The organism is Micromonospora sp. NBC_00389, assembly GCF_036059255.1.
Classification (GTDB): domain Bacteria; phylum Actinomycetota; class Actinomycetes; order Mycobacteriales; family Micromonosporaceae; genus Micromonospora.
On record NZ_CP107947.1, the window covers coordinates 5927077 to 5982149 of the forward strand.

Annotated in this window: 58 protein-coding genes and 2 pseudogenes (2 of these 60 only partly in view); 26 read left to right on the top strand and 34 right to left on the bottom strand. The window is 71.1% G+C overall.

Annotated elements, in window-relative coordinates:
• Positions 1 to 137: the beginning of a DUF2267 domain-containing protein gene (locus tag OG470_RS28080; RefSeq protein WP_328417005.1), read on the bottom strand. It extends 292 nt beyond the left edge of the window; 137 of the gene's 429 nt are visible here — the first part of the coding sequence; its start codon is at positions 135 to 137; the stop codon falls past the left edge of the window.
• On the bottom strand, positions 130 to 315 hold the full coding sequence (locus OG470_RS28085) for a hypothetical protein (protein WP_328417007.1): 186 nt from the start codon (positions 313 to 315) through the stop codon (positions 130 to 132). Before OG470_RS28085 ends, OG470_RS28080 begins: the two co-directional genes overlap by 8 nt.
• Positions 316 to 457: 142 nt before the next feature.
• Between OG470_RS28085 and OG470_RS28090 the strand changes: the two genes are divergently transcribed.
• On the top strand, positions 458 to 937 hold the full coding sequence (locus OG470_RS28090) for a DUF7919 family protein (RefSeq protein WP_328417009.1): 480 nt from the start codon (positions 458 to 460) through the stop codon (positions 935 to 937).
• Positions 938 to 959: 22 nt separating this feature from the next.
• Here the strand turns inward: OG470_RS28090 and OG470_RS28095 are convergent, their stop codons facing one another.
• The 8 genes from OG470_RS28095 to OG470_RS28130 form a co-directional block, all read right to left on the bottom strand.
• The gene (locus OG470_RS28095; RefSeq protein ID WP_328417011.1) at positions 960 to 1832 is read right to left on the bottom strand and encodes a DUF72 domain-containing protein; all 873 of its coding nucleotides are present in this window, start codon (positions 1830 to 1832) and stop codon (positions 960 to 962) included.
• 48 nt (positions 1833 to 1880) lie between these two features.
• Complete coding sequence (locus OG470_RS28100; protein ID WP_203178243.1) at positions 1881 to 2279, bottom strand: TraR/DksA family transcriptional regulator; 399 nt, start codon at positions 2277 to 2279, stop codon at positions 1881 to 1883.
• Positions 2280 to 2443: 164 nt separating this feature from the next.
• Positions 2444 to 3088 carry a uridine kinase gene (locus OG470_RS28105; protein WP_328417014.1) on the bottom strand — a complete coding sequence of 215 codons (645 nt, stop codon included), beginning with the start codon at positions 3086 to 3088 and terminating at the stop codon, positions 2444 to 2446.
• A gap of 41 nt (positions 3089 to 3129) precedes the next feature.
• Positions 3130 to 3735 (bottom strand): winged helix-turn-helix domain-containing protein, encoded by a 606-nt coding sequence (locus OG470_RS28110; RefSeq protein ID WP_328417016.1) that lies wholly within the window; start codon positions 3733 to 3735, stop codon positions 3130 to 3132.
• Positions 3736 to 3994: 259 nt separating this feature from the next.
• Positions 3995 to 4564, bottom strand: coding sequence for a winged helix-turn-helix domain-containing protein (locus tag OG470_RS28115; RefSeq protein WP_328417018.1), 570 nt, complete (start codon positions 4562 to 4564; stop codon positions 3995 to 3997).
• A 51-nt stretch (positions 4565 to 4615) separates the two neighbouring features.
• Complete coding sequence (locus tag OG470_RS28120) at positions 4616 to 5104, bottom strand: rhodanese-like domain-containing protein (RefSeq protein ID WP_328417020.1); 489 nt, start codon at positions 5102 to 5104, stop codon at positions 4616 to 4618.
• Between the two features lie 46 nt (positions 5105 to 5150).
• A complete protein-coding gene (locus OG470_RS28125; RefSeq protein WP_328417021.1) occupies positions 5151 to 5606 on the bottom strand; it encodes a cysteine dioxygenase in 456 nt (151 codons plus the stop codon).
• Between the two features lie 110 nt (positions 5607 to 5716).
• Positions 5717 to 6094, bottom strand: coding sequence for a signal peptidase I (locus OG470_RS28130; protein ID WP_328417023.1), 378 nt, complete (start codon positions 6092 to 6094; stop codon positions 5717 to 5719).
• 62 nt (positions 6095 to 6156) lie between these two features.
• Between OG470_RS28130 and OG470_RS28135 the strand changes: the two genes are divergently transcribed.
• Together OG470_RS28135 and OG470_RS28140 are read left to right on the top strand one after the other, a co-directional pair.
• Entirely contained in the window at positions 6157 to 6549 is a 393-nt protein-coding gene (locus OG470_RS28135; RefSeq protein WP_328417024.1) for an ankyrin repeat domain-containing protein, read from the top strand.
• Between the two features lie 32 nt (positions 6550 to 6581).
• Positions 6582 to 7538 carry a DUF3500 domain-containing protein gene (locus tag OG470_RS28140; RefSeq protein ID WP_328417026.1) on the top strand — a complete coding sequence of 319 codons (957 nt, stop codon included), beginning with the start codon at positions 6582 to 6584 and terminating at the stop codon, positions 7536 to 7538.
• Between the two features lie 21 nt (positions 7539 to 7559).
• On the opposite strand, the gene OG470_RS28145 is transcribed toward OG470_RS28140, so the two are convergent.
• The 7 genes from OG470_RS28145 to OG470_RS28175 form a co-directional block, all read right to left on the bottom strand.
• A complete protein-coding gene (locus OG470_RS28145; protein ID WP_328417028.1) occupies positions 7560 to 8318 on the bottom strand; it encodes a class I SAM-dependent methyltransferase in 759 nt (252 codons plus the stop codon).
• A 119-nt stretch (positions 8319 to 8437) separates the two neighbouring features.
• Complete coding sequence (locus OG470_RS28150; RefSeq protein WP_328417030.1) at positions 8438 to 8929, bottom strand: DUF2231 domain-containing protein; 492 nt, start codon at positions 8927 to 8929, stop codon at positions 8438 to 8440.
• A 120-nt stretch (positions 8930 to 9049) separates the two neighbouring features.
• Complete coding sequence (locus OG470_RS28155; RefSeq protein WP_328417032.1) at positions 9050 to 9790, bottom strand: GAF and ANTAR domain-containing protein; 741 nt, start codon at positions 9788 to 9790, stop codon at positions 9050 to 9052.
• Positions 9791 to 9980: 190 nt separating this feature from the next.
• Positions 9981 to 12272 carry an accessory Sec system translocase SecA2 gene (secA2, locus tag OG470_RS28160; protein ID WP_328417034.1) on the bottom strand — a complete coding sequence of 764 codons (2292 nt, stop codon included), beginning with the start codon at positions 12270 to 12272 and terminating at the stop codon, positions 9981 to 9983.
• Between the two features lie 86 nt (positions 12273 to 12358).
• Complete coding sequence (locus OG470_RS28165) at positions 12359 to 14110, bottom strand: ABC transporter ATP-binding protein (protein ID WP_328417036.1); 1752 nt, start codon at positions 14108 to 14110, stop codon at positions 12359 to 12361.
• A gap of 52 nt (positions 14111 to 14162) precedes the next feature.
• On the bottom strand, positions 14163 to 15251 hold the full coding sequence (locus OG470_RS28170; RefSeq protein ID WP_328417038.1) for a zinc-dependent alcohol dehydrogenase: 1089 nt from the start codon (positions 15249 to 15251) through the stop codon (positions 14163 to 14165).
• The gene (locus OG470_RS28175; protein WP_328417040.1) at positions 15244 to 16254 is read right to left on the bottom strand and encodes a Gfo/Idh/MocA family protein; all 1011 of its coding nucleotides are present in this window, start codon (positions 16252 to 16254) and stop codon (positions 15244 to 15246) included. Before OG470_RS28175 ends, OG470_RS28170 begins: the two co-directional genes overlap by 8 nt.
• A gap of 223 nt (positions 16255 to 16477) precedes the next feature.
• Here OG470_RS28175 and OG470_RS28180 point away from each other — a divergent pair, with 223 nt between their 5' ends.
• The 5 genes from OG470_RS28180 to ctaD all read left to right on the top strand — a co-directional run bounded on the left by OG470_RS28180 (position 16478) and on the right by ctaD (position 22169).
• Complete coding sequence (locus tag OG470_RS28180; protein WP_328426655.1) at positions 16478 to 17461, top strand: glucosyl-3-phosphoglycerate synthase; 984 nt, start codon at positions 16478 to 16480, stop codon at positions 17459 to 17461.
• Positions 17462 to 17510: 49 nt separating this feature from the next.
• Positions 17511 to 18668 carry a glycosyltransferase gene (locus OG470_RS28185; protein ID WP_328417042.1) on the top strand — a complete coding sequence of 386 codons (1158 nt, stop codon included), beginning with the start codon at positions 17511 to 17513 and terminating at the stop codon, positions 18666 to 18668.
• Between the two features lie 87 nt (positions 18669 to 18755).
• On the top strand, positions 18756 to 19214 hold the full coding sequence (locus OG470_RS28190; RefSeq protein ID WP_442930998.1) for a DUF4383 domain-containing protein: 459 nt from the start codon (positions 18756 to 18758) through the stop codon (positions 19212 to 19214).
• Positions 19215 to 19321: 107 nt separating this feature from the next.
• Complete coding sequence (locus OG470_RS28195) at positions 19322 to 20050, top strand: ATP-binding protein (RefSeq protein ID WP_328417044.1); 729 nt, start codon at positions 19322 to 19324, stop codon at positions 20048 to 20050.
• A gap of 124 nt (positions 20051 to 20174) precedes the next feature.
• A complete protein-coding gene (ctaD, locus tag OG470_RS28200; RefSeq protein ID WP_328417046.1) occupies positions 20175 to 22169 on the top strand; it encodes an aa3-type cytochrome oxidase subunit I in 1995 nt (664 codons plus the stop codon).
• 81 nt (positions 22170 to 22250) lie between these two features.
• Here ctaD and OG470_RS28205 read toward each other — a convergent pair whose 3' ends face one another.
• A complete protein-coding gene (locus OG470_RS28205) occupies positions 22251 to 23393 on the bottom strand; it encodes a SigB/SigF/SigG family RNA polymerase sigma factor (RefSeq protein WP_328417048.1) in 1143 nt (380 codons plus the stop codon).
• A 222-nt stretch (positions 23394 to 23615) separates the two neighbouring features.
• A complete protein-coding gene (locus OG470_RS28210; RefSeq protein ID WP_328417050.1) occupies positions 23616 to 25028 on the bottom strand; it encodes a hypothetical protein in 1413 nt (470 codons plus the stop codon).
• 246 nt (positions 25029 to 25274) lie between these two features.
• On the opposite strand from OG470_RS28210, the gene OG470_RS28215 reads away from it, so the two are divergent.
• Complete coding sequence (locus tag OG470_RS28215) at positions 25275 to 25505, top strand: CDGSH iron-sulfur domain-containing protein (protein WP_328417052.1); 231 nt, start codon at positions 25275 to 25277, stop codon at positions 25503 to 25505.
• A gap of 5 nt (positions 25506 to 25510) precedes the next feature.
• Here OG470_RS28215 and OG470_RS28220 read toward each other — a convergent pair whose 3' ends face one another.
• Genes OG470_RS28220 through OG470_RS28230 form a run of 3 tightly spaced genes read right to left on the bottom strand, consistent with a single transcriptional unit; the run spans position 25511 to position 29524 of the window.
• Positions 25511 to 26602: an iron-containing redox enzyme family protein gene (locus OG470_RS28220; protein WP_328417054.1), complete on the bottom strand. Its 1092-nt coding sequence runs from the start codon at positions 26600 to 26602 to the stop codon at positions 25511 to 25513.
• 50 nt (positions 26603 to 26652) lie between these two features.
• On the bottom strand, positions 26653 to 28407 hold the full coding sequence (locus tag OG470_RS28225; protein WP_328426659.1) for a thiamine pyrophosphate-binding protein: 1755 nt from the start codon (positions 28405 to 28407) through the stop codon (positions 26653 to 26655).
• Positions 28400 to 29524 carry a baeRF2 domain-containing protein gene (locus OG470_RS28230; RefSeq protein WP_328417056.1) on the bottom strand — a complete coding sequence of 375 codons (1125 nt, stop codon included), beginning with the start codon at positions 29522 to 29524 and terminating at the stop codon, positions 28400 to 28402. The genes OG470_RS28225 and OG470_RS28230 overlap by 8 nt, the downstream gene beginning before the upstream one ends.
• Before the next feature lie 142 nt (positions 29525 to 29666).
• On the opposite strand from OG470_RS28230, the gene OG470_RS28235 reads away from it, so the two are divergent.
• The 3 genes and pseudogenes from OG470_RS28235 to OG470_RS28245 all read left to right on the top strand — a co-directional run bounded on the left by OG470_RS28235 (position 29667) and on the right by OG470_RS28245 (position 31054).
• Positions 29667 to 30215: a hypothetical protein gene (locus tag OG470_RS28235; protein WP_328426661.1), complete on the top strand. Its 549-nt coding sequence runs from the start codon at positions 29667 to 29669 to the stop codon at positions 30213 to 30215.
• A 48-nt stretch (positions 30216 to 30263) separates the two neighbouring features.
• Positions 30264 to 30773 (top strand): annotated as a pseudogene (locus OG470_RS28240) (alpha/beta fold hydrolase); the annotation flags it as partial.
• Positions 30774 to 30790: 17 nt separating this feature from the next.
• Positions 30791 to 31054 carry a hypothetical protein gene (locus OG470_RS28245; protein WP_328426861.1) on the top strand — a complete coding sequence of 88 codons (264 nt, stop codon included), beginning with the start codon at positions 30791 to 30793 and terminating at the stop codon, positions 31052 to 31054.
• Between the two features lie 58 nt (positions 31055 to 31112).
• Here OG470_RS28245 and OG470_RS28250 read toward each other — a convergent pair whose 3' ends face one another.
• A complete protein-coding gene (locus OG470_RS28250; RefSeq protein ID WP_328426663.1) occupies positions 31113 to 31451 on the bottom strand; it encodes a DUF3817 domain-containing protein in 339 nt (112 codons plus the stop codon).
• Between the two features lie 182 nt (positions 31452 to 31633).
• Between OG470_RS28250 and OG470_RS28255 the strand changes: the two genes are divergently transcribed.
• The gene (locus OG470_RS28255) at positions 31634 to 33112 is read left to right on the top strand and encodes a glutamate--cysteine ligase (RefSeq protein ID WP_328417058.1); all 1479 of its coding nucleotides are present in this window, start codon (positions 31634 to 31636) and stop codon (positions 33110 to 33112) included.
• Between the two features lie 25 nt (positions 33113 to 33137).
• On the opposite strand, the gene OG470_RS28260 is transcribed toward OG470_RS28255, so the two are convergent.
• A complete protein-coding gene (locus tag OG470_RS28260) occupies positions 33138 to 33710 on the bottom strand; it encodes a GNAT family N-acetyltransferase (protein WP_328417060.1) in 573 nt (190 codons plus the stop codon).
• 139 nt (positions 33711 to 33849) lie between these two features.
• Between OG470_RS28260 and OG470_RS28265 the strand changes: the two genes are divergently transcribed.
• On the top strand, positions 33850 to 34938 hold the full coding sequence (locus OG470_RS28265) for a S66 peptidase family protein (RefSeq protein ID WP_328417062.1): 1089 nt from the start codon (positions 33850 to 33852) through the stop codon (positions 34936 to 34938).
• 25 nt (positions 34939 to 34963) lie between these two features.
• Here OG470_RS28265 and OG470_RS28270 read toward each other — a convergent pair whose 3' ends face one another.
• Positions 34964 to 35467 carry a DUF6584 family protein gene (locus tag OG470_RS28270; protein WP_328417064.1) on the bottom strand — a complete coding sequence of 168 codons (504 nt, stop codon included), beginning with the start codon at positions 35465 to 35467 and terminating at the stop codon, positions 34964 to 34966.
• 95 nt (positions 35468 to 35562) lie between these two features.
• Between OG470_RS28270 and OG470_RS28275 the strand changes: the two genes are divergently transcribed.
• Positions 35563 to 37374: a hypothetical protein gene (locus tag OG470_RS28275; RefSeq protein WP_328417065.1), complete on the top strand. Its 1812-nt coding sequence runs from the start codon at positions 35563 to 35565 to the stop codon at positions 37372 to 37374.
• Between the two features lie 63 nt (positions 37375 to 37437).
• Here the strand turns inward: OG470_RS28275 and OG470_RS28280 are convergent, their stop codons facing one another.
• The 3 genes from OG470_RS28280 to OG470_RS28290 all read right to left on the bottom strand — a co-directional run bounded on the left by OG470_RS28280 (position 37438) and on the right by OG470_RS28290 (position 41486).
• Positions 37438 to 37824: a DUF2267 domain-containing protein gene (locus OG470_RS28280; protein ID WP_328417067.1), complete on the bottom strand. Its 387-nt coding sequence runs from the start codon at positions 37822 to 37824 to the stop codon at positions 37438 to 37440.
• 131 nt (positions 37825 to 37955) lie between these two features.
• Entirely contained in the window at positions 37956 to 39266 is a 1311-nt protein-coding gene (locus OG470_RS28285; protein ID WP_328417069.1) for an alpha/beta fold hydrolase, read from the bottom strand.
• 87 nt (positions 39267 to 39353) lie between these two features.
• Positions 39354 to 41486: a hypothetical protein gene (locus tag OG470_RS28290; protein ID WP_328417071.1), complete on the bottom strand. Its 2133-nt coding sequence runs from the start codon at positions 41484 to 41486 to the stop codon at positions 39354 to 39356.
• A 44-nt stretch (positions 41487 to 41530) separates the two neighbouring features.
• Between OG470_RS28290 and OG470_RS28295 the strand changes: the two genes are divergently transcribed.
• The 5 genes from OG470_RS28295 (at position 41531) to OG470_RS28315 (ending at position 45925) form a co-directional block, all read left to right on the top strand.
• Complete coding sequence (locus tag OG470_RS28295; protein WP_328417072.1) at positions 41531 to 42577, top strand: hypothetical protein; 1047 nt, start codon at positions 41531 to 41533, stop codon at positions 42575 to 42577.
• 299 nt (positions 42578 to 42876) lie between these two features.
• Positions 42877 to 43437 carry a dihydrofolate reductase family protein gene (locus OG470_RS28300; RefSeq protein ID WP_328417074.1) on the top strand — a complete coding sequence of 187 codons (561 nt, stop codon included), beginning with the start codon at positions 42877 to 42879 and terminating at the stop codon, positions 43435 to 43437.
• Between the two features lie 161 nt (positions 43438 to 43598).
• A complete protein-coding gene (locus OG470_RS28305; RefSeq protein ID WP_328417076.1) occupies positions 43599 to 44039 on the top strand; it encodes a GNAT family N-acetyltransferase in 441 nt (146 codons plus the stop codon).
• 239 nt (positions 44040 to 44278) lie between these two features.
• Complete coding sequence (locus OG470_RS28310; protein WP_328417078.1) at positions 44279 to 45352, top strand: glycoside hydrolase family 43 protein; 1074 nt, start codon at positions 44279 to 44281, stop codon at positions 45350 to 45352.
• Between the two features lie 75 nt (positions 45353 to 45427).
• Positions 45428 to 45925, top strand: a complete 498-nt coding sequence (locus OG470_RS28315) for a GNAT family N-acetyltransferase (RefSeq protein WP_328417080.1) — start codon at positions 45428 to 45430, stop codon at positions 45923 to 45925.
• A 133-nt stretch (positions 45926 to 46058) separates the two neighbouring features.
• On the opposite strand, the pseudogene OG470_RS28320 reads toward OG470_RS28315, so the two are convergent.
• Positions 46059 to 46814 (bottom strand): annotated as a pseudogene (locus OG470_RS28320) (IS5 family transposase); the annotation flags it as partial.
• A gap of 216 nt (positions 46815 to 47030) precedes the next feature.
• Between OG470_RS28320 and OG470_RS28325 the strand changes: the two are divergent.
• The gene (locus tag OG470_RS28325; protein WP_328417084.1) at positions 47031 to 47765 is read left to right on the top strand and encodes a DUF1963 domain-containing protein; all 735 of its coding nucleotides are present in this window, start codon (positions 47031 to 47033) and stop codon (positions 47763 to 47765) included.
• A gap of 141 nt (positions 47766 to 47906) precedes the next feature.
• Here the strand turns inward: OG470_RS28325 and OG470_RS28330 are convergent, their stop codons facing one another.
• The 3 genes from OG470_RS28330 to OG470_RS28340 form a co-directional block, all read right to left on the bottom strand.
• The gene (locus OG470_RS28330; protein WP_328417086.1) at positions 47907 to 48845 is read right to left on the bottom strand and encodes a cyclase family protein; all 939 of its coding nucleotides are present in this window, start codon (positions 48843 to 48845) and stop codon (positions 47907 to 47909) included.
• 484 nt (positions 48846 to 49329) lie between these two features.
• Positions 49330 to 49533, bottom strand: a complete 204-nt coding sequence (locus tag OG470_RS28335) for a helix-hairpin-helix domain-containing protein (protein ID WP_328426664.1) — start codon at positions 49531 to 49533, stop codon at positions 49330 to 49332.
• 141 nt (positions 49534 to 49674) lie between these two features.
• On the bottom strand, positions 49675 to 50100 hold the full coding sequence (locus OG470_RS28340; RefSeq protein WP_328417088.1) for a winged helix-turn-helix transcriptional regulator: 426 nt from the start codon (positions 50098 to 50100) through the stop codon (positions 49675 to 49677).
• A 115-nt stretch (positions 50101 to 50215) separates the two neighbouring features.
• On the opposite strand from OG470_RS28340, the gene OG470_RS28345 reads away from it, so the two are divergent.
• Together OG470_RS28345 and OG470_RS28350 are read left to right on the top strand one after the other, a co-directional pair.
• Positions 50216 to 50935, top strand: coding sequence for a DsbA family oxidoreductase (locus OG470_RS28345; protein ID WP_328417090.1), 720 nt, complete (start codon positions 50216 to 50218; stop codon positions 50933 to 50935).
• A gap of 103 nt (positions 50936 to 51038) precedes the next feature.
• Positions 51039 to 51644: an isochorismatase family protein gene (locus OG470_RS28350; RefSeq protein WP_328417092.1), complete on the top strand. Its 606-nt coding sequence runs from the start codon at positions 51039 to 51041 to the stop codon at positions 51642 to 51644.
• A 59-nt stretch (positions 51645 to 51703) separates the two neighbouring features.
• Here OG470_RS28350 and OG470_RS28355 read toward each other — a convergent pair whose 3' ends face one another.
• Positions 51704 to 51961 (bottom strand): hypothetical protein, encoded by a 258-nt coding sequence (locus OG470_RS28355; RefSeq protein ID WP_328417094.1) that lies wholly within the window; start codon positions 51959 to 51961, stop codon positions 51704 to 51706.
• A gap of 241 nt (positions 51962 to 52202) precedes the next feature.
• Here OG470_RS28355 and OG470_RS28360 point away from each other — a divergent pair, with 241 nt between their 5' ends.
• From OG470_RS28360 to OG470_RS28370, 3 genes are all read left to right on the top strand, one after another.
• Positions 52203 to 53540: a hypothetical protein gene (locus OG470_RS28360; protein WP_328417096.1), complete on the top strand. Its 1338-nt coding sequence runs from the start codon at positions 52203 to 52205 to the stop codon at positions 53538 to 53540.
• A 276-nt stretch (positions 53541 to 53816) separates the two neighbouring features.
• Positions 53817 to 54452, top strand: a complete 636-nt coding sequence (locus OG470_RS28365; RefSeq protein ID WP_328417098.1) for a hypothetical protein — start codon at positions 53817 to 53819, stop codon at positions 54450 to 54452.
• A gap of 69 nt (positions 54453 to 54521) precedes the next feature.
• Positions 54522 to 55019, top strand: a complete 498-nt coding sequence (locus tag OG470_RS28370) for a hypothetical protein (protein WP_328417100.1) — start codon at positions 54522 to 54524, stop codon at positions 55017 to 55019.
• 46 nt (positions 55020 to 55065) lie between these two features.
• On the opposite strand, the gene OG470_RS28375 is transcribed toward OG470_RS28370, so the two are convergent.
• Positions 55066 to 55073, bottom strand: the final stretch of a protein-coding gene (locus OG470_RS28375) for a TMEM175 family protein (RefSeq protein ID WP_328417102.1). Its footprint extends 643 nt past the window's final position; the window shows 8 of its 651 coding nt (coding positions 644-651); its start codon lies beyond the right edge, outside the window; the stop codon is at positions 55066 to 55068.

The window sequence follows — 55073 nt, forward strand, 5'->3', positions numbered from 1 at the left end:
TGCAGCACCGTGCGCAACGCAGCGTACGACTGGTTGCGTTGGTCCTTCGGCCAGCCGTAGGCGCTCTCGATGTCCTTGAGAATCAGGTTCGTCTTGTCCAGCGAGGAGTCGAATGCCGAGATCATCTGCTCAGCCATCGGTCGACCCCCGTTCCGCGGTGTCCCACCGTCGTTCGTCGTTGCGACGCGGTGGCCCCACCGGCCCTCGTCGGGCCCGCACCGGGCTGCCCTGCGGCGCGCGCCGGGCGTTGTCGGCCGTACCGACCACGTGCAGGACGGCACCACGCCGTCTATCCGCCACCAGTCGAACCGTCATCCCCGTCACCTCCGTGTCGTCTCCGGCGTCAGCCACCCTTCGGCGGCCGTACCCACCGCGTCCACTCTCCCTGCGGGTCGGGTGACCCGGCCCCACCCCAATCGGGTGAGTCGACCCTGGTTAGCCCGGCGATAATGCGCGGATGTTCTACGGGGACCTCACAGCGTACGAGTACCTGGCCGAAGACGAGTTCACGGACAGGGAGTCCGGCTTCCGCAGCCTCAGCTTCCGCCCTTCGTACTTGCGACTGAACGTCGGGTGGCTGGAGGCCGGTAGGCCGTACCGGATGGGCCCGGTCCCGGCAGTGTTCGTCCAGAAGCTGGGCGATGTTCAGGCCGTGCAGTCGATGAACGTCTGCCTGGGGATGCATGAGTGCGATCTGTGCCCGCCGGACGAGATCCACGACGGGAACGGGGAAGTCCGTATCCCGGGGGCAGCTGGCGTCGCTTACGCCGCTCCCTTCCTGATCAGTCACTACGTCGCCGCGCATCACTACCAGCCGCCTGCGGTCTTCATCGAAGCTGTCCTGGCTGTGGACCTTGACGCTTGGGCGACCGCCCGCTGGCCCGACGTCCCCTTCCCGTGGATTCCGGACGACGCGGAGCGTCTGGAGATCGAGTAGGGGTCGGCCGCCCTGGCGACGGTCAGTCGGTGTCGAGCAGTCCGGTCAGGGTCTTGGCGTTGGTCTGGGCGTAGTCGCGGTAGCAGTTGTTCATGAGCACGTGGGTCTGCCCGGCCTCGTCGGCCAGCTCGCGCAGCTTCGGCGCCCAGTCGGCCAGCTCCCGCTTGGAGTAGTGGTAGCCGAACTTCTCGTGGATGTCCTTGCTGGTCCACTTGTCGCTGTGGCCGTGGAAGCGCACCACCGCGAGGTCCGCGGTGGCGGCCAGCACCGGGGGCAGCGACGAGCGGTGGCCCTGCGGCATGTCCACGCAGACGTACGGGAGCCGGTGTTGCCGCAGGAAGGCCAGTGTCTCGTCGGCGTTGGCGCCGTCGAACCAGGAGGCGTGCCGGAACTCGTAGGCCGGTCGCAGCGGCGCGCAGCGCTTCGCCACCTCCAGCAGGTACTGCTTGTTGTCCCGCTTGATGGTGAACCAGGGTGGGAACTGGAACAGCAGGGCGCCCAGCTTGCCCGCCTCGACCAGCGGGTCCAGCGCGGACAGGAAGCGCGTCCACACCTCCTCGTACGCCTGCGCGGGCAGGTCGTCGGGGTAGACGTTCTTCTTGTCGGTCTCCGGCCGCAGATCCTTGTAGAGCGCGCTGACCCGGGTGGGATGCCCGGTGAGCAGGCTGAACGCCTTGATGTTGAAGGTGAAGCCGGCCGGGGTGCGCTCGGCCCAGAGCCGCGCGGTCGCCTCGGCGGGCGGCGCGTAGTAGGTGGCGTCCACTTCGACCAGCGGAAACTGCCGGGCGTAGTACACCAGCCGCTTCTCCGGGTTGTCGGCGGTCTGCGGATACCACCCCGAGTCCAGCAGTGTGCGGTCGGTCCAGGACGCGGTGCCCACGAGAATGTCACCCATGGGTGGAGTCCATCGCGTCGTGGACCGACCGGCAACCGCTGGCGTGGCTCAGGCTGCCCGCCGCTCGCGGGTCTGCTTGCAGGTCACGCAGGTGGTGGCGGACGGGAAGATCTCCAGCCGCTCCACCGGAATCGCCGCCGAGCAGCCTTCGCACCAGCCGTAGGTGCCCTCCGCGAGCCGGCCGAGGGCGTGCTCGTACTGGGCGCGGCGGTCGAGGATGGTGCGCAGCAGGGACTGCGCGGTGTCCCGCTCGGCGGTCTTGGTGCCGCTGTCGGCCTGGTCGTCGCCCGCGGTGTCGCCGACCTCCACCAGCCGCAGCACCTGGCTCTGCAGGACGGCCTGCTCGTATTCCGCGGTCAGTTCGTCGTAGCGCGCCTGGAGGGAGAGTCGGATCTGGTCGATCTCCGTCTGGGAACGGCCCGTACCGACCGTGTCGTGGACGAGCATCGCTGCCTGCCTTTCCTGGGCCTGGGGCTCAAGGTGAACCGGGATGCCGGCGGCGTCTGGCCCCGGTCACGGTCGTATCCGGTGCACGGGCGGTCACCCGTGCTCTGTGAGCCGGGCGAGTACCCGCCCGGGCAGGCGGTGAAACCGGCGATTTCCGGCCACTGTCAGCCGTCGGCGCCGGGCTCCACGAGCGCGGGGCGGCGGGGGTCGTCGGCCCGGACCACCACGTCGGCGAAGCTGGCCGGGACGACCTCCTCGGCGTACCGGTCGAAGGCCGGCAGGGTCCAGTCCTGGGCCGGTTCGGTACGTCGGCGCAGCGCCGCTCCGGACAGCGCCAGGTGGACGGTGACGTCGAAGGGCAGGCCGCCACCGAGCAGCAACGCGCCACTGACCAGGACGACGCCGGCGGGTGGCAGGTCGACGTAGCGGGCGCGGCTGGCCCGGTCGGCGGTGGCGTCCCAGAGGGAGGGGAGCAGCCGACCGGTGCCGCCGGGGCCGGCCGGGTCGAGCACCTCCCGGCGCAGCCCGGCCTCGTCCACCCAGCCCTCGTAGTAGGCGTCCGGGTTCGACCGGCCGAACTCGAAGCGCAGCGACGCGGGCCGGAGGAAGTCGGCGGCACGTACGTGCAGCACCGGGTGGCCCCGGGCGCGCAACGGATCGACCAGTGCGGCGGCCAGCTCGTCCGGGCCGGCTGCCGGGGCGCCGTCCACCGCCACCCGTAGCCGCGCGGGCCCGGCGGTCGCGGCGTCGGCCAACCGGCCGGTCAGCTCGGTGACGAGCAGGTCGGGCGAGATGGGTCGGATGCGCACCGGACCATCCTGCCCCGCGCCGGGCGCGGCGGTGGCGCCGGTCAGCCGGTGCGGTCGATGGTGACCCGGGCGTCGTCGGCCAGGCGGTAGCCCACGCCGTAGACGGTGGTGACCAGGGGGACGTCCACGCCGACCTTGCCGCGCAGCCGGCGCACGTGCACGTCGACGGTACGGACCCCGGCGTGCTCGTAGCCCCAGACGGCGTTGAGCAGTTGCAGTCGGGTGAACACCCGGCGGGGGTGGGCGACCAGGTGCAGCAGCAGGTCGAACTCCAGCCGGGTCAGCGGCAGCGGCTCCTCGTCGCGGAGCACCGACCGGGACGAGGCGAGGATGTGCAGGGCGGGGATGGTCGGGGTGAGCGGCCGGGCCGGCGACCGGTTGGCCGGCACCGCCTCGGCGCGACGTTCGGCCGGAACGGAGCTGATGATCACGCCCTCGCCCCGCTCCAGGAGCTCACGGGCCGCCTCGAGCAGGCGGCGGGCCGGCGGGGTCAGCGACTCCTCACAGGCGAGCGGGATGGACAGCGTCACGGTGAGCACGGGCGCGGCGGTGTTCGCCGGGCGGCGTTGGCCGCCGGGAGGTCGACCGGGCACCGCGGGTTGGGACGTATGCCATCCGGCGCGCGACGAGGCGGGGCTGACCGACATGGTCCTCCTTGGCTGGGTCCGGGTATCTCCCCACGGCCCGGGACGCCGCTTCATCGATGCTTCCCGGCACCCGGGCGAGGGTCAAGAGGCGGCTGCGTTGCATGAATGTGACAATTGACGAACACATCGGAGCCGAGTGCTCGCTCTGCGTACGAAGCCAGATGATTACAGCAGAGCCGCCGAGATGACCCGATACGGGGGTCCCCGCCCGGTTCATCGTGGCTGGTCCGGTCACCTTCGGGCCGCCCCCGGCCGGTGCTCAGCGGCTGCGGTCCACGCTGATCCGCGCCTCGTCGGCCAACCGGTAACCCACGCCGTAGACGGTGGTGACGACCGGCGTGTCGGCCAGCTTGGCGCGTAGCCGACGGACGTGCACGTCCACGGTCCGGGCCACCGCGTGCTCGTAACCCCACACGTTGGACAGCAACTGGAGGCGGGTGAAGACCCGGCGCGGCCGCTCGGCCAGGAACAGCAGCAGCTCGTACTCGATGCGGGTCAGCGGGATGACCCGGTCGCCCCGGCGGACGATCCGCGAGCCGGCCAGGATGCGGACCTGGTCCGTGTCGTCGACGTCGGACGGCTCGTCGCCGGACGCCCCGGCGGTGGGGCTCGGGACCGGTCGCGGCGCCGGCGGGACGTCGTCGACGGTGCGCAGCCGACCCTCCCCCGACTCGGCCAGCTCGCCGAGCAGCTGCACCAGCCGGGCCAGCCGGGGGCTCAGCGGCCCCGGGGCGAGGTCGAGGGTGATGGTCAGGGTCGGGCCGGTGCGCTGGCGGGCGGGGCGAGCCGCCGGGCGGTGCGGGCGCGTGGGGATGGCGACGACGGACATGGTGCCTCCTGAGATGGCGGTACGCCCGCCACGCGCGGTGCGGCGTGGCGGTCAGCGGCGCGCCGGGCCGGCGGTGACCGGGGACGCGAGGGGGGACGCGCGGTGCAGCGCGGTCGGGCCGAGGGCCGGCAGGCCGGCGATCCGCCAGGCGGCGAAGCCACCGACCACGTCGGTTGCCCGGTGCAGGCCGATGTCCTGCAACGCGGCCGCGGCCAGCGACGAGGTGTAGCCCTCCTGGCAGAGGATCACCACCGGCACGTCGTAGTCGACCGCCTGCGGGAGCCGGGCCGGGCAGCGCGGGTCGAAGCGCCACTCCAACACGTTGCGCTCGATCGCGAGCGAGCCTGGCACGACGCCGTGCGCGGCCCGCTGGGCGGCCGGGCGGATGTCGACCAGCAGCGCCCCGCGCCGGTACGCGAGATGCGCGCGCTCCGGGTCCAGCCGGTCGAGCCGGGCACGCGCGGCGGCCAGGATCTCGTCGATGCCCCGGGAGCCCGGGGGCGGCACGGGGGCCGGACAGCGCTCGGCGGTTACCTGCATTCTCGGTTCCTTCCGATGATCGGGGTGGATCGTGGCTGCCCGCCGCTCACCAGGAGCGGCCGGCCTCGGCGACCTCGGCGACCCGCAGCCGCCCGTCGAGCAGGTGGTAGCGGGTCATCCGGACCAGCGCCGGCCGGTAGACGTGCACGCTGACCGCCGGCTCGGTGCCCCGGTTGGTCACCACGTGCACGTGCCGGGGGCCGAAGCGGCGACCGGTGCCGGCGGCCAGCAGGCGGGGACGCAACCGGCCACTGGCGACCGTCTCCTCGGTGAGCGCGCCAGCGACCACCCGGAACGCACCGGCGGAACCGCCGTGATCGTGCAGGTCGGTGCCCTGCCCGGGCAGCCAGCTCAGCGCCCACACCTCGTGGTCGGCACCGCTGGCGAGCCGGGCGTACCACCGCTCGTCGGGGTCGAAGCACAGCGGCACCGGCCAGTGGGCCTGGTCGACCCAGCGGGCGGCGACGGTGAGCAGATCGGGCTCCGGGCGGTGGTGGCTCATGGTGGTCCTCGCGGGTCGTTCGGCGGGTGCCCCCGTACTCTAGCCGTCAAACCCTATAGGTTTAGTAGGTAATTCCGTCTGGTGGGACGCCGGCCTCGACGCGGCGACGCTCAGCGCAGGACCGGCGGATCCACCCGGTAGCCGGGCAGCGACGGCCACCGCACGGTCAGCACCACCGAGGCCGACTCGGCGTACCAGGAGTGGTCCACCCCGCGGGCCCACACCACGTAGTCGCCCGGCGCGGCCAACCGCACCGTCCGGTCCGGCAACTCCACCCGGAACCGCCCCTCGATCAGCACGAGCAGGCTGGTCCGCCGCTCCCCCGTCGCCCACCGCGAGCGGGCCTCCCCGGGCGGGTGCACACCCCACTTCACCTCGACGTCGGTGCTGTGCCGGATCTCCCCCGGCAGCGCGAAGTGCCCGAGCAGCCAACCCGCGTTGCCGGCACCGTCGACACCGGCGTTGCCCACGTACACCGTCTCACCCAACGGACCTCCCCCAACGCGCCGGCCGAGCAACCTATCAGGGCCCGGGCGACTAACCTGGACCGGTGACCGACGACCTCGACGCCGAGACGCTGGCGTTCGCGCACCGGATGTTCGACCTGGCGCGGGCGGGCTCCACCGAGGAACTGGCGGCGCAGCTCGACGCCGGGTTGCCGGTCAACCTGACCAACGACAAGGGCGACACGCTGCTGATCCTCGCCGCGTACCACGCCCACCCGTCCACGGTGGCCGCCCTGCTGGCCCGCGGCGCGGACCACAGCCGGACCAACGACCGAGGCCAGACCGCGCTGGCCGCCGCGGTCTTCCGCAGCAGCACCGAGGCGGTCCGCGCGCTGCTCGCCGCCGGCGCCGACCCGGCGCACGGCAACCCGTCCGCCGCGGAGACCGCGCAGTTCTTCGACCTGCCGGAGATGACGGCGCTCCTGCGGGCCGGCTGACGCCAGCCCCGGCGGGCCGGTATACAGAGCCGATGGAAGATCCCCTGCCCGAGCAGATGCGCGCCGCCGCCACCGCGCTGCTGGCCGCGCTCGACCCGGCGGCCCGCGACCAGGCCGTGCGCCCGTTCGACGACGAGGCGGCCCGACGCTGGCTGGAGTACCGGCCCCGGCCCCGACCCGGCGCCTGCCTCGCCGAGCTGGACATCGCCGGGCGTAAGGCCGCGCACCGGCTGCTGGCCACCGCGCTCAGCCCGTCGGCGTACGCGCAGGCGATGGCGATCGTCGCACTAGAGGAGGTGCTGGACCGGGCCGAGGGCTGGCATCGCGGGCGACACAGCGGCGACTACTGGATCGCCGTGTTCGGCGATCCGGCGCGCGACGACCGCTGGGCGTGGCGGCTGGAGGGGCACCACCTGTCGGTGAACATGACCGTGGTGGACGACCAGGTCTCCCCCGCGCCGATCTTCTTCGGCGCCAACCCGGCGGCGGTCCGGTACGCCGGCCGCCCCGTCTCCCGGCCGCTCGGCATCGAGGAGGACCTGGCCCGGGCCCTGCTCGACGCGCTGGGGCCGGCCGAGCGGGCCGCGGCGATCATCGCCGACGAGGCACCGGCGGACATCATCAGCGCCACCCGTGGCCGGGTCGACGCGCCGCTGGAGCCGCTCGGCGTGCCGGCAGGCCGGCTGGGGCCGACCGGCCGGGCGCTGCTCGACCAGGTGGTCGCGCTCTACCTGGACCGGTTGCCGCCGGAGCTGGCCATCCGGGAGGCGGGCCGACTCGACGGCGGCCAACTGCACTTCGCCTGGGCCGGCCCCACCCGCCCCGGGCAGCGGCACTACTACCGGGTCCAGGGCGACGACCTGCTGATCGAATACGACAACACCACCGAGGACGGCAACCACGCGCACACCGTGCTGCGTCGCCCCGCCAGCGACTTCGGCGCCGACGTCCTGGCCGCCCACCACCAGACCCACCCCCACCCGCACTGACGGATGGAGCGCGGGCTGGCGTCAGGGACGGGTGGCCGCAATGAGGAAACGCTGGGCGTGGGCCACGAACGGGCCCTCGGTGGCGATCCGGTGGTGCAGGGCGAGCAACTGGGGGCGGTAGCGGTCCACAGTGAAGCCCGGCACCGTCCAGACGACCTTGCGCAGGAACCAGACCACCGCGCCGACGTCGTGGAAGACCGCCCGCAACGTGGCCCGGCGCAGGTCGACCACGCTCAGCCCGGCGGCCCGGGCGGCGGTCACGGCGTGCTCAGGGTGTCGCTGATCCGGCGGCGGTAACGAGCCGAGGATCGCCTCGCTCAGCTCGCGCATGGTGCCCGCCCCGATCTGCTGGGACAGGAACGTCCCGCCCGGACGCAGCACCCGGGCGGTCTCCGCCCAGTCGGTCCGTACGGGGTGCCGGCTGACCACCAGATCGAAGGAGGCGTCGCGGAACGGCAGTGGCGCATCCGGGGTGACCGCCACCACCGTCGCGCCGACCCGCCGCAGGGTGCCCCGGGCGACCTCGACGTTCGGCGGCCAGGCCTCGGTGGCCGTCAGCAGCCTCGGCGGCCGGGGGACCTCGGCGAGCACCTCGCCGCCACCGGTGTCCACGTCCAGCGCCGCGTCGGCGTGCGCCATCCGGTCGGCTACCAGCCCGGCGTACCCCCAGGGCGGGCGTTCCTCGGTGGCCCGACCGGCCAGCCAGTCGAATCCCCAGCCGTCCACCGGCGCGGCGGCCGCCTCCGCGATCAGCTCGGCCACGTCACGCTCGTCGCTCATGGCGGACAGCGTGGCCGGCCGGTCACGCCGACGGCAACCGGTTTGCCGGCAACGGCCGGCCGGAGTCCGCACGGGGTGCCCGACTGGAGCCTCGGTCGGGTGAGGCCGGGGCAGGTCGGTCAGGGGCGCGGGCGGGCGATCTCGACGGTGGAGCCGGCGAGCGTGTCCAGGCTGCCGGTCTCGGCCCGGCCTGCGTCGAACTGGCGCATCAGCCGGGCGCCGAGCCGTACGCCGACCCCGCCCACGGCCAGCGCGACCAGCTCGGTGACGAGGATCGCGACCGAGGCGCCACGCTGCGGGGCCTGTGCCCGAATCAGGCAGGTGACCAGGAACAGGCCGGCCATCGCCGCGTTCACCAGGTTGAAGGCGACGGCGGTGCGGCGGGTCCGGTCGACCGGCGCGTCCCACAGGTCGACCATGCCGGCCACCACGGTCAGCGCTGCGGCGAACAGCGCGGCGACACCGGTCCAGTAGCCGACCTCGCCGAGGAAGGCGGGCCCGCCAGCCACGTCGGTGAGATCGAAGACGGTCGCGCTGACGAAGAGCCCGAAGGGGAACGTCACCAGCATCGGTTGGATCGGGTGCCCCTGCACCCGCAGCCGGCTCTGCATCGGTCCTCCCCCTGGTCGGCGCAGCTCACGTGACCAGGTTGCTACCCGAGCCCGGTCGCGGCGAAACGACGCCGCCCGACTCGCCGCCCGCCGGAAGAACGGGCACCGTCACCGGCCCGGTCAGTTGTCGCGCTGGCGGGAGACCGTCCGGACCAGCCGCTCGGCCACCTCACGCAGCGGGATCGCCAACGAGGACGCGGCCGTGCGCAGCACATCGAGGGCTTCGGCCGGCGTGCAGCCGCGCTGCGTCATGATCACGCCAACGGCCTGCTCCACCACCCCGTCCTGCAGCAGCGCGGCGTCCCACTCACCGGCGAGCGCGACCTGCCGGCCCCGGTCGCGGACCGCGGCCAGCAGCAGCCCGGCGTGCTCGGCGAGCAGCATCGCGGTCAACTGGTGCTGCGGGGTGAGCAGATCCGACGGTCCGGCGTACAGGTTGACGGCCCCGATCACCTGGTCGTCGATGTCCACCGGCGCGGAAATCACCCCGCGTACGCCGAGGTCGCGGGCCCGCGCCGTCCAGGCCGGCCAGCGTGGCTCACCGGCCAGGTCCACGGCGAGGATCATCTCCCGCCGCTGGATGGCGCTCATCGCCGGCGAGTCCGGCCCGTGCCGCAGGTCGTCCAGGCCGGCCAGCCGCTCGTCGGAGGCCGCCACCCCGGCCGGCTCGCCGGCACGCAGGACCGTGAAACCGCACCAGCGCACCCCGGCCACCGCGTCCCGGGTGACCCGGACCAGCGCCAGCAACGCCTCATCAAAATCGGTCAGGGCGATCAGGCCGGCGGTCAACTCCCGCAGCAACGCGGCAGTCTCCAGCACGCCGAGGCGCTCCGCCACCGGCTCCCGCATGTCCAGGTTCACCGGTCCGCAGCCCCCGTACGCCCCCGCGCGCTTCCCGCCGACGTCATCACCTGTGTCACCGTCTGCTCTCTCCCGACTTGACCGACCCGGGCTACTACCCTCGCAAACCAGGGTCGAAACGGCGTAAATCGGGGCCCCTGCGACGCGCGGACGCGCGACAGGGGCCCCGACAGCCGCAGGCCCCGACGCGTCAGCGCGCGGCTCCGCTGAGCCGCCGGCCGATCGAGGCGATCAGCCGGTCGAGCTCGGAGCCGAACGGGTTGTCGTGCACCAGGTAGGTCCACGTCGCGGTCGGGCGGACCAGGGTGCCATCATCGGGCTGCCAGTCCTCGTCGAATTCGGTCTCGGTGAAGGTGGCGATGGTGCGGGCCTCGATCTCCGGGAACAGGTTGTTGAACGCCGGCACCGCGGCCCGGTGGAACTCGTCCAGCGGGTCGAGCCGGCCCAGCGCGCGCAGGTGCACGCCCTCGCGAACCTCGGACAGCTCGGCCAGGTGCTCGGCCCAGAGGCGATCCACGTGGTAGAGCGCGATGGCCCGGGCCGCCCGGGCGAGCAGATCCTCGTCCATCTCGCCGGCCTTCTCGGGCATCTTGTCCAGCAGCATCAGCGCGGCCACGTCACTGGTCAGCAGCCGCTCCCGGCGCTCGGCGAGGGCCTTGCGCTGCTGCTCGATCACCACGCTGTAGCGCCAGGTGTTGCGGTGGATCTCGTGGTTGACACCCTCGGCGACCCGCTGGGCGTGCTCCACCGCGTAGTCCACCTGCTCGTCGGTGACCAGGCCGTCGGCGTTCATCCGCGGCGACGCCGGCACCGCGTCGGCGGCGTGCCGGATGACCAGGTCGTCCTCCAGGCTGACGAAGAAGACCGACCCACCCGGGTCGCCCTGCCGGCCGGCCCGGCCGCGCAGCTGGTCGTCCACCCGGCGGCTGTCGTGCCGGCCGCTGCCGATCAGGTACAGCCCGCCCAGCTCGGCCACCCGCTCCCGGTCGGTCTGGTCGCTGCCACCGAGCCGGATGTCCACGCCCCGGCCGGCCATCTGCGTGGAGACCGTCACCGCGCCGTACGCGCCGGCCTCGGCGATGATCGCCGCTTCCTCGTCGTCGTTCTTGGCGTTCAGCACCACGCAGGGCACCCCGGCCGCGTTCAGCCCGGCGGCCAGCCCCTCGGACTCCTTGACGTCCAGCGTGCCGACGAGCACCGGCCGCCCCTCGGCGTGGCAGCGCCGGATCTCGTCGATCAGCGCCTCGTCCTTCTCCGCCCGGGTCGCGTAGATCCGGTCCGGCTCGTCCTCGCGGACGCACGGGGTGTTCGGTGGGATCACCGCCACCTCAAGGCCGAAGAACTCCCGCAGCTGGTCACCGACCAGCACCGCGGTCGCGGTCATCCCACAGACCTTCGGGTAGAGCGCGATGAACGCCTGGATGGCGATGGTGCCCAGCACCTCGCCCTCGGCGGTGGCGTCCAAGCCCTCCTTGGCCTCCACGGCCGCCTGGAGCCCGTCCGGCCAGCGGCGGCGCTGGGCCACCCGGCCGCGCATCTCGTCGATCAGCTCGACCGAGCCCTCCCGGACGATGTAGTCCACGTCACGGTGCAGCAGGGCGTGCGCGTGCAGCGCCACGTTGACCGCGGAGAGCTGCGCGACGTGGTCCTCGTCGTACAGGTCGATGCCGAGCTTGGCCTCGACGGCGGCCAGGCCGGCGGCGGTGAACGCCACGCTGCGCCCGTCCTCGGCGACCGTGTAGTGCCGGCCCTTGCGCAGCCCGCGCATCAGCGCGGCGGCGGCGTGCACCGGGTCCTGCTCGCCCGGCACCGCGCCGGCGAGGACCATCGGAACCCGGGCCTCGTCGATCATGATCGAGTCGGCCTCGTCGACGATCGCGGTGGTCAGCGACGGCTGCACCCGGTCGGCCACGTCGGTGACCAACTGGTCGCGCAGGTAGTCGAAGCCCGCCTCGCTGACCGAGACGTAGGTGACGTCACAGGAGTACGCGTCGCGCCGCTCCTGCGGGGTGGACGCCTCGTTGACCCAGCCGACGGTCAGGCCGAGCAGGGTGTAGACCGGCTCCATCCACTGCGCGTCGCGGCGGGCCAGGTAGTCGTTGACGGTGAGCACGTGCACCGGCCCGTTTCCGAGCCGAACGTGCCCGTACGCGGCGATCGCGGCGGTCAGGGTCTTGCCCTCACCGGTGGCCATTTCGGCGACCTTGCCGGAGAGCAGCGCCATGGCGCCCAGCAGCTGCACGTCGTACGGCCGCTGGTCGAGGCCACGGCGGGCGGCCTCCCGGCCGACGGCGCAGATCTCCTCGTAGCCGACCGCGTTGCCAGCGGCCTCGGTCAGCGCGGCGTCGTCCAGCGCGGCGAGGTCATCCTCGCGCGCCTCGATCGCCGGCAGCAGCTTCTCCAGCGGAGCAAGCTCCACGGTCGTGCCCGGGCGCTGGAGGAACCGCCGGAACTTGCTCTTGAACCGTTGCGACACACCCATGAGCGGCAACGGTACGCGATTCGAGCCGGCTCCTGCGGCCCGACCGGTCGGGCGGTCGCCGGCATGTCGAACCCGACGCCGCCGGGTCAGCCGACCAGCAGCTGGTGGGTGGCCAGCTCCCGGTAGAGCGGGTCGGTGGCGGTCAGCTCGGCATGGGTGCCCACGGCCACCACCCGGCCGCCGTCGAGGACGACGATCTGGTCGGCGTCGACCACGGTGGCGAGCCGGTGCGCCACGATCAACAGCGTCCGGCGGACGGCCACCGCGTCGATGGCGCGGCGCAGCGCCGCCTCGTTGCGCGCGTCGAGGTTGCTGGTCGGCTCGTCGAGCAGCAGCACCGGCGGGCCGGCCAGCAACGCCCGGGCGATGGCCAGCCGCTGCCGCTCACCCCCGGAGAGCAGCACCCCGCCCTCCCCCACCTGGACGTCCAGGCCCTGCGGGGACCGGTGGGCCAGATGAGCCAGGTTGACCTTGTCGAGGACCTCGTGCAGCCGGTCGTCGGCGGCGTCCGGCGTGGTGATCAAGAGGTTCTCCCGGAGTGTGCCGGCCAGCACCGGGGCCTCCTGCTCGACGTAGCCGAGCCGGGCCCGCAGCGCGTCGCGGGGCAGCTCCCGCACGTCGCTGCCGTCCAGCCGGACCGCGCCGGCGCTCACCTCGTAGAAGCGCTCGACCAGGGCCAGCAGGGTCGACTTGCCGGCGCCGGAGGGGCCGACCAGGGCGGTGCGGGTGCCGGTCGGCACCGCGAAGCTCACCTCGTGCAGCACCGGCTCGCCGCCCGGGTAGCCGAACCCCACCCGGTCGAACTCGATCATCGGGGCGGGGCGGCGGGGGGTCGCCGTGGCACCCACGGCCACCGGCCGGTCCGCCGCTCCCTCCGCCGGCACCGCAAGGATCTCCTCGATCCGCTGCAACGCGCCCAGGCCAGTCTGCAACTGGGTGTACGCGTTCAGCACCTGGGCCAGCGGCAGGGCCAGGAAGAACAGGTACATGACGAAGGCGACCAGATCCCCGACGGTGATCGCGCCGGCGGCCACCCGGGCCCCGCCGATGCCGAGCACCAGCAGGAACGCGCCCTGCACGGTGACCGAGCCGATGGGCCCGACCACCGCCTGCACCCGGGCCACCCGCAGCCCCGCCCCGTACGCCGCCCGGGCGCTGCCGGTGACGGTCTCCGTCTCCCGGGCCTCGGCCCGGCTGGCCCGGATGGTCCGGGCCGCCGAGATGGCCCGCTCCACCGACGAGGTCATCTCGCCGATCCGCTCCTGGGCGGCGCGGGCCAGCGCCCGGACCCGCCGGGCGAAGGTGGCCGCGAAGCCCAGCCCCAGCCCCACCCCGAGCAGGGTGACACCGAACAGCAGCGGATCGAGCAGCACCATGGCAATGCCCGCGCCGAGCACCATGACCGCCCCGGTGACCGTCTCGAAGAGCCCGGAGGTGACCACCGCCCGCAGCAGGGTGGTGTCCGAGCCCACCCGGGAGAGCAGGTCGCCGGTGCGCCGGCGGTCGTACTCGGCGATCGGCAGCCGCAGCAGGTGCCCGGCCAGCCGTCGCCGGGTGCCCAGCACCAGCCCCTCGGCCGTGCGTTGCAGGAGGTAGTTGCGCAGGCCGCCGATCGCCGCGCCGAGCAGCACCAGCACCACCAGCACCGACACCAGCCGGGACACACCCAGGCCGTCGCTCACCCGGTCGAGCACCGACCGGGTGAGCAGCGGCTGGGCCAGTGACGCCCCCGCCCCGGCCAGCGACAGCACGCCCACCACGGCGAGGGTGCCGCGGTGCTCACGCAGGTACGGCAGCAGGGCGGTCAGGCCGACGGGCCGACCCTCACGGGTGCTCATGGCCGGAACGGTAGCCCGCCCCGTCACCCGGCGAGCGCGCTCCGCCGGCAGGTCAGCCGGCCAGCACCACCTGAAGCTCCTGGCGACGCCGCTCCGCCAGGTCGGTGAGCAGGGTGGGCGCCTCGTCGAACGGCACCACCGCCGAGACCAGGTGCTTGCGGATCACGTCGCCGTACGCCCGGAGCAGGTCGATGGTCTCGGCGGAGAGCCGCTCCCGGTCCCAGGTCGGCGCGAGCCCACGCGGGACCCGGCCGATCTGCGCGCAGCGCAGCGACAGCCCGTTGTGGTGGAACTCCTCGCCGAGCCGGACGGCGTCCGCGCCGCCCTGGTAGAAGGCGAGGTCGATGACGGTGCCCTGCGGGCGCAGCAGCCGCAGCGCGAGTTGCAACGCCCACGCCTGCCCCCGGCACTGGAACACCACGTCGGCACCCCGGTCGCCGGCGGTGTGCCCCCACCGGGTCTTGAGCACCGTCGCCGGGTCGTCAGCGTCCGGGTCGAGGGTCTCCAGGCCGAGCGCCTCGGCGACCTGGCGGCGCTGCGGGGTGGGGTCGAGCACCACCACCGAGGCGGCGCCGTGCCGCCGGGCGAGCAGCGCGGTCAGCAGCGCCACCACACCGGCGCCGACCACCGCGACCCGGCGGCCACGCACCCCGTCACCGAGCGAGCGGACGTCGGCGCCGTGCAGGTCGGCGGCGGCGTGCAGCAGGCCGTTGGCGCAGATCGGGCCCATGTGGGCGACGTAGATGCCGAGCAGCGGGTCCAGGTCGTCGGGGAGCGCGACGAACCGCTCGGCGACGGGATCGGCCAGCCAGCCGGTGCGGTGCCCGTAGGTCATCGCGCCGACCGTGCCCACCGCGACCGCCGGGGTGGCGCTCTCCACCACCCGGCCGACCTGCATGTAGCCCAGCCGGGTCACCGGGTACGGGGTGCTCGCGTCACCCGGCTGGAAAAGCCCCAGATCGGCGTTCCACGTCACGTTCAGGTACGGGTTGGTGCCCTTGACGTAGCTCAGCTCGGTGCCGGCGGAGACACCGCTGAACAGCGTCTCGACCCGGAAGGTGCCGGGGCGCAGCGGTGCGGCGTCCTGCTCGACCAGCTCCACCCGGCCGGGGCCGGCGACCACCACGACCTTGTCACGCATCGACCGTCACCCCGCTGGAGAGCACCGCCGGCTCGACCGGGGCGGCGAGCCGGATGGTCCCGCCGGTGCGGGCCGAGTCGGCCACCGCGAGAGCCAGTCGCTGGGTGCCCAGCGCCTCGGCGTACGGGACGCGTACGTCGTCGCCGATGCCCCGCACCGCGTCGATGAAGGCCCGGTCGACCGCCACCCGGGCGGCCTCCGGGTCGGCCGGGACGTGTCGCTCGCCGTCGGCGTCGCGGATCAGCAGGCCGTCCTCGGTGAGCGACAGCGCCAGCCCGTCGGCGAGGATCTCCAGCCCGGCCCGGTGCTTCCAGCTCAGCACGCAGGCCGCACTGAGCGTGCCGACCGCACCGCTGGCGAACCGCAGCGTGGCGGTGGTCACCGAGTCGATGTCCGCGCCGTCCACCGGGGGCGGTGTGCCGTTGCCGTACGCGGTGACCTCGGTGACCTCACCGGCCAGCGTCCGGATCAGGTCCAGCACGTGCGCGGCCTGCTCGACGACCGGGCCGCCGGAGCGGTCCCGTCGTGACCACCAGGCCACCGGTGGGACCTTGTCCAGCCAGGCGCCGCTGACCATCCGCACCGGACGGTCCGCGAGCAGCTCACGGGCCTGATCGAGAAAGCTCAGGTAGCGCCAGTGGTGCCCGACGGCGGTAAGCAGCCCACGCCCGGCGACCAGGTCGGCGATCCGTTCGGCGGTGGCCAGGTCGACCGCGACGGGCTTCTCCACGAACATCGGCACCCCGGCGTCGATCACCGCCTCCTCGGCCGGGCCGTGCGCGAACGGCGGCACGCAGACGTACACCGCGTCCGGGCCGGCGGCCAGCAGCTCGGCGACGTCGGCGAAGGCCCGTCCGCCGTGCTGCGCGGCCAGCGCGGTGGCCGCCGCCGGGGCCACGTCGGTCACCCCGATCAGCTCGACGTCATCGAACCCGCCCAGCACCCGGGCGTGCCGCTGTGCCACTCCGCCGGCCCCCACGAGACCAACCCGGCATCTGCGCATTCCACAACCTTTCCGAGAACGTTTCTACTTCGATGGGAGCAGTCCCCCGGTGTGTGCGCAATCAAACGTTCATCCCCCGGGAACCCGACCGCGTCACCCTTGTGATCAAGCTGTTGCCCTGGGAACGGTTAGCGCGTGGTGGCGAGTGGGAACTACCACCCTCGGCTATTTCCACGCACGAACGGAGGGGGTGCCCGTGCGGGATACGACCGTGTCACCGGTAGTGGAGGCGTGGGCCACGTACCGAACCACGTCGGCGGCGGACTGGCCGGCACGCCGGCTGCTGCGCGCCAAGGGAGAGAGCCGGGTCAGTGTGGTGCTGCCGGCGCGCAACGAGGAGTCCACCGTCGGCGCGATCGTGTCGACCATCCGGGAGCACCTGATGGATCGGGTCGCCCTGGTCGACGAGCTGATCGTGGTGGATTCGCGGTCGACCGACCGCACCGCGCAGGTGGCCCGGGCCGCCGGCGCGGAGGTGGTCAGTCAGGACGAGATGACCCGGGGGCTGCCCCGGCTCAGCGGCAAGGGCGACGCGCTCTGGGCCGGCCTGGCCGCCGCCGAGGGGGACGTGGTGGCGTTCATCGACGCCGACCTGCGGGAGTTCCGGCCGCACTTCGTGAGCGGCCTGCTCGGCCCGCTGCTGACCGACCCGTCAGTTGATTTCGTGAAGGGCTTCTACCACCGGCCGCTGGTGAGCGCCGTCAGCGTGGAGCAGGACGGCGGCGGCCGGGTGACCGAGCTGATGGCCCGACCGCTGCTCAACCTCTTCTGGCCCGAGCTGGCCGGCTTCGTGCAGCCGCTCGCCGGCGAGTACGCCGGCCGGCGCGAGGTGCTGGCCCAGGTGCCGTTCGTCTCCGGGTACGGGGTGGAGACGGCGATGCTGATCGACCTGCTCGACCTGGTCGGTCTGGACGCGTTGGCGCAGGTCGACCTGGGTGAGCGCAAGCACCGGCACCAGGACACGGCGGCACTCGGGCGGATGTCCGCGCAGATCATGTTGACCGCCTGGTCCCGGTTGCAGCGGCGCGGCTGGGCGAGCCCGGGCATGTCACCGGAGGCACTGCTGACCCAGTTCCGCCGCGGCGGCTCGGACACGCTGCCGAACCTCGACCGGGAGATCGTGGTCAGCGACGTGTCCATCGAGGAGCGCCCGCCGCTGGCCGAGCTGCGCCACCGGTTGCCTAGCCGACGGGTGGCCGCGGCGTGAGCGCCCGGGCGTACCGGCCGGGCGCGCGTGCACGGCAAGGCCGCATCCGATGAGCCTCACCGTGCTGATGAACGCCGGTCCGTGGCTGTCCGTGCCGCCGCCCGGCTACGGCGGCATCGAGAACGTGATCGCCACGCTGGTGCCGGAGCTACGGCGACTCGGCGTCCGGGTGGTGCTCGCCTCGGTGGAGACCAGCACCCTGCGGGTGGACGAGAAGATCTCGGTCTTTCCCGACGGGCAGTTCGCCGCGCTGCAACGGCCGTACAACCAGGTCTGCGGGATCGCCCAGGCGCACCTGGCCGGGGTGGTCCGCGAGCTGCACGCCCGCGACGACATCGACCTGGTGCACGACCACGTGGAGGCGGTCGGCCTGGCCACCCTCGCGGCGATGGGGCCGACCGGCCCGCCGACCCTGCACACCCTGCACTGGGACCTGGCCAAGCACCCCGCGCTCTACGGCACCCTGGACGGCGGCGACCGGGTCCGGGTCAACGGGGTCTCCGCGTCGCAGTTGGCCCGCGCCCCGCGCGCATTGCGGGAGCACTCGGTGGGGCACGTGCACCTGTCGACCCCGCTGGCCGTGGACGCCGACCGGCGACCCGCTCCGGAGAAGGGCGACCACCTGCTGATCCTCGGCCGCGTCAACCCGGGCAAGGGGCAGGACGTGGGCGCCCGGCTCGCCCACCGGATCGGTATCCCGCTGGTGCTGGCCGGGCCCGTCGGCCCGTACCACCGGCCGGCCGAGCTGGCCGCGGCCGGCGACGAGGCCCGGCAGAACCCGGACGTACGGTTCTTCCTCGACGAGGTGGCGCCGCACGTCGACGGGGACCTGGTTCGCTGGGTCGGCACGGTGGCCGGTCAGAAACGCGACGACCTGCTCGCCAGCGCCCGCGCGTCGCTGTTCCCGCTGCGCTGGGAGGAGCCGGGCGGCACCGCGGTGGTCGAGTCGCTCGCCCTGGGCACGCCGGTGGTGGCGACCGCCCGGGGCTGCCTGCCGGAGCTGATCGAGCACGGCCGCACCGGGCTGCTCACCGCCGACGAGGAGGAGCTGGGCGAACTGGTGCTCGCCGCCGAGCTGCTCGACGCCGACGAGTGCCGGCGGGTGGCCGCGCAGCGGTTCACCCCCGCCGTGATGGCCCAGCGCTACGTCGAGCTCTACCAGCGGGTCCGCGACCTGGCCGGCGCCCCGCGGCTGCAACCGGTCTGATCTTCGCCCGTTGCCGTCGACGTTTGCCGTCGACGGCAACGGGTAGCCGGCACCGCTCACGCCCGCCGCGGCAGCGAGGAGCCGGTGATGATCGGACCGATGGCGCACTCCCGGGCCCGCCCCAACCCGGCTGACGGCAAGCCGCCGGTACGCCGTGCGGCGGGCACGGTGGGGGTGCTGTTCCTGCTGATCGGCGTCCTCGGATTCGTGCCGGGGATCACCAGCGGCACGGCCGACCTGGGGTTCGCCGGACACGGCTCGGGTGCGTACCTGTTCGGCGCGTTCCAGGTGTCGGTGCTGCACAACCTGGTGCACCTGCTGTTCGGGGTGGCCGGCCTGGCCCTGGCCCGCACGGTCAGCGGCGCCCGGACGTTTCTCGTCGGCGGCGGCGCCATCTACCTGGTGCTCTGGCTCTACGGGCTGGCGGTGGACCACGACACCGGGGCGAACGTGCTGCCGGTCAACGACGCCGACAACTGGCTGCACCTCGGCCTCGGCGTCGGCATGATCGCACTGGGCGTGCTGACCGGACGGGCCCGTGGGTGACCCGCTCCCCCGACCGAGACCTACCTCGCAATACCGATCGGTCCGGTTTGATCCCGCTCGGGGTCGGGTAGTTCGCAGATCCCGACCGACCAGCGAATTGAGGGCTCATGTCCAGCCGGATCACCTGCGAGGTGCGTGACACGGCACCGGTGGCGGTCGTCCAGCTCGCCGGCTCGCTGGATGTGGGCACCATGCGGACGGTGCACGAGGCGCTGGACCGGGTGCTGGCCACTCAGCCGGACGCGCTGGTGGTCGACCTCGCCGAAGTCACCGTCCAGGACCGGTTGGCGCTGTCCGTCTTCGCCGCGGCGGCCCGGCGGGCCGAGGAGTGGCCGGCGGTGCCGGTGGTGCTCTGCGCCCCACCGCCGACCGCCGCGCGCTGGCTGGCCGAGACGTCCGCGTGCCGGGTCGTTCCGGTGTCCCCCGACTGCGCGGAGGCGACCCGGATGGCGGGCGCCGCCAGCGCGCCCCGGCTACGGATCCGCCTGGAGCCGGCGGCTGAGGCCTGCCGGCGTGCCCGGGAGATGGTCGCCGAGGCCTGCGCACGGTGGAATCTTCCCGACGCGGCCGGCCCGGCCGCGCTGGTGCTCAGCGAACTGGTCGGCAACGTGGTCCGGCACGCCGGCACACCGATGCAGGTGACGGTGACCCTGCGCCGGCCGTACCTGCATCTGGCCGTGGTGGACGGCAGCCGGGCAGCGGCCCGGCCGGCGGCGGCGAACTCGCGCGCCGAGGGTGGGCGCGGGCTGATGCTGGTCCGGGAGTTGGCGCAGCGGTGGGGCAGCGTGCCGGCCGGCCAGGGCAAGGCCGTCTGGGCGATGCTGCCGGCGACCTGACCGTTCGGGGTGGTTCCGGCGGTACCGGCGATCTGACCGAAATTACCGCTCCCGCCTGGTTACATGGTGAGAGGGTCGGGTAGGCACGCCCGTCCTTTTCGTCATCACGACGGGGTGAGCAGCCATGCCGAAGCGGGTAACCACGGAACCCGGTCGCGATCGAGGTCCGGCAATCCTGGCACCGGCCCGGTTCGGGGGCTTCCCCGGACCACGGCGGCCACCGGTCCCCGGAAACTCTCTGATCAAGTTCCTCGCCACCACCGACCACAAGCAGATCGGCCTGCTGTACCTGCTGACCTCCTTCGCGTTCTTCGTGCTGGCCGGGCTGCAGGCGATGCTGATGCGCGCCGAGCTGGCCCGCCCGGGGATGCAGATCCTCTCCCCGGAGCAGTACAACCAGCTCTTCACCTCGCACGGCGCCGTGATGCTGCTGCTGTTCGCGACGCCGGCGGCCTTCGGGTTCGGCAACTTCATCGTGCCGATCCAGATCGGCGCGCCCGACGTGTCGTTCCCCCGGCTCAACGCGCTGGCCTACTGGCTGTACCTGTTCGGCGGCCTGATGGTGATCGGCGGTTTCCTCACCCCGCAGGGCTCGGCAGACTTCGGCTGGACCGCGTACACCCCGCTCAGCGACGTCGAGCACAGCCCCGGCGTGGGCGCGAACATGTGGGTGATGGGCCTGGTCGTCTCCGGGCTGGGCACCATCCTCGGCGCGGTCAACCTGATCACCACGATCCTGACCCTGCGCGCACCCGGAATGACCATGTTCCGGATGCCGATCTTCACCTGGAACATGCTGTTCACCAGCGTGCTGGTGATCATGGTCTTCCCGCTCCTGGCCGCCGCACTGCTGGCGCTCTCGGCCGACCGGCTGCTCAACGCGCACGTCTACGACGCGGCCACCGGCGGCCCGATGCTCTGGCAACACCTGTTCTGGTTCTTCGGCCACCCCGAGGTGTACATCATCGCGCTGCCGTTCTTCGGCATCATCACCGAGGTCATCCCGGTCTTCTCCCGCAAGCCGCTCTTCGGCTACACCGGGATCGTGCTGGCCACCATCGCGATCACCGTGCTGTCCATGACGGTCTGGGCACACCACATGTTCGCCACCGGCCAGGTGCTGTTGCCGTTCTTCAGCATCGTCAGCTATCTGATCGCGGTGCCCACCGGCGTCAAGTTCTTCAACTGGATCGGCACCATGTGGAAGGGCCAGCTCACCTTCGAGACACCGATGCTGTTCGCCATCGGCTTCCTGGTCACCTTCCTGCTCGGCGGGCTCACCGGGGTGCTCCTGGCCAGCCCGCCGGCGAACTGGCACACCCACGACACCTACTTCGTCGTAGCGCACTTCCACTACGTGGTCTTCGGCACCGTGGTCTTCGCCCTCTTCGCCGGCTACTACTTCTGGTGGCCGAAGATGACCGGGCGGCTGCTCGACGAGCGGCTCGGCAAAGCGCACTTCTGGACCATGTTCATCGGCTTCCACGGCACCTTCCTGGTGCACCACTGGCTGGGCAGCGAGGGCATGCCCCGCCGGTACGCCGACTACCTGCCCACCGACGGCTTCACCACGCTGAACACCGTCTCCACCATCTTCTCGTTCATCCTCGGCGCGTCCACCCTGTTCTTCATCTACAACGCGTGGAAGTCCTGGCGGTACGGGGCGATGGTGACGGTGGACGACCCGTGGGGCTTCAGCAACTCGCTGGAGTGGGCCACCACCTGCCCACCGCCGCTGCGCAACTTCGACCGGATGCCCCGGATCCGCTCGGAACGTCCGGCGTTCGACCTGAAGTACGGCCCGCTCGTCGCCGACCTGGGTCGGGACCTGCCGCAGCGCACCACGAAGCCGCCGCAGCACTTCGCCGACGAGCTGCACATGGAGCATCACGCGCCAGAGTCGCCCGCCGCCGAGGGCGCGCACGGCGCCCGCGATGCGACCGAGTACCAGCCGGCGCCGCAGTCCGGCGCCCGGCCGGTGGATGTGCCGGAGCCCGAGGGCGTGCGTCGGCCGAGCTTCGAGGAGAGCGACGCGCCGCAGGACCGCACCGACGAGCCGAAACCGCACGAGCGCTGGCGGCACCCGCACAGCGACGGCGGTGACACCGAGGAACGCTGATCCGGAGTACGCGACAGAGGGCCGACACCCACCGGGTGTCGGCCCTCGTCATGCCGGTACGCGCGTGGTGCCCGGTTCCGGTCAGTCCCGGGCGGGTGCCAGGCCGGCGGCGGTGAGCGAGCGGCGTACCGCGGGCTGGACCCGGGTCAGCCGCAACGGCACCCCGGTCCGCTCCGCCGCGTCCCGCCCGGCCATCAGCGCCGCGATCCCGCCGGCGTCGAAGCCACCCGCACCGACCAGGTCGACGACCACCTCGCTCGGCTGGCCGGTGACCGCCTCCAACATCGCCCGGCGCAACTGGTCCGCGCCGTCCCGGTCCACCTCACCGCCGACCTCGACCACCACCCGGTCACCGTTCTGCTTCACCGAGATCCGGGTCTTGCCCGGGTCCGGTTCGGCGGCGCCGTTCTGCCAGGGCGGCGGCGCGTCGGCGAGCATCGCCTGGCGCAGCCAGGTCAGCGCCCGCGACAGCAGCCGGGAGACGTGCATCTGCGAGATGCCGAACCGGGCGGCAATCTCCGCCTGGGTCTGGTTGCCGTAGAAGCGCATGGCCAGGATCCGCCGCTCACGCCAGGGCAACCGGTGCAGCAGGCCGCTCACGGTCACCCGGTCATCGACCGATTCCAGCGCATTGTCCGACTCTCCGACCAGGTCACCGAACTCCGCGGAGCTCTCCCCGCCCACCGGTGCGTTGAGCGAGGCCGGGCTGTAGCCGGCCGCCGACTCCAGCGCGGCGAGGATCTCCTCCTCCGGCGTCTCCAGCCGGGCCGCCAACTCGGCCACCGACGGCGCCCGGGACAGCTCGCTGGTCAGCGCGGCGGTGGCCTGCCCCACTTCGAGGATCAGGTCGCGCAGCCGGCGGGGTACGTGCACGCCCCAGGTGCGGTCCCGGAAGTGCCGTTTGATCTCACCGACGATGGTGATCGCGGCGTACGCGGTGAAGGAGCCCCGTTCCGGGTCGTACCGGTCGACGGCGTTGACCAGCCCCAGACGGGCCACCTGCTCCAAATCCTCCAGCGGCTCCCCACGGCCCCGGTACCGGCGGGCCAGCCGGCCGGCGAACGGCAGCGCGAAGCGGACCAGGTCGTCCCGTGCCTCCTGCCGCCGCTCCGGTGGCAGCCCTTCGATCCGGGCCGCGTACGCCAGCGCTGCCGCATCGAGATCCTCCAGACCTCGATCGGTGGGTGGTGGTGTGGTCGTGGTCGTGCTCGTCTGTCCGAACATCCGCGCCTCCCTCAGGAAGGTCCCCCGCCCGGATCGGGAAACCGGTCGTGCGCGTGGTCGAGCCACGCACCGGGCCGGAAAGTGGGTCAGTGACTGGGATGCCAGCGGGCGACAACGCCTCTGCGCAGCGCAATCAGACCGTCGCAGCCAGCGATGTTCCCGCTCCGTAGGTACTCAATCACGGGACCCCGGGTTCGCGAGGAAGTTTCGGCGTGCTCCGCCTCAGGAGATCAGCAACCCCTGGTGGCCGCCGCTGTCGCGGAGCACGGCCAACGCCTCGGCGGCCCCCAGCGGGGGCGGCACGGGCAGGTCGTACGGCTGGGCACGCAGCACCTCGGTGGCCCGGCGGGTGGGCACCGAGGTGACCGGGTACCCGCGGGCGGCGGTCCGGTCCAACGCCCGACGGCGCCGGCCGAACCCGGCCACCGCCAGCCACTGCGGCAGCCCGGCCAGGGCGGGCGAGCGCACGCCGGGCGGCTCCGGCAGCACGTCCACCGAGCTGAACACCTCGCTGCCGGCCAGCCACCACTCGGCCTCGTCGACGCTGCGCCGGGTGGCGTTCTCACACCAGTACGGCACCATCCCCGCCCGCACCACCTGAAACGGATCGAGCAACCGACCGCACTCCACCACCAATCGGTCACCGGTCTTGCCGGCGCCGCGCAGCCAACTCCGGTACAGGTCGGCCACCCCGGCGCTCAGCGCGCCCGGCCTCGGCACCAGCACCCGGTGCAGCGGGTGCTGCCGGCGGGCCGCCCAGTCCCGCGCGGCCAGTTCGAAGCCCGAGTCCACGCCGTGCTCGGCGTACCCGGACGGGGCGGACACCTCCGGCGGCTGCCACCGGGTGGCGTCCCCACCGACGGAGCGCAGCACCTGCCGCAGCGCGTGGCTGTCCGGGTGGAAGTCCACCGGGTCCAGCCCGCTGGCCGGGCAGCCGACCTGGAAGCTGTGCCCGGGGCCGTGCTCCAGCACCGGCCAGGTCCGCGCGTCGCGCACCAGCAGGACCGGGGCTCCGGGGGTCAGCCGGTCGGCCAGGAACTGCGCGTACGCCGCCGGTAGCGCCCGCCAGCGGGCCGCCAGCGACACGGTCGCCCCGGTCAGTGGGCCGCGGCTGGCCGGGCAGTGCACCTGGCGCAGATGCAGGTCGGCGTTGCCGGCGAGCAGCCGAGCGGCGAGTGCCGTGCCGTGCTCCAGAGCCGCCCCGGGTCGGTCCACCGCGCCGTCGGTCCAGTGCACGGACATCTCGAATCCGGCCGGCAACCACGGCACGCCGAGGGCCACTGCGAGGTGTGCGGCCGCGCCGTGCGGCGAGCCGAGCAGCACTCCGGGGTAGCGGCGACGGGGGTACTGGTCGACGAACCAGCGGGCCACCCGGGCGGAGTCCACCTCGTCGACCTGGGGCACGGTGAGCGCGACCCGACCGGCGGCCCGGCTGACCGCGGCGCGGCGGACCGGCTCCGGGGCGCCGGGGAACCGCGACACCGGTCCGGCCTGCCCGAGGTCGGCGCAGTCCACCCCGCGCAGCGCCCGCGCGGTGGCGGCGACCAGCACCCGGGCGGCGCTGCCCACGGCCACGACCCGGTCACCGGACAGACCGGCGCCGTCGGCCACGAGCCCCTTGTGCACCTTGTGCACCGGCCCCACCTTGCCTCGTTCGCTCACCACGCGGCCCGGCTTCCCGTCCCGATGGGGTTCAAACGGGGCATCACCCACCCAGGGGCACGAATCCCACAGGTCCGACGGGTGCGTCGGCCATCACCGGCGTTCGGCGACGATCGCCCTCGCGCGGCGGGAGCGGGTCGCCGGGGCCGATCGGACCCCGCGTAGCCCGGACGACGACTTGGGGGTTTCGCCGGGGCCAGGTCGGGCACTTCCGGGCCCATGCACACCGAGGACACCAGCGAGCCCGCCGCCGCCACGATCACCGCGTACCAGGACGGGCCGCTGCTGGTCCGCGGCGACTTTGCCCTGGTCACCCCGGACGGCGAGCGGATCGACGCCCGCCGGGGCACGGTGGCGCTGTGCCGGTGCGGCAAGTCGGCGCTCAAGCCGTTCTGCGACGGCACCCACAAGGTGGTCAACTTCCGGGCGGGCACCGCCCGGGAGGGCTGACCGCGCTACGCCACTCCGGCCAGCGGTCCCCCGGTCGCGGACGGCAACGCGGTCGCGGGCACCGAGATGGTCCGTGGGGCGGGTGCCCGCAGCGAGCTGCGGCCGGCGGCCCAGTTGTCCAGCAGGTGCGCGGCGAACAACCGGTCGACCGCGAGCGCGGCGGCCGCGCCGAAGAGCACATCCCCGGCCAGCGCCGGCTCTACCCGGACGAGGCCACCGCAGAGGTCGTGCACGGCGATCTGCTCGTGCACCGCGTCGGCCTCCACGTGCTCGTCGTAGAAGCGGGTGGCCACCTCGTCCAAGCCGAGCCTGCGCAGCCCGTTGCCGTACCGGCGGTTCGGCAGCGACGAGGTCATTTCGAACGCCGCCAGGTGACCGAGGAGCGCGCCGCGCAGCCGTCGGTGCAGCCCGAACAGCGACATCAGGTTGTTGGTCGCCAGCGTCACGGCGGGAACCGCGTCCAGATGAGCGCCGTAGCCGGTGTCCATGCCCAACCGGTCGAGCGTGCGCCGGAACAGCTCGGCGTGCATCCGGTTCAGCTGGCCGTTGCCGTACTCGTCGGTCTGGATCTCCACGAGGGCGGCCTTGGCCGGGCCGCCGAGGCGGGGCAGCGCCCAGCTGTGCGGGTCCGCCTCCCGCAGGTGGTAGACCGAGCGGTGGGCGACGAACTCGCGGAACTGGGTGAGGTCGGCGCGCCGTTGCAGGGTGGCGGCCAGCGGCGGGCCGTCGTCGGCGGCGACCAGCTCGGTCAGCCCGACCGTGACGCCGCCGGGCGGCACCGCTGGTGCGCCGACCAGCCGGCGCAGCGCCGCCTCGAAGGGCCGCTCGGCGCGTGCCCGCAGGGCCAGCAGCGTCGGCTGCCACTCCCAGCCCTCGTCCACCCCACGCCAGCCCCGGTAGTGCAGCTCGTAGCAGAGGAACAACGTCAGTTGCAGGTCCTCGTCGGTGAGCGGGTCCGCTGGGTCCAGGTCAGCGCCGAGATCCATCGGAAGGTCGTGTGGCGGTCGCCGCAGGGCCTCGGTCACCGCCGTGGACAGCGGGCCGCGCGGCCGCGGAAGCGGCGCGGGACCGTAGCGGCGGTCGGTGGGCTGCGGCATTGTTCCTCCAGGCGTCGTCGGGCGGGTACTGATGCCCCGACGGAACGCGCCTAAACGAGGCCCTCCGCGTTCACGGTGAGCTCCACCTGCTCACGGACCCTCCGGGCGGCGTCCCCGTTGGCGTACAGGCCGCGCAGGTCGGCGAAGGCCGGCTCCGGCGGCGCCAGCGACACCGCGGGGTCGACCACGGCCTCCAGTACGCACGGGCGGTCCGCGGCGAGCGCCTCGTCCCAGGCCGCGCCGACCAGTTCCGGGCGGTCCACCCGGACGCCGTGCAGTCCGAGCAGCCGCGCCCAGCCGGCGTACGGCACGTCGGGACGACGCTGGGCCGGGTCGGCTGACGGCTGCCGCCCGCCGCCCATGCCGGACTGGTCGCGGTTGTTGAGCACCAGCACCACCAGCCGCGGATCCCGCCACTCCTGCCAGTGGTGCGCCACGGTGATCAGCTCGGCGAGCCCGTTGAGCTGCATGGCACCGTCGCCGACCAGCGCGATGACCGGCAGGTCGGGGTCGGCGAGCTTGGCGGCCAACGCGTACGGCAGGGCGCACCCCATCGAGCCGAGGGTGCCGCACAGCTGCGCGTTCACCCCGGGTGGCAGGACCAGGTGCCGGGCGTACCAGTAGAGGACCGAACCGACGTCGACCGCCACGGCGCCGACGTGCGGGACCCGGGCGGACAGCTCCTGGAGTACGAGCTGCGGGTTGACCGGTTCGGCCGACGCGGCGGCCCGGTCGGCCGCGGTGGTTCGCCACCGGTCCACCGAGCTCTCCACCGTGGCGCGCCAATCCTCGTGGGGCCGCTCGGGCACCCGGTCCAGCAGCGCCCGCAGCGTCTCCGCGGCGTCGCCGACCAGCGGCACGTCGGCCGGGTACCGGCTGCCGATCCGCCGGCCGTCGATGTCGATCTGCACGGTGCGGGCCTGGTCGGGCATCGGGAAGTAGTCGGTCCACGGGTCGTTGGTGCCGACCATCAACAGCGTGTCGCAGCCGCCCATCAGCTCGGCGGCGGCCATGGTGCCGACCTCGCCGAGCACCCCGGTGTGGAAGGGCAGTCGCTCGTCGAGCACCGGCTTGCCCAGCAGCGAGGTGGCCACCCCGGCACCGAGCCGATCCGCCAACTCGATGATCTCCTCGGCCGCGCCCCGACCACCCTGGCCCACCAGGATCGCAATGCGCTGGCCGCCGCCGAGCAGTTGCGCGGCGGCGTCGAGGTCCACCTCGTGCGGCAGCACCCGGGCCAACGACTCGCCCGGGGTCGCCGAGATCACCCCGACCGCGTTCGGCTGCAGGTCGGACACCATGGCCTCCTGCAACTGCCGGGGCAGCACGACACAGGTCGGGCTGCGGGTCGCCGCCGCCGTGCGGAACGCCTGGTCCAGCAGCGCCGGTACGTGCTCGGGGCTGCGGCCGTACTGGACGAACTGGTTGCACACGTCGGCGAAGAGCCGGCTCAACCCGATCTCCTGGTGCGCCCCGCCGAGCGGCCCGGAGATGTCCTCGCCGACGATCGCCACCACCGGCGTGCTGTCCAGCTTGGCGTCGTAGAGCCCGTTGAGTAGTTGCACCGCGCTGGGCCCCTGGGTGGCCAGGCAGACCCCGATGCCGCCGGTGAACTTGGCGTGCCCGGTGGCCATGAACGAGGCCGTCTCCTCGTGCCGGGCCGGGATGAACGCCGGGTCGCCGCCGGTACGGTCGAGCGCCTCGACCAGCGGGGCGATCGCCGCACCCGGGAAGCCGAAGGCGCGCGGCACGCGCCAGGCCAGCAGCCGCTCCACCACCAGGTCGGCGACGCTGCGCTCAGCCATTGCCGCGCCCGGGCGTGCTGGCATCGACGTACCGCAGCACCGCGCCGACGCCGTCGGTGAGCTCGGGTGCCTCGTCCGCGCCCAGCACGGTCAGCGCCGCGTCGGTGCCGACCAGGGCCCGGACCAGCGCCGCGTCGGCGCGTACCCGCTGCGGGTCGGCCACCGACATCGCGGACAGCTGCCCCGGGTCGACGGCGATCTCAGTCGGCTCCGGGCCGATCCACAGCTCACCGTTGGCCGACGGGTCGTCCACGATCAGCATGGTGTCGACCTGGTTGCGTTGCAGAGCCCCGACGACCGCGTCGAGCCCGGCACCCACGTCCTCCTGCACGCCGAACCTGTCCAGTGCCGCGGTGATCCGCTGGTCGGCGACCTCCGCGATGGTCTGCACGGTGAGGTCGTCCAGCAGGGTCTGGTCGGAGCCGCCGGCCCGCGAGCCGGCATCGGTGCGGACCACTACGTCCTGCCAACGCTCGGGCATCTGGGCGGCGATCACTCCGGTGGCCCGGACGTCGCCGGCGACCACCACCACGTCCGCGCCGACCTTGTCGGCCAGCTCCACGGTCGCCGCGGTGACGTCACCGGCGTTGTGGTGCCACGCCTCCATGGCCGCCCGTTGGTAGCGCGACTGGGACCAGCCACCGGGCTGGACCCGGCGCAGCGGGAAGGACTCCCGGCCGGTGATGTGCGCCCGTCGGGGCACCCCGCCCGCGCTGACGGCCATCGCGTCGGCGCCGGTGCGGTCGGCCAGCACCCGCACCCACGCCACCTGCTCGCCACGCTGTGCGAGCAGCGGCATCACATGTGGCAGTGGCGCGTAACTGGCCAGGTCGCGCACCGGTGGCGCGGAGAGGTACTCGGAGAGCACCACCCGGCCACGGGTGGCGAAGACCGCGAGGCCGTAGTCGCCGACCATCGGGTCGTGCCCACGGATCACCCGGTCCAGCGCGGCGACGGTCGCCTCGTCGGCGCCCTGGTCGGTCAGTTGACGCGCCAGGGCACGCCAGCGCAGGGCCAGCGCCTCGTGGGCGTCCTCCGTGTCGGCGGAGGCGTCCAGGTACACCGAGCACCACGGCCCGGGTCGGTCGTAGAGCGGGCGCAGGAAGGACAGCTGCATGCTCGACCCCTTTCCAGCTCGACCCCCCGCTTACCCGGGTCGCCCGGGATGTCACCTCGCGGCCGTGAGCCCGTGACCAGGTTTCATTCACGTCGTTCAACCGAGGACATCGATACGATCAGTGAACGGAAGCGGACTCTCGGTGGTGGGAATGGACAGCGGACTCGATACCCGACGCATCGTGCACCCGACGGATCGGATCGTCACCGGGCGGTTGATCCGCCTGCTCGACGGCTACACCCGCGAGGTACGCATCGGCCAACCGGTGCTGGTCGCGGTGCTCGCCGCGGCCGCGTTCGCCCGGCTACCCGCCCTGCTGCTGCGCTCGCTCTTCTCCGCTGTTGGCGGCGGCACCCGGCGGCGCTGGAAGGAGCTGAAGCAGGGCCCGGAGTACCTGGTCACCCCGGTACGGCTGCGCAACACCGCCGGCCAGCTCTGCGAGGTGGAGCTGCACGGCCACCTGCCGCAGAGCGCCCTGCACCCGGCGGACCACGTGCAGCTCACCCTCCGCCCGCAACGCGACCCGGAGCTACCGCCCCGGATCGAGCGGATCGTCAACCTCACCACCGGGCAGCTGCTCACCCCGCGTACCGCGACGCTCTGGTCGCACCTCGGCCCACCACTGCTGTTGCAGGCGGTGCTGGGCGCGCTGCTGCTCGCCGGCGTGGCGGCCTGCTCCGCGCTGACCTGACCGGCCGGCCGGGTTTCCGGGCCCGGCCGGGCGGGCACCGGCTTCGGCATGTTTCCTGGATTCACGCTTGAGGAGATCGACGTCGGCCCGGTACGCCTGCGGGTACGCCACGGCGGGTCCGGCTCGCCGGTCGTGCTGCTGCACGGCCATCCCCGTACCCACGCCACCTGGCACCGCGTGGCGCCGCTGCTCGCCGAGCGGCACACCGTGATCTGCCCGGACCTGCGCGGCTACGGCGGTTCGACGAAGCCGGCGGAGACCGCCGACCATTCCGGGTACGCCAAGCGGGCGATGGCGGGCGACGTGGTCGCGCTGCTCGACAAGCTCGGTCACCAGCGGGCCGCGGTGATCGGCCACGACCGTGGCGCGTACGCGGCGATGCGCACCGCGCTGGACCACCCGGACCGGGTCAGCCGGCTCGGCGTGCTCGACGGGATCCCGATCGGTGCCGCGCTGGACACCTGCGACGCCCGGTTCGCCGCCCGGTGGTGGCACTGGTTCTTCCTGGGCCAGACCGACAAGCCGGCGGAACGGGCTACTCCCGGGCGATCCACGACCCGGCGACGGTGCACGCGATGTGCGAGGACTACCGCGCGGGCCTGGGGCCGGATCGGGCCGCCGACGACGCGGACCGGGCCGCCGGGCGGAAGATCGGCTGCCCGGTGCTGTTCGTGTGGGCCGAACGTGACGACATGGTGGACCTGCACGGAGACCCGGCGGCGATCTGGCGGGAGTGGGCCGACGACGTACGGGCCACCTCGATCGACTCGGGTCACCACATGGCCGAGGAGGCGCCGGAGGCCCTCGCTGCCGTACTCGCCGACTTCCTGGCCGACTGACCGCTCAGCGCGACCGGCGGCTCAGGTCGACTGACCGCTCAGCGCGACCGGCAGCGGGTCAACCGACCGGGGCGGGCTCGCGCACCGGCTGACGGTCGGTGCCGAGCATCCCCCGGCGGCGGGCCCAGCGCTCGAAAACCAGGGTGGCGAACGGCGGCACCGCGCAGGCCAACGCGACCACCGTGGCAGGCAGGCTCCACCGGTGCAGTCGGGCCACCACCAGCACCAGCAGGGCGTACGCGACGAACAGGCCGCCGTGGATCGGACCGAAGATCTTGACGCCCAGCTCGTTGTCCGGCGGGCCGTACTTGACCGCCATGCCGACCAGCAGGGCAAGCCAGGAGCACGCCTCGGCGATCGCCGCCGCGACGAAGAGCCCGGTCACCTTCTCGCGCATACCCACGCCACCACCTCTCGGGCGGCAATGCTATCGGTGCGGACCGGGCGCACCCGAGCAGACCGCCCGGACGCGACAGGGATCACCAAGCCCGCCGGTGGGTAGGAAAAGACCATCGGGTCTTCCCCCGCCCGCCGGGGACGTGCGAGGTTAGGGGGACCAGCGGTGACAGGGTGGTGACCATGGGCGAGGACGTCGGCGTACGGACCTTCAGTCGGGAGGACCGGGCCCGCTACCGCGAGAAGGTCCGCAACTGCCTGGACGTCTTCGCCGAGATGCTGCGCGAGTCGCGGTTCGACATCGACCGGCCACTGACCGGGCTGGAGATCGAGCTGAACCTGGTCGACCAGGAGTCGAATCCGGCGATGCGCAATGCCGACGTGCTGGCGGCCATCGCGGACCCGAGCTTCCAGACCGAGCTGGGCCAGTTCAACATCGAGATCAACGTGCCGCCGCGCCGGCTGACCGGCACCGGCACCGCCGAATTCGAGGAGAACGTCCGGGCCAGCCTCAACGCCGCCGAGGAGAAGGCCCGCGCGATCGGCGCGCACATGGTCATGATCGGCATCCTGCCGACGTTGCGCCCGGAGCACCTGACCGCCGAGACGCTCTCGGCCAGCCCCCGCTACAAGCTGCTCAACGAGCAGATCTTCGCCGCTCGGGGCGAGGACCTGCCGATCGCCATCAGCGGGGTGGAACGGTTGGCGGTCACCGCCGACACGATCACCCCGGAGGCGGCCTGCACCAGCACACAGTTCCACCTCCAGGTCAGCCCGGCCCAGTTCGCCGACTACTGGAACGCCGCCCAGGCGATCGCCGGCCTCCAGGTGGCGCTCGGCGCGAACTCACCGCTGTTCTTCGGCCGGGAGCTGTGGCGCGAGACGCGCATCCCGCTGTTCCAGCAGGCCACCGACACCCGGTCGGAGGAGATCAAGGCGCAGGGCGTACGGCCACGGGTCTGGTTCGGCGAACGCTGGATCACCAACGTGTTCGACCTCTTCGAGGAGAACGTGCGCTACTTTCCGGCGCTGCTGCCGGTCTGCGACCCGGAGGACCCGGCGCAGGCGTTGGCCGCCGGTGAGGTGCCCAAGCTCGCCGAGCTACGGCTGCACAACGGCACCGTCTACCGGTGGAACCGACCGGTGTACGACGTGTCGCGCGGCCGGCCGCACCTGCGGGTGGAGAACCGGGTGCTGCCCGCCGGGCCTACCGTGCTGGACACCATCGCCAACGGCGCCTTCTACTTCGGGCTGGTGCGCGCCCTGGCCGAGTCGGACCGGCCGCTGTGGTCGCAGATGTCGTTCAGTGCCGCCGAGGAAAACTTCACCAGCTGCGCCCGGTACGGCATCGACGCGCAGGTCTTCTGGCCCGGCCTCGGCTACCTGCCGGTGACCGAGCTGGTGCTGCGCCGGCTGCTGCCGCTGGCGCACCACGGCCTGGACCAGTGGGGCTTGGATCCGGCCGAGCGCGACCGGCTGCTCGGCATCATCGAGCAGCGCTGCCTGACCGGCCGCAACGGCGCGAGTTGGCAGGTGGAGACGCTGCACCGGCTGGAGACCGCCGACCACCTGGACCGGCCGGCGGCGCTGCGCGAGGTGGTCCGGCACTACGTGACGTTGATGCACAGCAACCGGCCGGTGCACGAGTGGCCCATCCCCTGACCCGGCCCCGGCCCCTGAGTCGCGGTCACTGCGCCGGGCGGTCCCATGGCGACGGGTCGTCGCGGAGTCTGCTGTAGAGGTACCCGTCGCGCCACCGGCCGGCCCGGAACTCGCAGGCCCGCACGACTCCTTCGAGCTGGAAGCCGGCCTTCTCCAGGGACCGCTGCTCGGCGACGTTCTCCGGGTGGGTGCCGGCCTGGACGCGCTGCGCCGGGGTGTGCTCGAACAGGTAGTCGCAGAGCAGTGCCTGTGCCCGCCAGCCGACGCCCCGGCCGCGCCACGCCGGCAGCAGGACGATCCCGATCTCCCAGTACGAGGCCCGGCCGCCGTAGCACCCCGAGAGGTAGCTGACGAAGCCGGCGGGGGCCCGCTCCGGCTCGACCTCCACGACGAGCCGTCCGTCGTCCGCGCCGAGCCAGCCGTCGACGGCGAACCGCCGGGCCGGCGCACCCGGGTCGCGGAAACCGGCCCAGTCCAGCCCGATAAGACCCGGCTCGGTGCAGAACCGCCGGAACATCGCCAGGTCGGCCGAGGCGACCGGCCGCAGTCGAACGGTGAGATTGTCCGTCCGGGAAGCCGGAGTGTCACCACTCTCCATTGCCGACACGGTAGCCGCCCCACGCTGGCCCGGCCGCCCCGTGGCGCGACGTTCCGTGCCCTCCTTTGTGGACCCCCAGGGTCATCGACGTTTGTCGTAGGCTGGTGCGGCTCGACATCGACCTGGTGACGATGAAGGGATGCCTGTGGACACTTCCGAGACAGACCACACCTCGGCCCCGAGGTCCACGAGCGGAGCCCTGTCCCGCCGGCACATGCTGCGTGCCGGGGCTGCGGCTGCCGGCGGCGCGTTGATTGTCGGCACGTCCGAGGCAGCGCAGGCCGCGCCGGGTGGCCCGAAGCGGGCGTTGCGGGCGCCGGTGCTGGTGCCCGGCGACCGGGTCCGGGTCGTGTCACCCGGAGGCACTCCCAACCCCGCGAACATGGCCCGCGGCATCGAGATCCTGCGGAGCTGGGGTCTGGAGGTCGAGCTGGGCGAGCACGTCTTCGCCAAGTACGGCTATCTGGCCGGCACCGATGCGCAGCGGCTGGCCGACCTGAACGCCGCGCTCAACGACCGGGGGGTCCGTGCGGTCTTCGCCGCCCGTGGTGGCTACGGCACCCAGCGGATCGTCGATAGCATCGACGTGGCTGGCATCCGCCGCGATCCCCGGGTGGTCGTCGGGTTCAGTGACATCACCAGCATCCATGGCAAGCTCTGGCGCGACGCAGGGCTGGTCACCTTCTACGGTCCCATGGTCAACTGGAGCGACAGCCGCACCGGGCCGGAGTCGGCCGAGGCACTACGCCGGGCGGTGATGACCACCGCACCCGTCACCATCACCAGGGATCCCGCCGAGACGGCCGCCCCCGTCCTGGTGCCGGGACGGGCGACGGGTCCCCTGCTCGGCGGCTGCCTGACATTGATCTCCACATCGTTGGGTGCCGGTGACGCCCCGAAGTTCGACGACGCCATCCTGTTCTTCGAGGACGTGGACGAGGCGCCGTACAGCATCGACAGGATGCTGACCGAGCTACGCCGGGTGGGCGTGCTGTCCAGGGTCGCCGGGGTGGTCATCGGCCAGATCACCAACAGCGTCGGTGCACCCGACGAGTGGGACGCGGTGGCGATGTTGACGGACCGCCTCTCCGACCTTGGCGTGCCGGTCCTGGGCGGGCTCCGACTGGGCCATGGCAACGGGCAACTCACCATTCCGCTCGGTTCGCGGGCCACGATCGATGCGGAGGCGGGGACCCTGACGGTGGAGCCCGGAGTCCGTCCGCGCTAGGGGGATGGAGGGCGTCCCGCCGCGCCTACAGTGCCCACCGGATCACGGTGACCAGCCCGAGGACGGTCAGAGTCAGGACGATCAGGCCGATCACCGTTGCCACCAGGCAGGGCAGGGCCTCGCTCCACGCGCCGGGGACCTGACGGGGTCCGGCCTCCGTCCAGGTGACCGGGCCCTGACCTTCCTGTCCGGCCTGCTCGACCAGCCGACCGAACCGTGCGCGTGCCACCGGCCCGAGCTTGTCGGTGGGGTCGGCGTTCACCTTCAGCACGAGCAGCCGTCGCCAGGCACCCGGGTGAGCCCTCTCGAATGCGCCGATCTCCTCCACGGCGGCGTCCTCGTCGAGGAACCCCCAACGCCCGGCCTCGACCACGTTGCCCACCTGCCGGTACAGCGCGGCACGCTGCGCCCGCAGTTCCAGGTCGTCGGGGTACGCGGCGGTCAGGCTCGCCAGCCGCTGCATCGCTGGGTGGACGTGCCCGCGCCGCAGATCGGTCTCGACCTTCGCCAGCACGTGATCTTTCGCCATGGCGGTCATTCTCAGCGGCCACCGCCACAACCGAAAGCCCATATCCGCGTAGCGGCGCGGATCGCTGGGCGCACTTTTCGTTGATGATGGTTGCCATGACGTCAGTGGGCGCCCAGCGGGTGCGGGATGCGAACGGCGGACCGCAGAGTCCATTGGAGCAGCGGCTGATCGAGTCCGTCGCTCACGGCGCGGCGCTCGACCTGGCCGGTGACGGGCCGGTCGACGAGGCAGCGATGCGGTCCTGGGGCGATGACCGCACGATCTCGGCTTCGGTCATCCGTGAGCTGGTCCGCGGCCGGCTGGTCAGCGAGCCCGACCCACATGGCCTGCGGCTGCGCGGAGCCCGGATCGTCGGCCAGATCGATCTGGAGAACATCACCAGTGACCTGGTGCTGGAGCTGCGTGACTGCCTGCTGCCCAGCGGCGTGAACCTTCGCAACGCCCGCCTGTCAGCGGTCGCCCTGACCGGGTGCCGCATCGAGCAGGCGCCCGATTCCGCGGACGCGGCACTCGACGCCACACGCTGTGCCGCGTGGGTGATGTCGCTCAGGAAGAGCACGGTCACCGCTGACGCGGTCGCCGGCACCGTTCGTCTCGCCGCCGCACGCGTCGGCACGTTGGACTGCCGTGGCGCGCGGTTGGAGAACAGCACCGGATCTGCCCTGGACGCCGACGGCCTCCAGGTCGACCAGAGCGTGTTCCTGAATGACGGATTCACCGCCACCAGCCCCAGCGTGCGAGGCACCATCCGGCTGCTCGGCGCCCACATCGGCGGCCAGCTCAACTGCGGTGGAGCACGGTTGGAGAACACCGCCGGCCCGGCACTCAACGCCGACAATCTCCGGGCCAACCAGGACGTGCTGCTGTCGAACGGCTTCATCGCCACCAGCGCCAGCGAGCAGGGCACCATCCGGCTGCTCGGCGCGCACATCGGCTCGTTGAGCGCGAGCGGTGCGCGGCTGACGAACACCGCCGGACCGGTCCTCGACGCCGACGGCCTCACCGTTGACCGGGACGTGGCCCTGGACAGTGGTTTCACCGCCACCAGCGCCAGCGAGTGGGGCGGCATCGGCCTGTCCGGCGCCCACATCGGCGGACTTCTGGCCTGCGGTGGGGCGCGCCTGGAGAACACGACCGGCCCCGCCCTCGACGTGAACGGCCTCCGGGTCGACCAGGACGTGCTCCTGGATGACGAATTCAGCGCCACCAGCGGCGGTGACGAGGTGGTGGTGCTGGTGCTGGCCGGAGCGAGGATTGGTGGGGCCCTTTGCCTCGACACCGATCGGGTGACGCGCACGGCACCGGGCCCGGGACCGCTGATCGAGTTGGACGGGCTCACCTACAGCGGGCTCCCGCGGCCCACGTCACTGCGGCGCTGGTTGACCCTGCTGCGCGAGGGCACCCCCCGTTACAGCGCCCAGCCCTACCAGCACCTCGCCGCCGCGTACCGCGCCGCCGGCCACGACCGCGACGCCCGCACCATCCTCATCGCCCAACGCCGCGACCAGATCCAGCGCGCCGGACTGACCGCCTCCGAGCGCGCCTGGGGTCGCCTCATCGGCATCACCCTCGGCTACGGCTACCAGCCCTGGCGGGCCCTGCTCCTGCTCCTCGCCACACTGGCGATCGCAGTGACCCTCAGCGTCCTCGGCGGCCACCACGGCGGCCTGGCGCAGAAGCCGGTGACCAGCGGAGCAGCCACCACCTGCACCACCATCGACCAGATCGGCGTCGGCCTCGACCTCGGCACCCCAGTGCTCAAGACCGGCGCCCGTGACCGCTGCCAACCCACCGACACCCCTGCCGGCCAGACCCTGACCATCGCCGGCTGGATCCTGCAGCTGCTCGCCTGGAGCTTCGCCACCCTCTTCATCGCCGGCTTCACGAGCGCGGTCCGCAAGACCTGAGCACACGCTGACCTGCTCCGGCCACCTGTGCGCCGTCACGCGGATTGCATCCGCGGGCGGTACTCAACCGCGCGGGGTGGGAACACCGAAGAGATCGATGATGCCGGCGGGAAGCTGGGCGAGCAGGTCATGACGCTCGTCGTCATCGAGCGCCTCGGCGACGGTACGCAACACCGCCTGGGCGTGCTGACGCACCTGGTCCGCGTCCGCGCACTGCTCCCGATCGCCGACGTGTTTCAGGAAGTCGCCGATGTCCCACTGGCGGCCCCGTGGATTACGGGTGACCGACGGGTTCAGCCGCTCCGGTAGCTGTGCCGCGAGGTGGTCGGCCTCCCGTCCGGCGAGCCGTTCGCCGAGCACCGACAGGACGGCCTGTACGGACCGCACGGCCTCATTCTCACCGAGGCCCCCGCGCCGCCGTACCGTGGCGATCAACTGCTCGTACTCCATGACCCGCTCCTTCCGTCTCCTCGACCGGCCGTCAGGCCTGCCAGCGGACGAACGGGGCGAGTTCCCAGGCTCCCTGGCCGCAAACGAGGTCACCCGCCGACCCGGGCTTTCAGCCGTCGGCCGGCGGGACCTCATATCTCGCCACGAACCAGGCGGATCAGCCGGTCGAGGACTCGGCCCTCGCTCACCCGTAGGCCGTCGTGTTCGTACTCGTTGGTGATCCAGGGGCGTAGACCGCGCACCGATCGCGCCGTGGCCAACGAGTCGTCGGTGTCGACGTACATGTCGTCGTGGTAGACGGCGGCGACAACGGGCACCTCGTTGCGGGCCAACTGCTGCGGGTCGTACAGGTCCGGCCACTCCTCGCGCCGCGCCAGCAGCTCCGCCGTCTCGCGCAGCGGGGCCAGCGCCGGATCGCTGGCGAACATCCACGGGTAGATCATCTCGCCGGTCAGCAGCACCGGTCGGTCGTCCGCCAGCGCCCCGTCGGCGTCGAACTGCGGGAACTCGGCCCGTACCGTCTCGGCCGCCCAACCGGTGGCACCCGGTGTCACCGACCGCTGGCCGTAGATCGACTCGTGCAGCAGCGCGTAGAGCGGGCGGCTCGCGTACGAGAGATGGCCCTGGACCTCGGCGAGGAACGAGTCGGAGAGGTGACCGGCGGGCACCCCCGGCAGGAATGCGTCTTCGAGCAGGTAGTGCAGGGTGTGCGTACCGTTGCCGGTGCCCAGCGTGGTGCCGATCGCCTGGAACGCCTCGGCGGTCAGCAACCCGCCGCCGGGCAGCCGCACCTCCCGCTCCCGGAGGTGCCGCACGACGGCGCGAACGGTCTCGACGTCCTCCGGGTAACGCGCGTAGTGCGCCTCGACCTTGCGCTGCACGCGCGGGTACGCGGACCGGTAGACCTCATGCGCGCTGCTGCGCAGGCCGGGGAGGCCACCGGTCACGAAGGCCTCGCGGACGCCTTCCGGCGCGTACGACAGGTAGGTGAGGGTGCAGAAGCCGCCGTAGCTCTGGCCGAGCAGGCTCCACCGCCCATCCTCGCCGAGGAGTTCCCGGCGGATCAGCTCACAGTCCCGGACGATCGAGTCGGCCCGGAGGTGCGCCAGATACCGGGCCTGCGCGGTCGCGTCGCCGCGCAGCGGCAGCGTCTGCCGATTGGCGGGGGTGGAGCGGCCGGTGCCGCGCTGGTCCAGCAGCAGCACCCGGTAGTCGTCCAGCGCCCGGCCCAGCCAGCTGTCACGGCCCACTGGCCGCGGTGACCGCCCGCCTGGGCCGCCCTGCAGGAAGAGCAGCCAGGGCAGCGACTCGTGCGCCTTGCCGACAGCGACGACCTCGCGGGCGTACACCTCGATCTGTTCACCGGCCGGGTTCGCGTGGTCGAGCGGTACCCGGAAGCTGTGGTCGGTGATGACGGTGCCAGGGTGGCGGTAGGTCGGCACGGTTCCCTTCCCGTATTCGCTGACCACGGGCCGGTTGGCCGGGGTCCGCCCATCTTATGATCCGGTGGATCCGATGCCAGACGGTGGCTATCCCATGGCCTTCCCGGTCGCCTTCGTGAATTCAAGCAGCCTGTCGGGAGCGTTCTCGGAGAGCTGTCGCACTGCGATGGCGTACGCATTCGACCCGCCGCCTTTGATGACGCTGTCGAACTCCTTCGAGCAGGTCGCCGCGTTCGTCTCGGCGTGGGTGAGGAACTCCTCCCACAAGTCCTGAAGGGACGATTCCGGAACGCGGAAGAACCGATCGGCCTCGTCGACGTGGGTGAGCAGGCTGTCGCAGGTGTCCGCTATCCGGTGGAGCCCGTCGGGAGTACGTTCCTCGTTAGGGGTTTTGCGGTATTCGTCGAGGATGTCGTTGATCACGTCGAGATCGGTGACGAACCGCAGGATCAGATCCCGGCCGCCTTGGTTCATCCACTCTCGCACCTGTTCCGCCACGAGTTCGCGGGGTCGCTCGCCGTTGGACTGAATCCATCCGTCGAGCAACTGGTAGTTGGTGTTCGACGCCAGGTTCAGGTAATGGATATCTCGCCATCCCGAGAGTGGGAGGGCGATGATGAAGATGACCGCGAGGAAACACGCCTGCACTGCCCGCCTGGGCCGCTTCGGAGGTCGGGTGCCCTCCGGCATGGTGACACCGCTCTTTCGGGTCGCGAAGCGGTCGGAAAGAGCGCCGAGCATCGCAGCGGCAAGGGCCGTCAGCGCGCATGCCGCCACCACGATGTTGAACACCATGGAGATTTCACCCCAGGCGAGATTGCCGCGCCAGGCACAGGTCGTCTCGAAGGTGTTCATCGGGCCGAGGCAGCCGTCGACGGAGGTGAGGAGCACAAAACCCGCCGCACCGATCCACAGTGCGATGTTGGCCGAGGCGAGCGTGTTGATCAGGCGCAGTTCCGTTCGGCGGGCATTCGCCGATACGGCGGCGATCACCCCTCCGCCGAACAGCCCTGCGGCGCAGTAATAGTAGTAGTACGAGTATTCGATGTCCCCTGAAGAGACCGTTTCCCAGAGTCTGCTGCGGTTGAGCGCCAACTTGACGGCCACCAAGCAGATCAGGCCAGCGACGCCTCCGATCACCGCGGGTTTCATAGAAGACGGTTGGGGCTCGATGCCGCGGTCCACGAGAGGTCTGACGATCCGCGGAAGGACGGCGATCGTCCAGAGGATCGCGATTCCCGTGAACAGGAAGGGTCCTGCGGTCGCCATCAGCGCAGGGCTCAGGGCGAACAACATCGTGGTCGTGACCGATTCGGCCTCGCCTCCCTTCGCGACCACGATCTTCGACCACTCGTCATACAGGGCTTGCCTGTCCAAATTGATGTAGAGGCCGTAGAAGAATCCTGAGAAATACTTCCACGTCATGAGGAGGACCGCCAGCACGAGCCACGAGGGGACGAGGATGGCGGCCAGTCGGGCCCAAGCGGCGCCTTCGGGGCGGGCGGCGGCCCATTGCCTTTCGACTTGCGATACCCACCAGCCGAACAACACGCTCATACAGAGGAGTACGAGGAGGAATTCCGGGTGTGGGGGGATTCGCGTGAGCGAGAACGTACTGTCGACGAACGGGATTCCGAGGATCAGACCCGTCCCGAACCAGAGGCCGACGCCGACGCCCGACGGTGGGCGTTCACCGGAATCGGCCGACCGCGCCACCGCCTGCCACAGGTAGATGCCGATGATCGCGCCAGCCGGCGCGGAGCAGGCCAATGCCGCCGACACGATCGAGACCAACTGGGTGGCTCCGCCCTCGTTCAGTGCCACAATGAGCCGGTAGAAGATGAGCGTCGTCGCCAGGCCGGTGAGCGCCAGGGCGAGCGGGCGGATCCTCAGCAACGTCGAAGGGTCGGAGGCCGATGCTCGTCGTACGCTCCATTCTGGATGGACGCGCCACAGGCCGAGGAACGCCTCAAATGCGCGCTCGCGCTTGGTGGGAGGCTCCGAGCCCTCGGTTACCAGCCATTTCGCCGGATCGGCCTCCCACTCAACGGATCGCAGGTCGGCTCGGATCTCCCGGCTGCGCAAGACCTCCGTCCTCGACAGGTAGATGAGGGCAGCCATCACGCCCGTGGAGGCGATGTTGGTTGCATGGATGCCAACGAGGTTATGGGCCCACGGGAATTCCCGGGTGATCTCGATGATGCTGTGAATCCGGATCATCCACCTGGCTCACCGACCACGGCACCACCCTCGACGCAGGGTTCGTGCTGCGAGCGCTACTGCAGCGTGACCTGCCCAATCAGCACGCCATCGCCGCCGTCCGCCACGCCCTGACGTGGCTCGCCGATTACGCTGCCACCCCCGACGCCGGCTTCGTGCTGAGGCCGCTGCTGCAGCGTGGCCTGCCCACGGAGCAGGCCACAATCGTCGTCCGGCACGTCCTCACCTGGCTCACCGAGCACTCTGCCGCCTCCAACGCCGACTTCGTGCTAGGGCCGCTGCTGGCTCGTGACCTGACCAACGAGCAGGCCGCCATCGTCGTCCAGCACGCCCTCACCTGGCTCGCCAAGCAGGCCGCCACGCTCGACGCCGGCTTCGTGCTGCGGGCGCTACTGCAGCGTGACTCACCGGACGAGCACGCCGCCACCGTCGTCCAGCACGCCCTCACCTGGCTCACCAAGCACGCCGCCACCCTCAACGCCGGCTTCGTGCTACGACCGCTGCTGCAGCAGCCGCGCCTGCCGGAAGAGCAGGCGGCCCTGGTCCTGCGGCACACCATCACGTGGCTTGACGACCATGCCACCCTCCTCGACGCCGGTTTCGTCCTGCAACCACTGCTGCAGCTTCCACTGCGCGACGAGCAGCCCGCCGCCGTCCGACACGCCCTCACCTGGCTCACCAAGCACGTCGCCACCCTCCAGGCGCGGTTCGTGCTACGGCCACTGCTGCAGCAACGGCGCCTGCCCGCGGAGCAGGCCGCCACGGTCCTCCGGCAAGCCATCACATGGCTCACCAACCACGCCACCCATTCCAGCGCCGGCTTCGTCCTGCAACCACTGCTGCAGCATCCGCTGCCCGACGAGCATCCCGCCGCCGTCCGGCACGCCCTCACCTGGCTCACCAACCACGTCGCCAGCCTCCAGGCGCGGTTCGTGCTACGACCGCTGCTGCAGTGTCACCTGTCCGACGAGCAAGCCGCCGCCGCTGTCCGCCACGCCCACACGTGGCTCACCCACAACGCCACTGCCCCTGGAGCCAGCGGCCTTCGCGTCCTGCTGAATCGCTGGGTGCCTCCCGAGGATCGCCTGTAGACGAGCGGTGTGGGGGCCCGAGTCCCTGTGCGTGCGGCAAGGCTGGCCCGCTATACATACCTCTCACCGCAGTTCCTTACTTCGTCTACGAATCCGACCTTTTGGTGGAGATGGTGAGCTGCGTGGTTCTCTTTCTCAAAGCCATACCGGCAGAACGCACGTACCGCGTCCGGGCCAAATCCGCGTCCGGCATGGCCGGGGCATGCCCCCGTATGCTGCTGGCCATAACCGGGGCGGCGTACCGCTTGTGGCGCGTCCCTCATCAGACCGGAGCCGCCAGCCACGAGGAGACCACGCCCATGACCACACGCGACGAGGCGAGCGAAATGCGACCCCTTCGGTATTCCATCAACGTCACATTGGATGGGTGCTGCGATCATCTCGCGATTCCCCCGGACGAAGACCTGCATCGTCACCACACCGAGAACCTCAACCAGGCCGATGCACTTCTCTTTGGCCGGGTGATGTACGAAATGATGGAGGAAGCGTGGCGGCCGCCAGCGCCGGCGGGGTCGAGACCTGATTGGATGGAACCCTTCGCCCAGACGATCGACACGGCCAAGAAATACGTCGTGTCGAGCACCCTGGAGCAGGTCGATTGGAACGCGGAGCTCGTGCGCGGGGATCTGGGCAAGGCCGTTCAGCAGCTCAAGCAGGAGTCGGGTAAGGGACTGTTCGTGTCAGGCGTGAAGCTCCCGCTGGCGTTGGCGGAGCTGGGATTGATCGATGAGTACGAGTTCGTGGTGCATCCCAGGCTTGCGGGCCACGGGCCGACATTGTTCGCGGGGATGTCGAAGCATGTCGACTTGAAGCTCGTGAGCCGGCTGGAGTTCGCCTCGGGGGCGGTGGCGATGGGGTAAGAGCCGAGAAGGTAACCATCGGGCTCGTTCGCCCGAGCCGACCACACCGTGGAGCCCAGGTTCGCGGCTCTCGAATACTTGTTCCCCCAGTACTCCGCGCCACCGCTAGCGGCGAGGGGCCGTCCAGGATCCGACCACGTCGCAGCAGTAGTTTTGCGATCATGACGGATTGGGAGCTTCGGCCGGCTTCGGTGGCGGACGTCGAGGCGGTGGCCGAGTTGCGGGCCGTGGTGCTTCGGGCGGATCTGGAGCGGCTCGGGCGGTACGACGAGCAGCGGGTGCGGCAGCGACTGCGGGACGGGTTCGCGCCGACGCACACCTGGTTGATCGAGGTAGGCGGCGCGTTCGCCGGCTGCGTGTCGCTGCGTCCAGCCGAGGACGCCCAGTGGCTGGAGCACTTCTACCTGGCCCCGCACCTGCAGGGCAGCGGCATCGGTACCGCAGTGCTGCGCGGGCTGCTGGAGCAGTGCGACCGCGATGGCAGCCTGGTCCGGCTGAACGTGTTGCAGGGTAGTCCGGCCCGCCGGCTGTACGAGAGGCACGGATTCACGGTCGAGACCGAGGACCCGGTGGACGTGTTCATGGTGCGCGAACCATCGTGACCAACACCGCATGCGCCTTGTCCTGCATCGATGGATGTCGGTTGCTGTCCTTCTGAGCTGTACGACTATGTGGACCCATCGCGGCAGTGTCGACGTGGGTGGTGACGTTGTGGCAACGTCATCCCGGAAAGCGAGTTCACGCTGTCCACTCCGGCCGCTGCCGAGGCCGGCCGACCGGGATCCGACATGACCGGGGCCGACCACCCGCCGGCTCATCCAGAGGACAAGGAGTCCCGATCGTGAACGTCAGAAACCGAACCCGCCCGCGACTCCTCTCCATCCTGCTGGCCGCTGTGCTCGCCACCGGACTGTCCGTTCCCGGCGCCGGACCGGCGGTCGCCGGGCAGACCAGTCTGCGGGCCGCCGACCCGAGCGTGATCCGCGTCGGCAGCACCTACATCTCCGTCCAGTCGCTCAACGGCGGGATAGCCGTGCGGCAGGCAGCGTCAACCGACGCGCTGGCCGCCGCACCCCCGCGGCAGGTGTGGAGGGACAGCCGCAACCTCGGCGAGGTCTGGGCCCCGGAGATCATCACCGATGGCGGCCGCTACTACATCTACTTCTCCGCCGGACGCGGCTCCGCACACCGGATGTACGCGATCAGCTCGGCGTCGCCGGCCAGCGGCTACACGGCCGAGCGGCAGCTCGCGCTGCCCGGCGGCAAGTGGGCCATCGACGGCAGCCTGTTCACCTTCAACGGGCAGCGGTGGTTCGTCTGGTCGGGGTGGGCCGGCGACACCAACATCGAACAGAACATCTACCTCAGCCGGATGAGCGACCCGGTCACCCCGACTGGCAACCGGTACATCATCTCCCAGCCGCGGGAGAGCTGGGAACGCGTCGTCGGCAAACCGTACATCAACGAGTCCCCCGAGGCGATCAAGGACCCGAACGGGCAACTGCACATCGTCTACTCCGCCAACGGCAGCTGGAGTGACCAGTACTGCCTCGCCGACCTGCGGCTGCGGGCCGGCGGCGACCCGACGTACGTGTGGGACTGGTACAAGTCGAACGGCTGCCTGTTCGGCTCGAACCGGGCCACGATGATGGCCGGCTGGGATCCCACTCTGTACGTGAACGGGCCCGGCCACCACAGCTTCGTCCTGCTCAACGGCGACATCGCCACGAGCCCACCCGCTGGGCCGAGGTTCCCGCTGATGTTCCACGCCGTGCCCAAGGGCACCCCGTACTCCTGGGAGAACCGGTACTGGTACACCGGCACCTTCTGCTGGTGGGGCAACACCACCTACCGCCGCGCTAACGTGCCCGGCCCGACGACCGACACCGGGTTCAGCATCAAGTTTTTCGAATGATCCGCCGGCCGACAGGGCCTGTCCGGCCGTACCGCCTGAATCATCCCGCGCCGACCGGCTGTAGCCTCCGCCCTTATGAGCTGGCTTCCTGATGACTTCATCCACCCCGTGCACGTACCCGTGCCCAACACCGCGCTTCACCTGCGGCCGATCCGGGAGGCGGACACCGCGCTCGACTACCCCGCCGTGATGGGCTCCCGAGAGCGCTTGTGGGAGATATTCGGCCCGGCCTGGGCCTGGCCCCCGGCGACGATGACCTACGACGAGGACCGTATCGACCTGCTGCGCCACGAGAAGGAAATAGCCGCACACGAGTCGTTCAACTACGCGCTGCTGGACGAGGAGGAGACGGCGCTCCTCGGCTGCGTCTACATCGACCCGCCCGAGCGCACGGGCTCCGACGGCGAGGTCTCCTGGTGGGTGGTGGACGACCTGGTCGGCAGCGAGGCGGAGAGCGCGCTCGACGCACTGGTGCCGCAGTGGATCGCCGCCGACTGGCCCTTCCAGCAGCCCCGTTACCTGGGCCGCGACATCACCTGGCAGGACTGGCTCGCGCTGCCGCGCGCCTCGTGACACGTCCGAGGGTGCCAGGTGTCGGCGTCCGCGGTGTGAACCGCGGTAGTCAGCTCCGGCTCCTATAGAGCCTGTTTCTGATCTATATGGCCTGGTGCATGGTACGGGCGCGGCGGCGGGTCATCTGGAGGATGGCGGCCCAGTAGACGATGGTTTCGTGGTGTTCCGGTAGGCGTTCGTAGTCGCGGGCGCAGCGGCGTCGGCGGGTGAGCCAGGCGAAGGTGCGCTCGACGACCCAGCGGCGGGGCAGGACCCGGAAGCCTTTCCCGGTTGGCCGGGGCACGATCTCGATGCTGACGTCGAGGTCGGCGGCCCATCCGATCAGGTCGCCGTGGTAGCCGTTGTCGGCCCAGATGTGCTGGACACCGTGCAGGGCGGCCTGGTGAACGACGGGGCGGGCGCCATCACGGTCTTGGACGTTGGCGGGGGTGACGTGGACGGCGATGAGCAGCCCGAGGGTGTCGACGACGATGTGGCGTTTACGGCCGTTGACACGTTTGTGTGGGTCGTAGCCGCTGGTGTCGCGGCTGACAGTGGCCTCGGCGGACTCATGGACCGACTGCGAGTCGACGCATCCGGCGGTCGGGGTTGAGGTGCGGCCGGCGCTCTGGCGGATTTGTTCGCGCAGCCGGTCGGTCATGGTGAGCGCGGTCAGGTCGTCGTGCCAGCGGGCGAGGAAGCCGTAGACGGTGCGCCAGGGCGGGAAGTCGGCGGGCATGGCACGCCATTTGATGCCGTTATCGACCAGATAGAAGATGGCATCGATAATCGCGCGGCGGTGGTGCTTCTCCGGTCGGCCGCCGTCGGGGCGGCGACAGGCCGGTGTGCTGAGCAGGGGCTCGAGGATCTCCCATTCGGCGTCGGTCGTGTCGGAGGGGTAACGGCGCAGGCGGGTGGCGCAGCCACATGCGCAGACGGCATGGGGCCGCTGCCCGGCGGCAGGCCGGGCAGGGTTCAATGTCAAGGCGGGCTCTTGGGGCAGCAGGGTGTAGGAACCGTCTGCTTACCAAGAGCCCGTCTTCTATGGACGGCCGCCACGCCGACCGCAAGTCACGTAGCACAGGTCTCGCTACATAGATCAGAAACAGGCTCTATAGTGGCGCGCATGACTTTCGGGACCACCCAGGCAGTCGACCTATTCCGCGCAGAGGCCGCGAGGCGGAGCATTCCTCCGGCCGAGGTGGAGCGGTGGATGAGCGGTGTCCTCCGCCCGTGCGCGCAACTGGGTCCGAACATCGACGGGCCGGTGGTGGGCCAGTGGGGCGGCAGCCCTACGCTGCCGGTCGACATGCCTCATCCCCCGTTTCCCTTCGTTGCCTCGATCGACTGCGCCGCCCTGCCTCCTGCGGCGACAGACCTCCCCTTGCCGCCCGACGGACATCTGCTGCTGTTCGCCGATGCCGAAGAAGCGCAGGAGGACGAGAACGCGGGCATGGTGGTGTATGTCCCCGCCGGGACAGCCGTCGCCGAGCGAGCCGGGGATTACCAGTTGCCCGTGCAGAGCCTGCGGGTGAGGGTCGATCTGTCCTGCCCCAACCCCGGCCGCGACACCCCGGAGCATCCGCGAGGAAACGACCTGAGCAACGCGTGGTGGAACACGGCAACCGGGACGGAGCCCGACCAGTTGCAGGTCGGCGGCTACCAACAGGTGTTCAACCACGATTTCGTCGCGTACAACAAGCAGGTTCTCGGGGGCGACGACTGGGTTCTGCTGGCGATGGCGGATGGCTCCTACGACCCCAACTCCGGGGAGTCCGACCGTGTCAACTGGGCGATTCGGCGAGGCGATCTGGCCGTACTGAAGTTCGACGGGGTACAGATCTTCACTGACGGAATGTGACCCGATAACGAGGACGGTAGGACCCCGCGACGGCGGTGCAGATCGTGCACTCGTCGCGGCGTAGTGCGCGGGATATCGAGCATCTCGGGTCGGCGCATGACGACGGGCCGTTCATGGCATCGCACCCCTCGTGAACCGCGGTCAGAATGTGGCGATCGGGTTGACCGGGCTGCCGGAGGTACCGGCGAAGCGGACCGGCGCGACTGCGAGGTGGAAGTCCCACTGGCCAAGCTCGGCAGCCGTCGTCGCGCACACCTCCAGGTCGCAGTTGTCGAGCAGCCACAGACCCATCGCGACGAGACCCACGGCGTGAACCGGCATCAACACGTCTTCGTACCCCGACGGCTGAACGTCCTGGGGGGTGTCAGCGCCGATCAGCGCGACGCCGCGTTCATGTAGCCACGGCAGGCAGGACGCGTGCCAGCCGGCCTGCGTGAAACCGCTGGCCGCACCGGCCTCGTGCCGGACGCGGCCATAGCCGGTCCGCAGGAGTACCGCATCGCCGGATCGCACCCGTACACCCTGGCGACGCTCGGCCTCCTCGAGATCGTCGGGAAACACACCCTGCCCCGGTTCCCACCACGGCACATCGCGGGCCCTCGCAACGTCCAGCAGGACACCACGCGTGATGATCCCGTTCGCCGCCGCCGTGACGGCCGCCCACGCCGATCCCGTTGCGGCGTCGACCAACGAGTGCGAACGCCCGTTGTACATCGTGCCGTCCCAGAAGATGTGGCACGGCGAGTCGACGTGGGTGAGGGTGTTGCCGTGGAACGTGATGCCGAGCCGCTCGGACGAAAAGCCCCAGCGCCGGTCGGCGTGGAAGCCGGGCACCGGCATGTTCTCGGCACCCGGCATGTCGGCGGCGCACGGGCACGTCGTCGTCGACCGCTCCATGTCCTCCGGTACGGCAACCTCCCATGCGCACGACACGCTCCTGCCATGGCGCACGGCCCGCGCCGCCGCCAGCCGGACGTCGTCGGTGATGTGGTTCAGAGTTCCGAGCTCGTCGTCGTCGCCCCACCGTCCCCAGTTCGACAGCGTGTTGAAGTACCCGAGCACGTCGTCCTGCGTGGGCATCGGTCGCCCTGCCGTCATCCCAGCATCGACTCCTCCGGTCACGCGGTTCTAGGCACCGCAGGTAGGGTATCCCGCCGCTGGATACCCGACGACCTTGCACCGCCGGCGCCGCGATCAGCCGAGGTGCGCACTAATTTGAGCCAAGTCGGGTTCGACGGGGTGCAGGTCTTCACTGACGGAATGTGACCCGCCAACGAGGACGGTAGGCCCCCGGTGTGGACTGACAACGGACCTCAGCCCGTTGTCAGTCCTCGGGTTGCCAGCTCGCTGAGCGAAGGGTTGCCGCCGAGCGCCGCGCGAGCCACCGCCGGCTTGCGCAGCTCGAACACCTCCACCATGAACGTCGGCGATTCGGACCGTTGCTTGATCCCGTCGACCTCCTGCCGGTCCGGGTTGAACGGCAGCGTCCGCCACTGACTCGCGGTTTCCTCCCAGCCAGAGGAGATGGCCTTGGCCAGGCCGGTCGTGAGGTGACGTCGAGTTTCTAACCCAGACTCAGGTTGTGCTGCTTGAGCGCACTCTGGATGATTTCGAGCGCTTTCGGCCCCATGCCGTGCAGCTTGGCCAGTTCGGCGCGCGGCACCCCTGCAAGGTCACGCAGGGCCGTGTAGCCAGCGTTGTCCAAGGCCCGCGTCGCCGGCGCACCGATCGTCGGCAGGGTGTCGAGGGAGGAATTCACGCTCTTCATCATGTCGCGTCCAGCCCATGGCTGCACCGTTCTCGCCTGGCGCGCCGCGATCAGCCGGACACGCCTCCGGAGGCAAAGGGTCGCGTCAGACGTGCGGTGGCCGTCCTCGTACCCACGCCAAAGCCACGTGACGTTGGAGGCTTACGTGACGTTGTCGTACTCCGTCTGGTGGCGGCGGATTTCGGCATGGTGGTCGGCGGACCAGGCCGCCAGGGCCAGGACGGTGGAGAGCAGTGACGTGCCCAGTTCGGTGAGGGCGTACTCGACGCGGGGCGGGACTTCGGGGTAGGAGGTCCGGGTGACGAGGCCGGTGCGCTGCAGGTGCTTCAAGGTCAGCGTGAGCATGCGCTGAGAGATGCCGGGGATCGCGTCGCCCAGGTTCGAGTAGCGGATGGGGCCGTCGGCGAGCGTACCGATGATCAAGACGCTCCACTTGTCGCCGACGAGGTCCAGGACCTCGCGGATGAAATCGGCGTCTTCGTCGTTCCAGTGCGCACAGGGCCCTGGCGCGGCCCGGACGTTCGCCCGGACGTTGGTTCGCCTCCGTCGAAGATCCCCTGCACTCATACCCGCTCCCCCTCCGTCAGCCAGTTGCTACGCACATGAATGTACCTTTTGTGGCTCTCCGATTCTAATGCATGATGTGGCTACGAACAGGTAGTAAGAAACGAGGAGGAGTGCCATGAAGATCGAGTTCTGGTCGGACATCGTCTGCCCGTACTGCGGGCTGATGGATCACCGGCTCCACCAGGCCCTGGACCGGTTCCCGGATGGCGATCAGGTGCAGGTGATCCACCGGTCGTTCCAACTACACCCCGACCTGCCACGGGAGGGCGTCAGTCAACGAGAGTTGATCAAGATGGCCGGGGCCCCCGCGACGACCGTGGACCGGGTCCTGCGGCCGATCGAGCGGGCAGCCAAGGCGGAGGGCCTGACGCCCTACCGCGCGGTCGACCGCACGCTCGGGCCGACCGACCTGGCCCACGAGCTGCTCGCCTACGCGACCGACCAGGGCCGCGGAGCCGAGATCTGGACGGCGATGTTCCGCGCGCACTTCGGGCAGGCCCGCAAGCTGTGGACCGCCGGGGAGGTTCTCGACTTCGCCGCCGAGGTGGGCCTGGACCGCGCCGGGGCCGCCGAGGCCCTGCGTAGCCGCCGCTACCGCGCCCGCGTGGCAGCCGACCAGCGTGAGGCACAGCGCCTCGGGGCCCGCGGCGCGCCGTTCCTCGTGTTCGATGGCCGCTTCGCCGTTCCCGGGGCGATCGGCGTCGATGACCTGCTCGCGGTCATCGCCAAGGCGTGGGCCGAGAGCCATCCCACGCCACAGCCGCTGCCGGTTGTCGCTGACGCCGAGGGCATGTGCGCCCCGGACGGATGCGCGGTACCCGACCGCACCATCTGAGCCGCGGGCGACGGATTCCCCGCGCTACCAACCCGAGCCGACCGCTCGGGGCAACAGACACGGACCCACGAGGGTTCGCCATCCCGAATTGGAGTTACCAGCCATGTCCGATCTGAAGGCGCAGGACAGTGCTCTGATCCTGATCGACCACCAGGTCATCTCGATGGGGTTCATCAAGACCCAGTCGCCCGACGTCGCCAAGTTGAACAGCATCACCCTTGTGAAGGCCGCGAAGGTCCTCGACATCCCCAACGTCTGGACCAGCAGCACTGAGGACGACAACCAGGACTGGTGGATGCCCGGGCTGGAGGAGATCAACCCCGAGGCCTACGCGAACCGGATCAAGCGCACCGGCATCATCGACTCCTGGGACGACCCGAACTTCGTCCGGGCCGTCGAGGCCACCGGCCGCCGGACCCTGATCATGGCCGGCACCACCAACGACGGCTGCCTGATCTACACCGCCCTCAGCGCCAAGCGGGCCGGATACGAGGTCTACGCGGTGCTCGACGCCGGAGGATCAGCGTTCCAGGCATCCGAGGAGGCGGCGCGACTGCGCATGATGCAGGCCGGCGTCATCCTGACCACCACCGCCGCGGTCCTCGGCGAACTCGCCAAGGACTGGGCCACTCCGCACGGCCAGCAGATTCGTCAGATCCTGGCCGACAACTTCAAGACCGTACTCGGTGGATTTGGGTTGGCGAAGTAGGCGCAGCGCCCCCAGCGGGCCCGGCGGCAGGCTGCGTGCAGCCCGCGCCGGGCCCGCTTTCACGGGCGGCGCAGAGCGATCAGCCGCCGATCATGCGGGTCAGGCACCACACCGGCCAGCGTCGCCAGTCGCGCCACGCCGGCCGGCGCCGGGTGACCCCGGGCGACGTCGGCGATCACGGTACGCGCCCACGGCAGGCACCGAACCTCAGCCGGCGCAACACTGTCCGCGTCGACCAGGGCGCGTGCGGCGCCGCCCAGGTCACCAACCTGGAGGTACGCCCGCGCGGCATCGACCAGGTCCGGATGCCTGTCCACCGTCGGACCTCAGCCACGATCGATGGCTGGTGGCGCACCGCTCACGATCGCCTGCCATATCGAGCCGCAGCGGATGTCACTTTAACCCGCCATACATATAGGCGTGCATGCATAGGCGGCTAAGTCCGGCGGGACCCTGGATAACGATGCAGGTGGATATTGTAGCGAAATCCTTGTTCGGGACGCATAGACGGAGGTGTCGGTGAGGCACAAAAGACGATGGCGCTCAAGACTTGCCGCTGTGGTTGCGGCACTGGTCGCCGCACAGGTGGCGCTCGTCGCCGCCCCGGCGTCGGCAGGGGAGAAACGCCTGTGGGAGGTGGAGGTCGCCAAGATCCCCACCGCCAAGTACACCCGCGACGCCAAGGTCTACATCACCGAGTCCCTCCAGGCCCTCCGGCCGTATGTGGACGGCGGGTTGGGAGACAGCCGGATCGCCCCGGTGCTGGCGGACGTCGAGAGCCGGTATTTCGACGGCGCCCGGCTCAAGAGCGCCGCCGACGGTTCGACGGCGTTCGACAACCTCCAGCATCTGGAGTCGTTCCTCAAGAGTCGGCTCTCCGGTGCCAGCCCGCCCAACGGCGAGGCTGAGCAGGCACATGTGATTGCGCTGGTGGAGACCCTGTCCGGGTTGCGCCTGCTGGCGGACGCCGCGATCCAGGATGCCGAGGCGACGATCGGGCCGTTCCGGGCCAGCCCGCCACCCGCGCCCGCCCCAGCTGGGCTGGCCGAGGCTTTCGCGGACCTGGACGCGGCCAAGGCCAGCCTGGCCAAGGCCGACACGATGCTGGCCAAGGCCAATCCGGAGCCGGCGACGGTCCACGCGTCGAAAGCCTGGGACAACGGCTTCCGCGTGTTGACTCGGCTGGGCATCACCTACAACGGCGACCACGATGGCGACGGGGTCGTCGATGTGGTGGAGCTGCGGTTCGGGTCCAGCCCGCTGCTGGTCGACTCCGACGGTGACGGGTTGACCGACAAGTTCGAGATCACCGAGTTGGCTGGCTGGACCCGGCCCAACGCGGTCGACACCGATCAGGACGGGGTCGCCGACGGCGCGGAGGACGTCGACGGCGATGGGCTCACCAACCTCGACGAGCAGCGGATCGGTACCTCGCCCACCGACCCGGACACCGACGGCGACGGTGCCACTGACGGTGCCGAGGTGGCCCAGGGCAGCAATCCGCTCGTGGCCGACCAGCCACGCGCTCCGCCGACACCCGGCAACGTCCCGCCGATCGTCCCCACCCCCACCGACACCGACACCGACGGCGACGGCCTGCCGGACCTCGTGGAGGAGGACGGCCTCACCGATCCCGCCAACGTCGACACCGACGGCGACGGGCTCTCGGACTTCACCGAGGACGACCTCTCGATCAACCCACGCGTTCAGGACACCGACGGGGATGGTCTACGCGACGACTACGAGGTCGCCAACGCCGAGTCCCAGGGCCTCGACCCTGGCCGATTCGACGAGCAGATCAGCAAGTGGACGTACGTTTCCGACTTCCTGCTCGGCATGTTCGCCGGCGACTTCGCCGAGAAGGACTCGATGGCGTGGCTCGCCGGCAACTTGTGAAGCGGCGGGCTGAGCGTCATCCCGGTCGTCGGCTGGATCCTCGGCGGGCTCGCCGACATCCGCGACACGATCGCCGCGCTCATCCACGGCGAGTGGGTCAGCGCGGGTCTCAGCATCCTCGGCGTCGTCCCCTACGTCGGTGACGCGGTCGCGATCCCCGCCAAGGTCGCGAAGTTCGTCCTCAAGTACACCCACCGCCTCACGCCAGCGGCCCGGTTCGTCGCCAAGTACGACAAGATCCCCGACACCGTCAAGGAGCTCACCTACGAGCTCATCATGCCGGAGGTCTGGGCAGCCCTCGTCGAACCGGAGGGTCTGGCAGCCGCCGCCAGCAGAATCAGCAAGAGCAACTTCAATCGGCTGCTCAGTGGTGAGCGCACCGACCTCCAGAAGATCCACTTCGCGCTCAAGGCGGTGGGCAGCAACGGGCAGAATCTGCACGTCCCCGGCGCCGACGTCAGATGGGCCACGGGCCGTAACGACGGTCAGAACATCTTCGTCGACGAACTCATGGGATACCGTGACGACACCACTCGCGGCCGGCCCCAACTCTGGCTGCGGCAGGCCGGCGAGCCAGGGCAGTTCGAGCCCAGCGGCCGGTCGACCGACTACGGCGAGTACAGCCCCGAGGGCTGGGTCATCCACGAGGTCAAGACCGGCGTCCCGACCGAACACGACCGCCACAACCTCATCCAGTGCGATGAGGACAAGTGGTACTCCGACCCAGCCAACCAGGACAAGATCCTGGAGGACAACAAGATTAACCCGCAGTTCCGAAACACAAAGATCAAGGGAGCCCACTGGCACTTCATGCCACATGGTGGGTATAACTCACTCGGCCCATCCGATCTTGTGCTGGATTGCCTGAAGAAGAACAACATCCCCTTCACCATTCACTTCCCGCTGAGCTAGCCGGGTTCCGTCGGGGGCCGGGCCGCCAGCCCGGCCCCCGACGCGTTCACCACAAAGGACCATGAACCGATGACATCTGAACTACCCGCGTACGCGGTGCCCGGCATCGAGTCCGAGGACCCCACCGGCGACCCGGGCTACTTCTTCTACCGCGTCGACCGACTCGCCGGCTTCCCCCCGGTCGCCGCGGCCATCGACCGCACCCCGAGCCTCATGCCGGCGATCTGCTCGGACGACAGCCAGATGCGGGAGGCTTTCGCCCAGAGCCGCGCCGCGCTCTGCCGGCAACTCTGGGTCGGTACTGACGACGGGCTGCACTGGGAGTTGAGCTTCAGCGACGGCGTGAAGTTCATCGTCGACACTGGAGACGAGCCCGTGGATCTCCTCCGGGACGCTCTCGTGGCGCAGCCCCGCGTCAGCTCCGTCGAACACTATTGCGACGAGAACTTCAAGGTCGAAACGACCCAGGTGCTGCGGGCCGACGAGATAGCCGCCTACTTCATCGACACGGTCGTCACCGCCCACCGCGAGTTCGCCCGCCGCCAGGGCATCGACCTGCCGTACTGAGGCCAGCACGCGCGCTGAGCGCCACGATCGGATCACCGGGTTCGGCTTAGCCGC

Excerpts from the sequence above, each read along its gene's own strand:
- OG470_RS28245 (WP_328426861.1), top strand. The coding sequence starts at position 30,791 with ATGTGCGAGGACTACCGCGCGGGCCTGGGGCCGGATCGGGCCGCCGAC.
- OG470_RS28115 (WP_328417018.1), bottom strand. The coding sequence starts at position 4,564 with ATGTCCGTCGTCGCCATCCCCACGCGCCCGCACCGCCCGGCGGCTCGC.
- OG470_RS28270 (WP_328417064.1), bottom strand. The coding sequence starts at position 35,467 with ATGGCGAAAGATCACGTGCTGGCGAAGGTCGAGACCGATCTGCGGCGC.
- OG470_RS28280 (WP_328417067.1), bottom strand. The coding sequence starts at position 37,824 with ATGGAGTACGAGCAGTTGATCGCCACGGTACGGCGGCGCGGGGGCCTC.
- OG470_RS28290 (WP_328417071.1), bottom strand. The coding sequence starts at position 41,486 with ATGATCCGGATTCACAGCATCATCGAGATCACCCGGGAATTCCCGTGG.
- OG470_RS28110 (WP_328417016.1), bottom strand. The coding sequence starts at position 3,735 with ATGTCGGTCAGCCCCGCCTCGTCGCGCGCCGGATGGCATACGTCCCAA.
- OG470_RS28145 (WP_328417028.1), bottom strand. The coding sequence starts at position 8,318 with ATGAGCGACGAGCGTGACGTGGCCGAGCTGATCGCGGAGGCGGCCGCC.
- OG470_RS28205 (WP_328417048.1), bottom strand. The coding sequence starts at position 23,393 with ATGTTCGGACAGACGAGCACGACCACGACCACACCACCACCCACCGAT.
- OG470_RS28335 (WP_328426664.1), bottom strand. The coding sequence starts at position 49,533 with ATGAAGAGCGTGAATTCCTCCCTCGACACCCTGCCGACGATCGGTGCG.
- OG470_RS28255 (WP_328417058.1), top strand. The coding sequence starts at position 31,634 with ATGGGCGAGGACGTCGGCGTACGGACCTTCAGTCGGGAGGACCGGGCC.
- OG470_RS28100 (WP_203178243.1), bottom strand. The coding sequence starts at position 2,279 with ATGCTCGTCCACGACACGGTCGGTACGGGCCGTTCCCAGACGGAGATC.
- OG470_RS28185 (WP_328417042.1), top strand. The coding sequence starts at position 17,511 with ATGAGCCTCACCGTGCTGATGAACGCCGGTCCGTGGCTGTCCGTGCCG.
- OG470_RS28230 (WP_328417056.1), bottom strand. The coding sequence starts at position 29,524 with ATGCAGCTGTCCTTCCTGCGCCCGCTCTACGACCGACCCGGGCCGTGG.
- OG470_RS28315 (WP_328417080.1), top strand. The coding sequence starts at position 45,428 with ATGAGCTGGCTTCCTGATGACTTCATCCACCCCGTGCACGTACCCGTG.
- OG470_RS28365 (WP_328417098.1), top strand. The coding sequence starts at position 53,817 with ATGCCGGAGGTCTGGGCAGCCCTCGTCGAACCGGAGGGTCTGGCAGCC.
- OG470_RS28250 (WP_328426663.1), bottom strand. The coding sequence starts at position 31,451 with ATGCGCGAGAAGGTGACCGGGCTCTTCGTCGCGGCGGCGATCGCCGAG.
- OG470_RS28305 (WP_328417076.1), top strand. The coding sequence starts at position 43,599 with ATGACGGATTGGGAGCTTCGGCCGGCTTCGGTGGCGGACGTCGAGGCG.
- OG470_RS28260 (WP_328417060.1), bottom strand. The coding sequence starts at position 33,710 with ATGGAGAGTGGTGACACTCCGGCTTCCCGGACGGACAATCTCACCGTT.
- OG470_RS28120 (WP_328417020.1), bottom strand. The coding sequence starts at position 5,104 with ATGCAGGTAACCGCCGAGCGCTGTCCGGCCCCCGTGCCGCCCCCGGGC.
- OG470_RS28215 (WP_328417052.1), top strand. The coding sequence starts at position 25,275 with ATGCACACCGAGGACACCAGCGAGCCCGCCGCCGCCACGATCACCGCG.
- OG470_RS28095 (WP_328417011.1), bottom strand. The coding sequence starts at position 1,832 with ATGGGTGACATTCTCGTGGGCACCGCGTCCTGGACCGACCGCACACTG.
- OG470_RS28265 (WP_328417062.1), top strand. The coding sequence starts at position 33,850 with ATGCCTGTGGACACTTCCGAGACAGACCACACCTCGGCCCCGAGGTCC.
- OG470_RS28275 (WP_328417065.1), top strand. The coding sequence starts at position 35,563 with ATGACGTCAGTGGGCGCCCAGCGGGTGCGGGATGCGAACGGCGGACCG.
- OG470_RS28220 (WP_328417054.1), bottom strand. The coding sequence starts at position 26,602 with ATGCCGCAGCCCACCGACCGCCGCTACGGTCCCGCGCCGCTTCCGCGG.
- OG470_RS28190 (WP_442930998.1), top strand. The coding sequence starts at position 18,756 with ATGATCGGACCGATGGCGCACTCCCGGGCCCGCCCCAACCCGGCTGAC.
- OG470_RS28150 (WP_328417030.1), bottom strand. The coding sequence starts at position 8,929 with ATGCAGAGCCGGCTGCGGGTGCAGGGGCACCCGATCCAACCGATGCTG.
- ctaD (WP_328417046.1), top strand. The coding sequence starts at position 20,175 with ATGCCGAAGCGGGTAACCACGGAACCCGGTCGCGATCGAGGTCCGGCA.
- OG470_RS28195 (WP_328417044.1), top strand. The coding sequence starts at position 19,322 with ATGTCCAGCCGGATCACCTGCGAGGTGCGTGACACGGCACCGGTGGCG.
- OG470_RS28175 (WP_328417040.1), bottom strand. The coding sequence starts at position 16,254 with ATGCGCAGATGCCGGGTTGGTCTCGTGGGGGCCGGCGGAGTGGCACAG.
- OG470_RS28165 (WP_328417036.1), bottom strand. The coding sequence starts at position 14,110 with ATGAGCACCCGTGAGGGTCGGCCCGTCGGCCTGACCGCCCTGCTGCCG.
- OG470_RS28325 (WP_328417084.1), top strand. The coding sequence starts at position 47,031 with ATGACTTTCGGGACCACCCAGGCAGTCGACCTATTCCGCGCAGAGGCC.
- OG470_RS28140 (WP_328417026.1), top strand. The coding sequence starts at position 6,582 with ATGGAAGATCCCCTGCCCGAGCAGATGCGCGCCGCCGCCACCGCGCTG.
- OG470_RS28350 (WP_328417092.1), top strand. The coding sequence starts at position 51,039 with ATGTCCGATCTGAAGGCGCAGGACAGTGCTCTGATCCTGATCGACCAC.
- OG470_RS28340 (WP_328417088.1), bottom strand. The coding sequence starts at position 50,100 with ATGAGTGCAGGGGATCTTCGACGGAGGCGAACCAACGTCCGGGCGAAC.
- OG470_RS28330 (WP_328417086.1), bottom strand. The coding sequence starts at position 48,845 with ATGCCCACGCAGGACGACGTGCTCGGGTACTTCAACACGCTGTCGAAC.
- secA2 (WP_328417034.1), bottom strand. The coding sequence starts at position 12,272 with ATGGGTGTGTCGCAACGGTTCAAGAGCAAGTTCCGGCGGTTCCTCCAG.
- OG470_RS28225 (WP_328426659.1), bottom strand. The coding sequence starts at position 28,407 with ATGGCTGAGCGCAGCGTCGCCGACCTGGTGGTGGAGCGGCTGCTGGCC.
- OG470_RS28090 (WP_328417009.1), top strand. The coding sequence starts at position 458 with ATGTTCTACGGGGACCTCACAGCGTACGAGTACCTGGCCGAAGACGAG.
- OG470_RS28125 (WP_328417021.1), bottom strand. The coding sequence starts at position 5,606 with ATGAGCCACCACCGCCCGGAGCCCGATCTGCTCACCGTCGCCGCCCGC.
- OG470_RS28370 (WP_328417100.1), top strand. The coding sequence starts at position 54,522 with ATGACATCTGAACTACCCGCGTACGCGGTGCCCGGCATCGAGTCCGAG.
- OG470_RS28300 (WP_328417074.1), top strand. The coding sequence starts at position 42,877 with ATGACCACACGCGACGAGGCGAGCGAAATGCGACCCCTTCGGTATTCC.
- OG470_RS28085 (WP_328417007.1), bottom strand. The coding sequence starts at position 315 with ATGACGGTTCGACTGGTGGCGGATAGACGGCGTGGTGCCGTCCTGCAC.
- OG470_RS28170 (WP_328417038.1), bottom strand. The coding sequence starts at position 15,251 with ATGCGTGACAAGGTCGTGGTGGTCGCCGGCCCCGGCCGGGTGGAGCTG.
- OG470_RS28345 (WP_328417090.1), top strand. The coding sequence starts at position 50,216 with ATGAAGATCGAGTTCTGGTCGGACATCGTCTGCCCGTACTGCGGGCTG.